We start from the raw sequence: 56254 nt of genomic DNA, 5'->3' as shown, positions 1-56254 counted from the left end.
ATCTGGAGGGCCGTTCAGGCGGCCGAGTTGGCGATGTGGTTCAGCGTGTCGAGGTAATCCTGTGCGTCGAGTGCGGCCGCGCAACCAGAGCCAGCCGCGGTGATGGCCTGCCGGTAGATGTGGTCCACGGCATCGCCGCTCGCGAACACGCCGGGCAGGTTCGTGCGCGTGGACCGGCCCTCGGCGACGATGTACCCGCTCTCGTCGAGCTCGACCTGGCCCTTGACGAGGTCCGTACGGGGCTCGTGACCGATCGCGACGAACACCCCCGTCGCGTCGAGCTCACGCTGCTCGCCGGTCACGGTGTCGCGCAGCGTCACCGACGCCACCTTGTCCTCACCGCTGATCCCGATGACCTCGCTGTTCCAGGCGAATTCGATCTTCGGGTCGTTCAGCGCTCGGTCCGCCATGATCTTCGAGGCGCGCAACTCGTCGCGCCGGTGCACCACGGTGACCTTCGATGCGAAGCGGGTGAGGAACGTGGCTTCCTCCATGGCGGAGTCTCCGCCGCCGACGACGACGATGTGCTGGTCGCGGAAGAAGAAGCCGTCACACGTCGCGCACCAGGAGACGCCTCGTCCGGAGAGGCGCTTCTCGTCCGGCAGGCCGAGCTCACGGTACGCGGAGCCGGTCGCGAGGATGACGGTGCGCGCACGATACACATCGCCGAGGCCCGTGGTCAGGACCTTGGCGTCCTCGGACAGTTCGGCCTGTTCGACGTCGTCCCAGATCACCTGGGCGCCGAAGCGCTCGGCCTGCGCGCGCATCTTGTCCATGAGATCGGGCCCCATGACGGCCTCGGGGAATCCGGGAAAGTTCTCGACGTCGGTGGTGTTCATGAGCGCACCGCCCGCTGTCACGGAGCCGGCGAGTACGACGGGCGCCAGGCCCGCACGCGCGGCATAGACAGCGGCGGTGTAGCCGGCGGGGCCGGACCCGATGATCACCACATCGTGGATGGTCTGCTCTTCGGTCAACGTCTTCTCCTCGAGTCTCGCCCGGGTCAACACAGATGGGGCTTCCAGTGTTCCAGCCGACGGCGGGATCCGGGCTCCTGGGCGCGTGAAGCGCGGCACACCCGACTATATCGAAGTCTGTCAATACAGCGACGTCGTGGTGAGCCCGCCTCCGGAGTGCCCGACGTCCCCCTTGCGAGCGGCGACCGAGAGCGCCGGATACGGTGAAGGGCCGCCCCTTCGAGGACGACCCTTCACCTGACAGCTGGAGACGTGGCGGGTCAGCTCAGCGTGACCTCGTTCAGCTCGATCCGGTACTTGAGGTCGGGAAGATCAGGCAGCGGCTCCGATTCCGGCAGCGCCGTGAACCAGATGACGAACGACTCACCCACGACGGGCTCGTCCAGAGTGAACGTCGTGTTCGCCGAGACCGGACCCTCGGCGACCACCTGGCCGCCGGCAGGGTCGTCGGGCGTGGTCGCGCGAATCTGGACGTTGCCGCCCTCGCTGTTCGTGGACAGCTCGATCGTCGACACGGCGGCGGCTTCCTGCAGCGTGAGGGCTACGCCGGTGCCGGTCTTGAACCCGCCGAAGTCCGGTGAGGCGAACGTACGGGTGTACCAGAACGTCGTCGGGTCGCCGTCGGACACCCGCGAGGCGGTCTCCGGGTAGTCGGCGTCGTCGCCCTCCACCGGCGCGCCGCCGGTAGCGACGAGCGTGGAGCCGGTGATGACCGGCCGGGCCTCGGTCTCAGGCGCCTGGTCCTCCTCACCCTCGCCCGAGTCTGCACCCTGGCCGCCCTCGGCTCCGTCCTCGGTGCTCTCGGTCCCGTCCTCCGCCCCGACCCCGACGGGCGTGGTCGGGTCCGACGGGGCCATGATCGCCATGACCGCCCAGATCAGGCCTGCGATCACCGCCACACCGACGACGCCGAGCACGATCGGCGTGGGGTTCACGCCGCCCCGCTTCGGGGCGGGCTGCGTCTGGAATCCCTGGTTCTGGTCGTAGTACTGCTGCTCGTAGCCCGGCGGAGCCTGGGCCGCCTGAGGCTGCGCCGCGTACTGCGCCTCGTACGCCTGCGGATACTGCTGGTCGTAGACCGGTTGCGGGGCGTACTGCTGCGGAGCGTACTGCGGCGGCTGTTGATAACCGGTCTGCTGAGCGGTCTGCTGCTGGGGCTGGTAGCCCGGTGGAGGCGGCGGTACCGGCGCGTGAGATGGCGGGTACCCCTGGGGAACTCCCTCGGGCGGGACGGATGACATTGCTGAGGCCTCCTCGGCTCTGGCGATCCGGCCGGTCACGACCGGCCTCCGGACCGGCGGCGCTGGGGGCGTCTGCCGCTCGGTCGATTCGGGTTCTTGCTGGACGAACGCGGGCAGGGACGCCAGCACCGACAGCCCGCCCCACGGCTCGAGCGCCGCGACGACATCGTCCGGAGTCCGGGACTCGTTCCCCTCTGCGGAAGGGTCGAATGCGCGGCTGATCAGGGTGTCGATCGACGGGTCCACGTGCGGCACGAGCGTCGACAGGCGGACCAGCGCGCCGTCCTCGTCCCGGCGTGCGGGGAGTGGGATCACGGTGTCCTTCGTGATCCAGTCGGCGTCGAGCTCGATGCCGGGCCAGCGTGCCGTCATGGCGTAGTAGAGCAGTGCGAGCGCGCCCTGCGCGTCACCGGCCGCGGGCGTCTGGTTGAGGGTTTCCCCACTGGCGAGACCGCCGTCGAGGCCGAGACCGGTCACGACCACCCGGTCGTGTTCGATACGGATCGCCTCGGGCCGCAACACGGTGTGATGCACGCCTCGGGCACTCGCGACGGCGAGCGCGGATGCGACCTCGCCGGCGATCGCGCGGGCTTGCTGCTCGTCGACCAGGCCCCGGGAGACGATCTCGGTGAGCGTCTGACCCGGGTAGGGTTCCGTCACGACGTAGGATCCGACGACCGCGGTACCGACGTCCAGCACACGGCTGATCCGCGGTTCCGCCACCAGGGCGGCGCGGCGTGCCGAGTCCAGGGCATCGGCGGCCCACGGGCCGCTCACGAGGTGCAGTCGAACCTGGCGGCCGAGTACCTGATCGTGCGCCTCCCATGCGACGGCCGCCGCGAGGTCGGTCCGGAGCTCGGAGCCCAGGCGGTAGCGGTCGACAAGAACATCGCCGGGTCCGGGCATGCTCACTCTTGCCTCCCTCGCTGCTCAGACGGCCGTCGACGACGGCGGATTCGTTGCCCGCCATGCTACGCGGCGACGGGCGGCAATCCGCCGATTCGGCAAGGTTCGTCCACAGCCTGTGCACGACGACGTACGGTCGCCGTCGTGCAGGTCCGTCAACGACCGAGGCGGCGGCGGAGCGGCACCAGGAGGGTGTCCAGCTCGCGCACCCGGAAAAGCTTCAGCAACGCGACGTACACGACCAGCATCGCCAGGCCGCAGACGGCGCTGATCCACAGGCCGCTGAGGAACGTGGCGCCCACTCCGCTCTCGAAGTCGAGCGCGTCGAACCCACCGATCCACTGGTACAGCGCCCAGCCGGCCCAGGCGGCGATGAGGCCGGCGAGGAGCGCCGAGGAATGCAGCAGCAGGACACGTCGGCCGTCCATCCGGCCGTCGAGCATCCTGCGCAGGCCCCGCGTCCGAAGCACGCAGGTCACCCAGTTGGCGAGTGCGAACGAGGCGCCTGCAGCAGTGACCCAGTGCTCGCGCGGGAGCCAGATCTGAGCGGCGATCAGCCCGAGCACGAGCGCGACGGTTGCCGGGACGGTGATCCAGAAGACGCCGCGACCATCCTCGTAGGCGAAGTAGACCCACTTCATGAGGACCATCGCGCCCAGCGGGATCAGCCCGAGGGACAGCGCCACGAGAACCGGTGCGATCGCCGCCGTGCCCTCCGCTCCCGCCGTGGGCACGATCAGCGCCGTGAGGGGAGCCGCGAGCACGGCGAACGCCCCGGTGGCGAAGATCGTGAAGACCCCGACCGTCCGCATGCCGAGGGAGAGGTCGGACCGCACCTTGTCGGTCTCGCCGTTCGCGGCGGCCCTGCTCAGGCCGGTGAACAGTGCCGTCGCGATGGAGACCGTGACGAGCGAGTGGGGGAGCAGGTAGATCATCAGCGCCTGCGTGTAGGCGGCGTTACCGGCCGCCGCGTTGGCGAGTTCGCCCGTGACCGCGTTCTCCGCGCCGGCCCCGGACGCGACACGCGTCAGGTACAGCACGCCGAGCTGCTCGAGCACGACGGCGGCGAAGGTCCAGCCGACCACCGACCCGGCCGACCGCAGCCCGATCCCGCGGTACCCGAGACGGAACCGCCAGACGAACCCCGAGCGCATGAGCGGCACGAGGAGCACCAGCGCCTGCGACGCGATGCCGAGAGTGGCGGTGCCGGCGAGCAGCATCGTGCGGGGGGTGTCCCATGAGCCGATCTCGTTGATGCCGCCTTCCGGTGCGCTGCCGTAGATCACCCAGAACAACCCGAAGCCGATGATCGAGATGATGTTGTTCGCCACCGGCGCCCACATGTACGGGCCGAACTGCTCGCGTGCGTTGAGCACCTGCCCGAGCAGGGTGTACAGCCCGTAGAAGAAGAGCTGGGGGATGCACCAGAACGCGAAGATCGTGCCCAGGGCGAGCTGCTCCTCCGTCCAGCGGTCCGTGTAGAGCCACACGATGATCGACGACGCCCCGGTGAGCACGGCGGTCAGCGCGAGGATGCCGACGCCGGCGAGGGTCAGAAGCTTGTCGAGGCGTTCCTGGGCGTTCCTCGCCTGGAACGCCCGGACGATCTGCGGCACCAGGATGGCGTTCAGCATGCCGCCCGCGAGGATGGCGAAGAGGACGTTGGGCAGCTTGTTCGCGACGTCGAACGCGTCGGCGACCAGACCGGTGCTGCCGATGATCGCGACCATCACCATGTTCCGGACGAGCCCGCCCAGCCGGGAGACTGCCGTCCCGGCAGCCATCACCAGCGAACTGCGTCCCAGCCCGCGGCTGCCGGTGGCCTGTGAGGTCATGTGGGGTTCTCTCCCGTCCGCCCGGGGCTTGCCCCCGGGGTGTCATTCCGTCCGCTGCGTGGCGCCCGCCGCCGTCGGCCCGGCCGCGTCCGTGGACCTGGCCGTGGCTTCGATCTCACCGGTCGCCGCCTCGACGTCCTCGACCGTGGCCCGGTTCGGGGAACGCCCGCGCCGTACGGTACGCCAGATTCCTGCCAGGAACAGCAGCCCGACCAGCCCGGCGGCGACCCAGGTGCCGACCTCTTCCCATCCCGCGCGCACCCGCACCTCGAACTCGGTCTCCGGACCCAGCTGATCGCCCGACGGCGCGAGGAGCTCTGCGGTCACCGTGACGTCGCCGGAGCCGATCGCCTCGACGGGGATCGGCAGATCCATCTCCTGGCCCGAGGGAACGGTCCCGCTCACGGGATGCGCCACAGTCAGACGCGGGTTGTCCGGCTGCAGCCTGACCGTCACCGTCACCGCGGTGTCCAGGCGATTCCGCACGCGGATCGGCAGATCGCCGCGGTCCGAGATCAGGTTGATCCCCTCACGGGGAACGAGGGTGACGGCATCGAACAGATCTTGTGTGTAGCTGACTCCCTCGTCGACCGCCACCTGCCGCTGATCGGGGTCGGCACGGTAGGCGACCGACAACGGGCTGACCAGGCGCCACAACGAGTTCCGGCGGAGTTCGTCAGGGTCGTCCGCGATGGAGGAGAAGTTGATCATCCTCGTGCGGCGCTCGTCGATGCGGCTCACCTTTCCGGTGCCGAGCTCCCGCTTCGCCGGCTTCTCGTACGGCAACGGCGTGCGTTCGACCGGGGACGCGTCGGAGGCGACCAGCTGCTTCAGCGGGGCGACCTCGACCCAGGCGGCGTCGGCCAGTGCGGCGAGGATCGTGTCGACGGCGTCGGCGTCGGGGTACCAGGAGCGGCCGAGCGCGACGAGGGCATGCGGCCGGCCGGATGTCGACTGGGCGACGATCGCCGAGGTCTCGGCAAGCATCCGCTGCGCCGAGGCCGCGCCCGTGTGCTCGGGTGTGGTGGGACCTCCGACACCGCTCGAGCCGGAGTCGTCGGCCTCGGCCGACTCGGCCGCACGGAGGGCGGGCGCGAGGTCCGTCCCGTTCGTGAACACCTGGGTCAGTGTGGTGTCGGCGACGACGGTCCGCGCGGTCCCGTTCTTGAGGCCCACATCCGCGCGGCTCTCCGCGACGTCCAGCGTCGTGGGTGCGAAGGTGCCGTTCGCGAGGACCACGTTCGGCCGGTCCGCGTAGGTGGCGGCCGCCACGGTGACACGGTCCGCGACCCCGTCCGCCGGCCATGCGAGGCCTCTCTCCCACGACTCCGGAACCTTCCACGCGTCGATCACCGGCGTGTTGAGGAAGCCGCGCATGCGACCCTGCGAGACGTCGGCGTGAGTGAGCGCGCCGATGTCCGGGTCCCAGGCGGGCAGCGCGAAGGTGCTGGTCGCCTGGGTAGCCGCGAGGAACTCGGAACCCCAGAACCGCAGTTCGTCGTCGTCGGCGGAGCGCGCCAGCCCCATCACGTTCGGATCCACCGCCAGTGAGATCTTGCCCGTCCGCGCGACCTCGAGCATCTGGTCGAGCCGTCCCTCCTCGGCGGCCTCCTGCGCCAGCCGGAGCCGGGCTCCCTCCAGGTCCGCAGGGTCGACGATCCCTGCGGTCACGGGCGCGGCGACCGTGAGCCGCATCGGTACCTGCCCGGCGTGCGCCACGCCGTCGTCGTACATGAGGAACGTCCGCAGGACGCCGACCCGGGCCGACGCGTCGCGGACCTCGACCGACAGCTCGCGAGGACCCCAGCCCTGCAGGGTGTAGGTGGCGGTGGGGAACGTGAGCTGCAGGCTCGTCGACTTCCCCGGGCCGAGCCGGCCCAGGTCGCGCGCGCCAGGACCGCTCGCCGCGACCCGGTCGGCGAGCGACAGGGACTCCCACGCGGACAGCGTCGAGCGCTGCGTGAGCGCGACGGCATTGACGGCAAGCCCGGCGGACAGGCCGTCGAGCGCCTGGTCCGTGGTGTTCGTGACCCGGACGGTGACCTTCACCTGATCGCCCGGGCGGGCCACCGTGGGGGAGAGGGACTCGAGCTCGACGGAGACAGGGTCGGTGACTTCGTCATCCTGATGGCCGACGACGGCGGACGTGGTGCCTCGGGAGAAGGACGTGGCCATGGTCCTCGGGGCGACGGCCGCCGTCGTTCCGCCGGCCGAGCCCGCCGCGACCGGTTCGGCCGTGGCGGTGCCGGACGCGATGCTCACGGGCACGAAGCCACCCAGGAGCGTGAAGCATGCGGTGAGGACTCCTGCGGTGGTGCGGGCGCGACGCCGTCGGGCACCGTGATGCTGCGTCATGGGAGGTCTGGTGTCTCCAGGTGGGACATGCCGGATCGCAGGGCCGCGAGCAGTTCGGGTGACGAACCCAGGCGCTCGGCGGCGACGGCGGCCAGTCGCTGCTCGTTCGGGTAGGAAAGCTTGTCGGGTAGGTGATTCATGCCGACCCAGATGACGTCCTCGGCCTCACCGTCGGGGTCGTTCTCTACGGTGAGCGAGCCGCCGTCGGCGCGCAGCAGGAAGTGGTGCACCACCTTGTGCACACGGCGGTCCTCACCGGTGAACCAGTAGTCGATGACGCCGAGGTCGACCTGGATCGAGCCACGGATGCCGGTCTCCTCGCGGATCTCACGGATCGCGGCCTCCTCCGGGGTCTCCTGACCCTCGAGGTGTCCCTTCGGGAGGCACCACTCGATCCGGCCACTGCGGTTGCGGCGCAGGAGCACGGCGGCATCGAACCCGGTGGGGGTCGACGTGAAGCCCGGGGTCGGCCGGAGGACGAGCCCGCCGGCGGACGTCTCGTCCACGACCGGAAGGTGTGCGGCAGCGGCCGGTGCCGTGGCGATACGCGATGGATCCACCCGAAGCGGCGCCCCGCCGGGGGGCGTGGGCACGTCGGGGCGACCGAGGGGTCGGTCGCCGGCCGGCGCTGGGGTGGACATGCCCCAACACTACCGACTGCGTGGACCGTTCCCGATCACCACGCACCGTGGCCGCCGCGGTCCGGAATCTCCGCGGGATGCGTGCCGGTGCGGCGGGTCTGGGAGAATCGGTGCTCGTGTCGACCCCTTCTGGTGCCAAGCCCGAGCTGGACCTCCTGCGCCGCGCGCTCGGCGTGCTGACCGAGATGGCCCCGGCCGCGATCGATCTCGGAGACGTGTTCCGTGCCGCGGGACATGAGCTCTCGCTGGTCGGCGGTCCGGTGCGGGACGCGTTCCTCGGCCGCGCGAGCAACGACCTCGACTTCGCGACGTCCGCGATGCCGGACGAGACGCAACGCCTCCTCGCGGCCTGGGGCGACGCGCACTGGGACATCGGCAAGGAGTTCGGCACCATCGGCGCGCGGAAGGGCGATGTCGTCGTCGAGGTCACCACCTACCGGACGGACCGCTACGACCCGGAGTCGCGGAAGCCGCTCGTCGAGTTCGGCAGATCGCTCGACGGCGACCTCTCGAGGCGCGACTTCACGGTGAACGCGATGGCGGTGCGGCTGCCGGAACTCACCTTCGTCGATCCGTTCGACGGGCTCACCGATCTGGCGCGCAAGGTGCTCCGCACGCCGATCGCACCGGAACGGTCGTTCGACGACGACCCGCTGCGGATGATGCGGGCGGCGCGGTTCGCCGCCCAGCTGTCGTTTCACGTGGAACATGGGACGCTCGCCGCGCTGGTCGCGATGGCCGCGCGGATCGAGATCGTGTCGGCCGAGCGCGTGCAGGCGGAGCTGAGCAAGCTCGTGATGTCGCCGAACCCGCGCGCCGGGTTCGAGGTGCTCGTCGACACCGGGCTCGCCGACCACGTGGTGCCCGAGCTGCCCGCCCTGCAGCTCGAGATCGACGAGCACCACCGGCACAAGGATGTGTACGAGCACTCCCTGATCGTGCTGGACCAGGCGATCGCCCTCGAGACCGGCCCGGACGGATCGGTGCCGGCGCCGGACCTGGTCCTGCGGCTCGCAGCCCTGCTGCACGACATCGGCAAGCCCGCCACCCGCAAGTTCGAGCCGGGAGGGGGAGTGTCGTTCCACCACCACGAGGTGGTCGGCGCGAAGATGGTGTCGAAGCGGCTGCGCGCCCTGAAGTACGAGAAGCAGGTGGTGAAGGACGTCGCGCGCCTCGTCGAGCTGCATCTCCGGTTCCACGGGTACGGCGACGGGGAGTGGACCGACTCGGCCGTACGCCGGTACGTGACCGACGCCGGCCCCCTGCTCGAGCGCCTGCACCGGCTGACCCGCGCCGACTGCACCACCCGCAACCGACGCAAGGCAAAGCGGCTGTCCGACGCGTACACGCACCTCGAGAAGCGGATCGAAGCCCTCCGGGAACAGGAGGAGATCGACTCGATCCGGCCCGACCTCGACGGGAACCGGATCATGGAGATCCTCGGCATCGGTCCCGGCCGCGAGGTAGGGCAGGCGTACCAGCACCTGCTGGGACTCCGGATGGAGCGGGGGCCGCTGGGCGAGGCCGTCGCAACCGAGGAACTCAAGAAGTGGTGGGCCGACCGGGAGTCCTGACAGCTGCTGGGTGCGGACGCGGAGGAAGCCGGTTCAGACGTGCGTCGGGTCGAACAGGGCGCTGACCGACTCGCCGGAATGAATGCGGCGCACCGCCTCCGCGAAGGCCGAGGCGACGCTGATGACCGTGAGCTTGTCATGGGCCACGAGCTCGGTGGACGGAACCGTGTCCGTCGTGACGATCTCGACGACATCCGGATCGGCCGCGATCCGGTACAGGGCATCGCCGGCGAAGATGCCGTGCGTGCAGGCGATACGCACCGATCGGGCACCATGCTCGCGGAGCAGATCGAGGAGCGCGGCGATCGTGCTGCCTCCTGCGACCTCGTCGTCGAGGACGATGATGTCGCGACCGCCGACATCGCCGATCAGCGACGTGATCTCCACACGGTTGTCGTTGAAGCGCTCCTTCGCCGCCGCCGCGACCGGGACACCGAGCATCTTCGCGAAGGCGCTGGCCGGCTTGGCGTTGCCGAGATCGGGAGAGACGACCGTCGTCTTCGACAGGTCGTTCGACGTGAAGTGGGAGGCCAGCTCGCGCAACGCGTTGAGCTGATCCGTCGGGACGCGGAAGAACGCGTGCACCTGCGGCGCGTGCAAGGTCATGGTGAGGATGCGCCCGGCACCCGCCGTCTCCAGCAGATCCGCGACCAGACGTCCGCCGATCGAGATGCGCGGCGCGTCCTTCTTGTCGGACCGCGCGTAGGCGAAGTGCGGCATGACCGCCGTGATCCGTCCCGCTGAGGCGCCCTTCGCGGCATCGATCATGAGCAGCAGCTCCATCAGGTTCTCCTGCGTGGGAGTGATGACGGGCTGCACGAGGAACACGTCGCGCTCGCGGCAGTTCTCCATGAGTTGCGCTTGGAGGCAATCGTTGGCGAAGCGGCTGATCTCCGCAGAGCTCAAGGGCACGCCGAGGTCAGCGCACATCTTCTGAGCGAAGCGCTGACCTGCGGAGCCGGCGAAGACCCGAACTTCGGCCATGGACGCAGTGTAGGCGTGACCGCGACCTCGCGCCTAGGTTGCCGACGGACCTTCGACAGAAAAGCGCGGCGCGGCGCCTGCTCGAGGCTGACACCGCGCCGCGCCGTGCGGGCCGTGGGCGGTCCCGGCGGTCGGAACCCCGCCGTCCGGTGGCCGCATCCGGCCCGCCGTCACCCGTCGGTGGCGTCAGTGACCGGGGCCTTCGACCCGCTTGACGCGGGACGCCAGGAAGATGGCGGTGGCCACGACGATCGCGCCGACGGTGAAGGAGAGCCGCGCGCCACCCGTGAGTGCCTCGGCCTCGGAAGCGCCGCCGTCCTCCAGCGCCGTCGAGCGGATCGTCATCAGCGCGACGAACAGCGCGATCCCCGCGGCCCCGGCGACCTGCTGCACCGTGTTGATCATGGCGGACCCGTGCGAGTAGAGGTGCAGCTCGAGGTCACCCATCGCGGAGCTGAACAGCGGCGTGAAGGTGAAGCTCAGGCCCACCATCAGCACCAGCTGAGCCACGACGATCAGCCACAGCGGCGTCCCTGTGTTGATGGTCGCGAGGATGGCCACCGAGAGCGTGACGCCGGTGAGCCCCGGAACCATGAGCGGGCGCGGGCCGACCCTGTCGTAGAGGCGACCCACCAGCGGCCCCAGGAGACCCATCGCGAGACCACCCGGGAGGACGACGAGCCCCGCCAAGGTCGGCGAGTAGCCCATCGCGTCCTGCAGCACCAGGGGCAGGAGGATCATCGCGCCGAACATCGCGATCATGGAGATGGCCATGATGCCGACCGCGAGCCGGAAGTTCCCCGAGCGGAACGTCCGCAGGTCGAGCAAAGCCGTGTCGGTGCGCTGGCGGGACAGCTGACGCCAGACGAAAGCACCGAGCATCACCAGGCCGACACCCAGCGGTACATAGGGGCTGACGACGGACGCCTCGTTCGCCGACTCCCCGAGCTGCGAGAGCCCCCACACGATGCCGCCGAACGCGAGGAGCGAGAGCAGGATCGACAGCGGGTCGATCGTCTGGGACTCCTTCTCCGCGACATCACGAATCCACAGGATCCCGGCTGCCAGGGCGAGAGCGGCGACCGGGGTGACGACGCCGAACACCGCACGCCATCCGGCAAGGTCGACGACCACGCCGGACATGAACGGGCCCGTGGCTGGCGCCAGAGCGATGACGAGCGTGATGTTTCCCATGACCTTGCCGCGGATCTGCGGCGGCACGATCGTCATGATCGTGGTCATGAGCAGGGGCATCATGATCCCGGTACCCATTGCCTGCACGACGCGCGCGGTGACGAGGATCCCGAAGCTGGGCGCGAACGCTCCCAGCAGGGTCCCCGCGGTGAAGATGGACATCGCCAGGATGTACGCGTTACGGGTGCCGAGCCGGTTGATCAGATATCCGGTGGCGGGGATCACTACGGCCATGGTCAGCATGAATGCCGTGGTGAGCCACTGACCCGTGGTCTCGGTGATGGTCAGGTCCGCCATGATCGCGGGCAGCGCGATCGTCATCGTGGTCTCGTTGAGAATCACGGTGAACGCGGACACCATCAGCAGCGCGATGACGCGGAAATGCTCCGGCGTGAGCTTGGTCGCGGCCCCGGCCTCGGGCGCCTGCGCGACCACCTGGTCCGGGCGGTCCATGGTCCCCGCGCCCTCGGGTACAGCGGAAGTATTGTCGTCGATCGTATCGGTTCGTGCATTCATGTCGGGGTCCCTCTCCGGAGCAAGCTGGGGGCCGAGACCGCGAGCACCCTTGCGCACGACCTACGTCAGTACGACGCCCGTCCATGGTCGGGTATTCCCTCCCGCGGATGCGACCTGTTTATGGAGACGTCTGCCACGGGCAGAAATCATCGGACGCCGTCCAGCGGACCGGCGGGACCTGACGTCAGGACACAGCGGCATGATCCGGCGTATCGTGTCGGCCGCGCCCGGCAGGGCATCAGGGGGCTGCCTGGGCCGGGTCGGCCGCCTCCCCGTCCGTCTCCACCGGCTCGGGCACCTGCGCCGCCGTCCCGAGCGTGACGCCCTGCTGCGCCATGAACGGCTCCGGATCGACGGCCTGGGCATTCATCCGGACCTCGTAGTGCAGGTGGCACCCGGACGACGTGCCCGCCCCGGCCGGGTCGACACGCGAGTCGCCACCCATCGACGCGATCTGCTGCCCTGCCTCGACGACGTCCCCGACGGACACCACGTTCGTTCCGGTCAGCAGATGCCCGTACGTCGTGTCCAGTCCGAGCCCGTGCTCGATCCGGATCGTGTTTCCCGTGCCCCAGCCCGTCCCGCCGGAGAGCACGACCCGGCCGGTGGCCGCCGCGTACACCGGCGTGCCGCAGGCCGCCGCGATGTCCTGTCCCTGATGGAACCGCGAGGCCCCTGCGATGCCGGTGTTCCGGGGTCCGTAGCCGGAAGCCTTCGTCCCCACGGCGGGATTCGCCCACCCGCCGGCGCTCACGGCCGCCTGACTGATCGCCCCGGTCAGGCAGGGCGCCGCCGGCGAGGCGCCCTGGATCGACGCGGACAAGGCCTCCAGATCCTGTTCGTCCGCGCCGCTGACCAGCCGCATGACCTGCAGCGCACGATCCCACTGGCTTGCGTAGTGGTAGGGGTCGGCGTTCCGCTGCGCCTTGTGCGCGGCGATGGTCGGCTCCATCGCCTGCCACCCCTCCACCGCGAGCAGGCGGTCGTAGAAGCGGCCCGACGACCCCACCGGGTCCAGCCGCTCCTCGACGGTCCCGAACCACTTCTGCTCCTGGAACATCCCGATCGACGAGGTCAGCGAACCGTCGGGGTTCCGTACGCCGAAGCGGTCGTCGCCGTAGGTCAGGTTCCGCATCCCCGACTCGCCGAGAGCCGTCATCACGGCGATCGCCTGTGCCTTGGCCGGTACCCCGCGCTCGGCTCCGACCTGGAGGATCACTGTCGCGTTCTGGAGTTGCTCCGCTGTGAACCCGCCGGCGGCGACCTGCCGGCCCCCTCCGTCGGCGGCCACCACGACCGACCCGGAGATCCCGCACCCGGCCCCGCCACTCATGGACTGCTGCCCGCCGATCACTCCTGCGACCAGCACCACCATCCCGATCAGCGCCGCCGGAAGCGCGAGCGTCGCCACCCCCAGCACGGCGAGTACGAGCAGAGCCCGCTTCGTGTGGTCGTCCTTCTTCGGACCCCGACCCGACGCCGCCGCCCGCCTGGCGGCCGCCCTGCCCAGCGCCTTCGCCGCGAGCCGGCCACCCTGCCTGGCCAGCTGCGACCCGCTCACGACGGTGGCCTGATCTGCTCGGCGAGCCACGACGAACCACCGTCGGCCCGGACGAGAATCACGGTGTAGTCGCCCACGTCGGTCGGCACGGTGACCTCCGTGAGGAGCGTCGAGGACTCGTCGACGACCGACGCGGGGCCGGTCACCTGGCGCACCGGCACGTTCCGCGGGTCGACGTCCTCGTACACCACTCGTGCCTGCGGGGTGAGAAGTGGCGAAAGGCCCTCCCACCAGGTGGCGGCGGACTGGTCGACGTCGGAGAACGCCGTCATCGCCGTCGACGCCGCGGTGCGGGCGGCCGACCTGACGTCGTCGTCCCAGGTCGCCTCGACCTGTTCCGTCGGTTCACCGTCGGTGTCGAACTCGGGCTCCTCGACGACCTCGAGGGCGGGGTCGCCGGGATCGACGACGTCGTCGGTCACCGTGTCCGGCGGCGTCCCCGCGCCACCGTCGGCATCGTCCGAGCCCGTCGCTCCGTCACCCCCGCTCCCGTCGCCCTGTTCGACGGCGTTCCCTGCCTGGTTCGTGAACTCGCCGGTCCGGTCGGGATCTTCCTCGCGCGGCCAGCCGATCCACGCCGCCACCACGAGGACGACGGCGGTCAGCGCGACGATCAGTACCCTGCGCATCAGCGGCCCAGATCTCTCAGGTCACGCGAGCTCGGGTAGGAGACGACACCGGGGGGAGTCGTCCCGGGCTGACGCGCGCCGCGCCCGCCCAGCCGCCGCTCGAGGTCGGCCCGGCGCTGGTAGTAGTTCGACATGGCCCGCGCGCCGCTGCGGACCGCGCCGCCGACCTTTCTGGCGCGCCTCACGAAGCCGAGCGTGCGCGCCCCGCCGACCGCCGCGGCCGACGAGCCGCCGGTCGCGGCTGCCGCACCCATCTCCAGGCCCGTGCGGGTGACGGCCCGGGTCGCGTTCGCCATGCGGTCCCGGAGCCTCTCGGACTCGGTGCGCGGCGGGGTCTGGTCGGTGCGCTTGTCGTGCGCGTTCGCGTCCGAACCCGGCCCCTGCGCGCCCACGACGGCGGGGACCTGGTCCCGGTCCTGCTCACGCAGGGTGTTCGCGGCTTCGGACCACTCGCCGGCGGCGCGGCCGCTTCCGCCTGCGGGCTCCCGGACGTCGGCGCCGTCCGCTGGTGCGGACTCGCCGCCGGGCCGATCGGCGGCCGCCGATCCCGCTGCCGCTCCGGCGGCTGCGCCGGCGGCAGCCGCGCCCCCGGCGGCTCCGCCCCCTTGGCGACTCAGGTCCATCTCGGCCGGGTTCGGAGCGGCGGGGGCGCTGTCGCTGCCCCCTGAATCTCCGGATCCGCCGCCGGACGTCGCGGCGTCGCGTCCTGCCGCCGGCGCCGGCCCGAGGCCGATCCCGGCCCAGTCCTTGGCCTTGTTGTAGCGCTCGGTCCACTTGGCCTGGTTGGCCCAGGGCATGGCCTGCGGTTCGCCCACCTGGGACGGGACACCAGCGGCGGCGAGTTTGTCGGCGAGGTTCCGCAGCCCGGCCCGCACGCTCGTGCCCATCAGCACGTAGAACACGGCACCGGCCACGACGAGCGTGTTGAACAGGTACAGGCGTACCAGGAACGGCATGCCGTCGGTGGCGTCGTAGAAGCCGAGCAGCATCTGCATCCACGCGACGAGGAACATCGTGGCCATCGCCACGAGGATGCAGCCCAGCCCGATGCTCGCGAAGGTGCGGAACAACTGGGCGCGGGTGCCACTGGACACCACGCCGACGGGGAGTTGCCACAGCAGCTTGATCGCGGACCAGCCCAGCAGCACGACGGCGAACAGCGTTCCGCCCACGATCACGACGCTCAGCAGCAGGAACACGAAACCGGTGCTCAGCAGGCTGAGCGTGGAGACGACCTTCGGCGCGTCGATCTGCTGGGCGGCGGCGGCGTATCTCTCGTCGCAGTCTCCGATCCGTTCGGCGGCGTCGTCGGTGCCGACGGCGTCGGTGTAGGTGCCCTCGCAGCGGGTGTCGTCGATCATCGAGCCGTAGTTGATGATCTGGTGCGGTGTGCGGATGAGGGTGTCGACCAGCTGGCCCTTGAGGCCGTCCCGGATGACCGCGGTGTCGCGCTCGAACGAGGCCCCCTCGGTCGCGAACCCGGTGGCGATGTCCATGCCGGCATCCCGCGACTGCATGATGATGCCGCGCTCGCTTCCGATGGTGCCCATGGGATTGGCGAGAAAGCCGGTCGCCAGGGCCGCGATGACGCAACCGATGATCAGCTCCATGAACCCACCCGCGTACCGGCCCTTGAGCAGCCAGAACCCGACCACGAAGGCCAGGATGATGAGGGTCAGGCTGAGCAGGCCGATCTGGGAGATCATCGACTGCACGATGAGGCTCAGGCCGGCGAGCGGAGACAGGACGTAGCCGAGCCAGTCCATACCGAGCACCCAGTCCAGGACCCAGACCTGTACCGCGACGATGTCGCGGTACCAGGACCAGAACATGCCGGCGAGCGTGGAGAAGATCTCCGAGTCCACGTTCATCGGGTTCCACGCCGGTCCCGTGTCCCACTGCAGGACGAAACGGTCGGTAGAGACCCCGCTCGTGTCCTCGAGGTGGAGGCCGGAGATGCCGGCCGACCCGGACGATCCGGCGTCGTCGGACTCCTCGGCCGCGCGGAGCGCGGAACCGGTGATGCCCGTCACGGGGAGGCCGGATCTGTGGACGGCGGCGTCGACAAGGGTCCCGATCATGAGTGGATCACCGATCCCGTGGAGCTGGTGGGTGTCGTCTTGACTGTTTCGGCGCGGGTCTCGACGAGCGGCGCCATGACCTTGGCGCGGCCGTAGCGTGCCTGGAAGTCTCGGACGAGGCATTCGCCCCGGCGTTCCTCGGGCACGCCGACGGCGGCGTCCACGACGGGGGCGGTGCCGTCGGTGATCAGCTTGACGAGCTGGGGGTCCACGGGGGCGTCCGAGGGCAGACCGTGCAACCATCGCAGGCCGCGGCGCGCGAGGTTCTCGTCGCGGTGGCGCAGGAGTACCCGGAACGGGATGAGCCCGCGGACCACCTCGTTGCCGAAGTCCTCCTCGGCGTCGTGGCTGCCCAGGAGGAGCGCGGCCTTGTGCTTGCGGCCGTCGCGGACGAACATGCCGATCTCTTCGGCGGCCTCGGGTGACGACATGGTCTTGGCGGCCTCGTCCGCCGCGAAGATGTCGAGCCGAGTGCGATCGGCGAAGCAGCGATAGCGGGCGAGCGCCGCGATCAGTGCGAACGCGGCACGGCCGAAGACCTTCTCCGCTTTCAGCTCGGCGAACAGGTGACCGTGCTCCAGGTCGGCCTTCGAGGGCAACTGCATCTTGTGCGTGTGCAGCACGATCGCCGGAGCCGTGAGGTCGACGGGCGGGACGTCGTCGTCGAACACCGACTTGCCGAAGTCGAGCTCGGAGAAGATCCGCATCTCGTCGGCCAGCATCCGGGCGCCGGGGAGCTCGCACTCGGTCTCGAGGTGCCGGGCCAGCGAGCCGAGCGAGGTGACCCCGTGCCGTGCCATGTAGCCCGGCTGGAGCACCTTGGACAGCAGCACGTTCTGTTCGGACTTGGTCTGCACGCTGAGCAGCACGGTGAGGAACGAGCGCGTGATCCGTGGTGCCTGGGCGGACGGGAGGATGCGCAGGGGGTCGAGGGAACGCTGCGCGTCCTCCGCGATCTCCACGACCTGGGATCCGGGGATCTCCGACACGGCGATACCCCATTCGCCCATGTCGGTGTGGTCGACCGCCATGAGCGTGGCGCCTCGGTCCACGTTGTCCATCGCCACGGACTTCATCGAGACGGAGTTGTGCGTCGGGATCATCGCCTCGCCGGCGAGGAACAGGCTCGATTCCGCCGCCACCCGGATGCACCGGACCGGCACGGGGTCGACCGGACGGATCGCCGTGATGTAGCGGTAGGTGTCCCGTGCCGTGCCGACCGACGCGGTTCGCTCCAGATGGGCCTCGGCCTTGCGCCGGAGCATGAAGACGTCGTCTGTCGTGGTGAACGCCACGGTCCACTTCGGACCGACGTCGCGACCGCTGAGCCGGGCACGGCCCGCACGGAGCACGGCGCGGTGACCGAGCGTCAGGGCGAGTTCCAGAACGTCACGCGCGAGGCGCTCGTCGGTGCTCGTGAACTCGATCGCGCCTTCGGGCGACACGGTTCCGTCGGCATCCATGAGCCCGGCGAGGAGGGATCTGCGCTGGAGGGTCCCGGCACGGAGGTACGCGGCGGGGATGTGCTTGTTCCTGAGTACCCCCAGAGCTCCGAGCCGCCCGGTCAGCGATGAGGCCCCGCGACACGCCTCACACCGGCGACCGGTGCTCGTCGTGGCCGTCGCCGTGCCGCACCGACCGCACGTACGGGGCGCCAGCGGCGCGATGCCTGCCCGGTGCCCGGCCGCGGCGCACACCTTTCCGCAGTAGCGCCGCTGCTCGTACGTCGCCGTGTAGGGCTCGCCGCAGTGGAGGCAGGCGCGCACCTCGGGCATGAACACCTCGTCGGTCTCGTAGGGGAGTCCGACGGCGTAGGCGTGCTCGCCCGTCAGCTTCCTGACCTCGTATCCGCACAGCTCGACGATGGAGAGCACCTCGGGATCCGCCGTGGCGACGTGAGATCTCGACGAACTGCCGTCCCCGAGCCACAGCCCCAGGTAGTAGGGATGCACCGCCAGGTCGACCGGCGGAAGCTCCAGGGGAGCGGCGACCGGGATCGCGTGGTTGAGTTCCTTGCCTGCCATGAGCGAGTCACGAAGCTGGTCCGTCGTCGCGACGGTCCCGTGCTCGAACCAGCCAGGGCCGCTCAGCTCCTGGCCGACGTCGACCAGCTCGGCAGTCGGCTCTCCGCGCTGCTTGCGTACGTGATTGGGCGTGGCCCGGTGATCGCGGGCCTGGCGAGGCACCGTCGTCCAGAGGTGATCGGCATCGGCGACGATCGTCGAACCGTCCGAGAACTCGACCTCGTAGCACGTTCGGTCCTGCATCACCGGCGAGACGCCGACGACGTCGGTGGGTGCCCCGTTCTCGTCGAGCACCCGGTCGCCGGGTGCGAGCTCGCCCATCGTGGTCCATCCACTCGGCGTGGGGATCGGGGTGTCGAGGGCCAGGGCCTTGCCCGCGCCCAGTTCTCCCACGAACCCCATTGCCAGGGCGACGTCAAGCTTGTCCGATGCGCCGCCCAGGTTGACGAAGACCGGGTTCGGTCGCGAGGCGCCGTTGCTGATCTCCAGGGCGAACAGCGAGCCGGAGTTGTCGCCCAGGTCCGTCGTCGCGAACGGGACAGCCGCCGCGAAGGAGCGTGCGGTCGTGATCTGTGAGTACTCCCGCACGGCGCGCGGAGTCGGCATGCCCGGAAGCGTCGCGTCGAACAGGGCCGGTTGCACGGTGGGGTCGTTGCGGAGCTTGAACTGCATGGCCGCGAAGTACTTGGTGAGGTCGCGGGCATCGTCGAGCACCTGCTCCGCGTCCGGGCCGGAGACCGTGAACATGGTGGTGGCGTCGACCTCGACCTCGAGCTCGTCGGCGTCCATCACCGCCTGGTACTCGCCGAGCGCGCGGGCGGTGCTGTCCAGCGAGGACCCGGCGCGTTCCTCCTCGGAGCGCTGGTCGAACTGGTCGTTCAGCGTGCGGACGGCGCGCCGGTTGCGGCCCGTCACCTCCTCACGGGACCGCACGGTCATCCTGATCGCCCAGTCGCAGGGGACGCTCGACTCGTCCACGCGCCCGATCCACTCGCAGCCGGGGTAGACGATGCCGCCGGAGGGCGTGTCGCTCACCACGAGCGTCGACTGGTACGACGCGGGGCCCGGGTTCTCCGGGTCGATGACCTTGATGTAGGGACGCTTGAGGATCTGCATCGGGGTCAGCCGTTTGGTGGTGTCGGTCTGCCCTGCCGGGTCGATGAGCGCTCCCGGAAGCACCGAGGCGCCGGTCAGGTGCAGTTCGGCGTCGAGCGACCCGTGCACCGGTACGTCCATGTCCAGGCCGAGGCCGCGCTGCATGGCATGCCCGAACAGCCACGCCATCTCCGCCACCGATGCCGGCCGGGGGTCGAACGCGGACGGCATCTCCTTCCGCAGGATCTCCGCCTGCGCCGCCCGTTCGCCGATCGCGTGCTTCGACGGCACCGCGCGTGGCAGCATCAGCTGGTCCTTGAAGGCCGACCAGCTCGCCTGCAACGGTTCGAGCACCGCCTTGGCCCCGGGGTTCGGCAGCGGTGCCGCGATCCAGTGGACCCGTCGCCCGATCTCGATGTGCTCCAGGAAGTCGAGGGTTGCGTTGCACTCCGCGGCCCACGCCTCGTGCTCGGCCACGTCCACGCCGTCGACCATCGCCTCCACCACGGAGACCGGGTCCGTCGCCGCGACCAGCCCGAGGTGCAGGGACTCGCCACGCAGCGCGCGGTACAGGGCGGTGTGGTGCCGTCGCGCGGCGTGCTTCCTGTCGTCCGGTTGGTAGGCGTACGGAATGGGCGACACCCGCCAGACGGCCCACACGGTCCCGGAACGGGTCCACATGAGGCCGTCGGTCAGGGCGGAGATGTGGCTGAGCATCAGCCGTCCTTCCTGCGGAGCTTGCCTGCGAGGAGTTCGCCGACGCCGGTCAGCGACGCGGTGTCCCGATCGTCGCCGTGTACCAGGTCGGTCGGGGTGAGTGGCGGCAGCGGCATCTCGCCGGTGCCGGTGGCGACCTCGCGCCGGTCGACGTCGTCCACCGGGACCAGGTCAGCGCCCGTCCAGCCACGCGACCGCGCGAGCCGCGCCGCGCGATCGCCGTCGGGCAGCAACACCATGACGCGGTGGTTGATCCTTCGCGGCCGCGCTACCGCGAGCCGTCCGCCGGACAGCCGACCCGGGCTCGTGGTGAGGTTCAGCGCGTCCATCACCCACGTGGCCGGATTGCGGCCGGTGCTCGGGATCCTGCCGGTGAGCCACACCGCGCCCACCACGATCCCCGCCGCCAGGATCACGTTCATGAACCCACCGAGGTGGGCCCACAGCGACGTCGTCTGCCACAGCACGAGGCCCACGACGAACCCCGCACCGATCTGCGTGATCGTGTAGGGGCCGCCCCAGATCCGGCCCCCGCTCGGCATCTTCCCCACCAGCATGGGAATGCGCCGAGCCCGGGTGTAGAACTTCGCGGTCTCCAGCTCCGGTTCTTCCACCGCGTCCCCCCTTTCTTGCGCGAGAACTGCCTCAGACCGCGGTGGTGCTGACGACGGCGGGCATGCTGAACTCCTCGTCCGTCAGGTCCTTCGTGACGTTGATGCCGCCGTTGACCAGCCAGAGGACGATGCCGCCGACGATCGCCGACATCAGGATCGCGGCGATCGACATCTTCGTCTTCACCGCGGTGATGACGACCATGAGGATGACGACCACAAAGGTCACCGACTCGATCGCGACCTTGACCTCCTCGGACTTCACGGTGATCAGGTCAAGGAAGCCGGTGCCGGTGGCACGAACTGTCTGGGCGGTCGCGGTCAGTTCCGGGGCAGCGGTCATGAGCTCTGTGAACATGGTTCCCTCTCCTATTGCTCGGTACCGGACTCGCCGGAGCCGGCGACCGGGGTCTCAGTGCGAACGGCCTGGTCCAGGCCGGATACCTCCCAGCGGCCGTCCCGGGCGACGAGCGTCAGGACGTACTGGGCGGTGGTCTTCTCCCCGTCAGGACGGGTCAGCTCGGCGGTGACGAGGGCGTGCGTGCCGTCCCCGTCGGAGGGCTGGTCGGAGATCTCGTGCGAACCGCCGATCGACCTCACCGACACGGCCGTGTACGGCGGCGGCATCACCGGCTGGATGGCCGTGCCGGGCCGCAGGTAGCGGGTGATCTCACCCTCGCCCGCCACCAGCGCCCCGAGGAACGCGGCCACGGACTCCCCGGCCTCCGACGTGACGGCGATCGTGCGCGGGTAGTCGAGGCCTGGAGCATCGGCCGCCGACGGGCCCGGGACCGGTGACGGCAGTGCCAGGGCGGCCACCGCGAGCGGCTCGTCCTCGTCCGCGGGCCGCTGCACCATGACCGGCACCTGGAAGTACCGGCGGACCCAGACGAGCACGGGCTCGGAGCTCTCCGAGCCGTCGGCCGAGTTCTCGCCGGAGCCCTCGCCGTCACCCGACGACCCGGCCTCGCCCGACCCGTCGTCGGCGGCCGGAACGGCCGTGCCGGGCGCAGGCTCCGCGACGTCCACGCCGACCGTGATCATCCACGCCGTGCCCGACGGGCCCGGGTCACCGGGGGTCACCGCCGCGACGGAGCTGTCCCGGATCGTCAGGCCCGTGGCGGGCAGGGTGCCCACCGACGCCTCCGTCAGCGAGGCCACCAGCGCCTGGTCGTCCCGGTCCGCGCGCAGCCACGTCTCCGTCAGTTCGACGGCCCGCTCGGCGGCAGCGGCCGCGGCGGACTGATCGGCCGAGCCCGTGGCGGATGCCACCGGGACGGTGTCCGGCCGGAGCACCGTCCACACCAGCGCGACCGGGCCGGCCGCCAGGGCCAGCACGAGCAGCGCGGTCCATGCCTTCGAGGCGAGCGCCGGCCCCTGCGACCACTCCACGACCTGCGGTGGCGTGGTGTCGTCGGACGGGGGCGTCCGGTCGGCGCCGTCCGGCCCCGACCCGTCCAGCTGCCAGGGATTGCCCGACGACGGCGCGTCGGCCTGCTCCACGGCGCGCTGGGGATGCGCCGGGAGTGCCGAAGGGGACGCCGCGCGCTTCTTGCCACGTCGCCCGGTCAGGAGCGAGCTCATCGCGTGCGCACCCCGTCGGGCAGGTCGTTCGAGAGGTCGCGGGACAGCCGGGCGCGGGCGGCCCGTGCACTGCGGGTGCGAGGGTTCTCCAGGGCATCCGCGATCCTGTGCGCCGTGTCGTCGTTGCCGAGCGGGTCCTGCTTCAGGGCGGCCACCAGCGCGTCGATGACCGGCTTCACCTCCCCGCGTACGGCGTGCACCTCGGCCGTGTCGCGCAGGAGCTCCATGGTCACGTCGTCGTGGTGGAGCTCGGGGGCGGGTTCTTTGCTCATCTCGCTTCTCCCAGTCACCGGTGCGGGTCCGTGTCTTCCTGCTATCGGTTCGTCACCTCGAACAAATGGGCTACCAGGGCTTCGTGTGACCCAAAGATTGCCGATCAAGCAGCAAATGTGACCTAGATCACATCAAGTGTAAATCTGCGGGCAACAGTAGCGGGCAACACTCCTCGGTTGCACTGGTCCCCAGGCGCTGACCAGCGCTCCGGCACCGCGCCGCCCGGACAACCGAGGAGTCACGTCCATGCCAGGCATGTCTGCAGCTGCCTCCGGCACGCTCATGACCGAGCTCGATCACGACTGGGCCGACCTCGTGGCGACCCGATCCTTCGCCGACGAGATCGACCGCTTCAGCAGTCGGTTCCCGCAACTCTCCGGGCTGGCCGACGGACGTCCCGTCCGGTTCACCTCGAGCGAGGCCGACACGGTGCTGCACGCGCTCCTGGTCGAACACGCCCGGGGGAGCTTCGCCGCCGGCCGAGCGGTGCTGCAGTGCATGCTCCCGGCGGTGCGCTCCATCGTGCGCCGCTCGCGCCGTCACTACAGCGACGTACAGGATCTGGAGCAGGAGGCGGCCGCAGCGATGTGGGACGCGATCTGCCACTACGACCTCGACCGCGACGACAAGGTCGCGATGCGGCTGCAAGGTCACACGCTGACGCGAGTGGTCGGCGACCAGGCGCCGTTCGCGCGCGGTACCCGGGCAAGCCGGAACCCGCAGCTCGAGGAGATCCCTACCGATGCGGCGGTGCTGTCGCATCTTGAGCGCCCGCAGCCGGAGGAGCAGGGGCCGGCGGCGGTATATTCGCTGGCCAGCGCCTCGCTCGGGGCCACGGGCGAGGTGCTCGACGTGATCGCGTGGGGGATCGACGTCCGCGTTATCACAAGAGAAGAAGCGTCCCTCCTCGCTCGCGTCTACGCTCCAGATCCAGAGTTGCCCGAGTACGCCGAACTTGGCGCCGGGAGAGGTACATACCAGAAGCGAGTTGCCGACGAGCTCGGCATCTCGCACGCCACACTTCGTCAGCGCGCGAGCCGAGCGGTTCGCCGACTGGCCGAAGCCGTCCGTACCGGGGGTCTGTCTGGGGGATCACCGGACGGGCGGAAGGACGAGGGCCGTGGAACGGCATCGGGAGAACCACTGGGGGGTGCGTGACTCTCGGGGGTTTCCACACCAGCCCCGTCCCTTGGCGTGGGGGGTCGTCCGCCTCCAGTCGGCGGCCCCCCATGTCGTGTCTGATCGAGCCCCGACAGGGCTCGACCGCCGCCGCCGGGCCCGGCCGTTCGCAGGCCGAGCCCGGCGGGGCGGGTGAAGTTCTCACCCACAGTGTTTCCCCAGGTCAGCACCTCTGCTGAGGTTTACCCGACGTACAGGGCTTCTCCACAGCATGTGAACCTTGGTTGACCTTCCCTTGCCCGGAGTGATCCGGCTACCGTTCAACCTGCCGGGTTCGCCCGCGTGCATCAGGATTGCCTGCGGGAGTACATGACCGGGAGGGGACGGCTAGTGAGCAGTGACACGAGCGTCGGTGCGAGACGCACGGGCGTGGGCGGGAGCGCGGCCCCGCCCGCGACCGGCAACGAAGCGCGCGGTGCGGGCCCCAGGGTGCCCGCACCGCCGAAACCGACCCGTGCCCGCCGCCGGCCCGCCGTCATCGCGCTCGGCCTCGCCCTCGTCGCACTCGGCATCCTGGCGTCCGTGTACCTGACCACCACACTCGGCAGGACGCACAAGGTGCTGGCCCTCACGGACGACGTCGCACGAGGGGAGCGCATCCAGTCCTCCGACCTCACGACCGTCGATCTGCCGACCACCCCCACCCAGCTGGATCCGGTGAGCGAGACCGCATTCCAGGACGTCGTCGATCAGTACGCCACCGCCGACCTGCTCGAGGGATCCCTGCTCACCCCCGGTAGCTACGTCGAGAGCCTGCAGCCCGCGGAAGGAAGGTCCATCGTCGGCATCGCGCTGAACCCGAGCCAGATGCCCGCGGGGACACCGCTGAATGCCGGTGACCAGGTCCGGATCATCGAGACACCGGTCAGCGGTGGTGACGCCCCCATCGAGGAGCCGTACGCGATCCCGGCCGTCATCGCCACCGTGGACGAGGCGCCTGTCGGCGACCAGACGGTCGTCGACGTCGAGGTCGCCCGCAACCAGGCCGCGGCGCTCGCCGCGCGAGCCGCTACCGGGCGGGTGGCTCTCGTCCTCGACGCGGCCCCGGCCGGTGGGAACGCCCCCACGAGCGGGGACGCACCGGCCGGTGGAGATGCTCCGACCGGCGGGGATGCTCCAGCCGGTGGGGACGGTGGAAACGCCCAGGGTGGCGACGGCGGTACCGGCGCGGCCAACGGCGAGCCCACGACCGACGGGAACGGGTGATCCCGTGGCCCTCGTCGCACTCGCGAACGCGAAGGGCTCGCCGGGAACCACCACGACAGCGCTCGTGCTCGCGATCTCCTGGCCCCGGCCGGTCCTGCTCGTGGAGGCGGACCTCGCCGGCGCGTCGATCCTCGCGGGGTACTTCCGGGGGCAGCTCGCGCACGACCGCGGGTTGAGCCAGCTCGCCATCGCGCACAGCCACGGCGAGCTCGAGACCTCCCTGTGGGACCAGACGCTCACGCTCGTCCAGCACAACCAGGACAAGAAGCTGCTGCCCGGCATCGTGTCCCCGCACCAGGCGCCGTCGGTGGCCAACCTCTGGGGCGCGCTCGCGAACCAGCTCCTCGCGCTGGAGCGCGGCGGTATGGATGTCATCGTGGACCTCGGACGCCTGGCCCCGGCCGGGCGCGACGACCGGGAGCCGCTCCTCCGACTCGCGGATCAGGTCGTCCTCACCACGGGCTCACGCCTGCCCGACATCGCGGTCGGCCGAGAACTCGTGCGGTCTCGCACGTCGGTGGTCGAGGCCGCGGCCCGCGACCTGACGAACCTCGCGGTCCTGACGATCGGCCCGGGTCGCCCGTACGACGCGAGGGAGATCGCCAGGACGCTCGGCCTCGGGTCCGTCGGTGCGATCGCGTGGGACCCGGTGAACGCCGAGGTGCTGTCCGTCGGGTCGCCGACGGGACGCAAATGGGGAGCGTCACCCCTGGTCCGGAGCGCGGGCCCGGTGATCACGGCGATCCAGGAACGCACGGCGACACGCCGGGAACGCTTCTCGACCGGCACGCCCGCGCGCGGGGCGATGGGCAACGGCGCGGCCGGGGGTGCCGGGCGATGACCAGGAAGCGCGAGGACCTGGAAGGCCTGCCGATCTTCGGCGGCGACGGATCCCGGCAACCCCGGCCGCCGGAGGCAGGGCGCCGTCCGTCCGCAGGGTCTCCGGAGCCCGGCTACGACGGCGCGCAGCCGCCTCGGGGAGCGCAGACCCCGGCCGCCGGCCTGAGCGGTGCGGTCGGTGCGGTCGCTGCCGGCCGTCGTCCGACACCTCCGGCCCGCCCGGCCGACGTCCAGCCGGGAGACCGCCGCCCGGTCGCCGGCCCGTGGGCGGGCGCGACCATCCGGCCGGCATCGCCGCCGGATGCCCAGCCACCGACCACCCGGATGCCGCAGGGGCCGAGCGGCGACCTCGCCGCAGCGGCTCCCGGCGCAGTGCCGCGGACCCGGCCGGCCGGCGGTCCGGGTGGGGAGTCCCCTGCCTCGGCAACCGGCGGCGGGGCTGACGCATGGGTTGCCGGGGGCCGTCAGGTGCGGACCCTGGAGGGGACGAGTCCCAGCCGGGTGCGGGACCCCGAGTTCTGGCGTCAGGTGAACAGCCTTCGCGGGGAGGTGTCGTCGCGACTCACCAACGCGCTGGCCGCGCGCGAGCTCGACGAAGAGCAACGCGAGGCCCTCGGCCAGGAACTCATCCAGCAGGTGGTCCGGGACCACAACGACGCCATGCTGTCCGGGGGCCAGCGGCCGTGGACCGCCGAGTACCAGGTCGAGATCACGCGCGCGCTGTTCGACGCCCTGTTCCGGCTCGGACGCCTGCAGCCGCTGATCGACACACCGGACGTAGAGAACATCGAGATCACGGGCACGCAGCCCGTACTCATGCTCATGGGCGACGGGCGCCGCGTCTACACCGAGCCCATCGCCGACTCTGACGCCGAACTGATCGACTTCCTGCAGTTCCTCGCCGCGCGGGATCCTGCGAACGAGCGCTCGTTCACGCGTGCCAACCCGTTCCTCAACCTGGACCTGCCGGGCCGCGTCCGCCTGGCGGCCGTCGGCTGGGTGGTGCCGTCGCCGCGCGTGACGATCCGTCTCCAGCGCCTGCAGTCCGTGGACCTCGGCATGCTCCAGGGAACCGGCACCGTGGACGCCGTCCTGGGAGAATTCCTCACGACGGCGGTACGCGCGCGCAAGTCGATCGTCGTCTCGGGCCAGGGCCAGGGCAGTGGGAAGACCACGTTGCTCCGGGCGCTTTGCGCTAGTTTGTCACCCTGGGAGTCCGTCGCCACGATCGAGACGGACTACGAGCTCTACCTGCATCTCGAGCCCGAGAAACACCGCCGTGTCGTCGCACTCCGGACGCGCGAGGGATCCGGTGAGATGAACACCGCGGGCCGCCGGGTCGGCGAGATCGACACCAACATCAACGTCTACGAGTCGCTGCGGCACAACATCTCGCGCGTCATCGTCGGTGAGGTCCGGGGCCCGGAGATCGTCTCGATGTTCCAGGCCATGCAGATGGGCAACGGGTCGCTGTCCACCGTGCACGCCGACGGCGCGCGCGACGTCGTCGAACGCCTGGTCGGCATGGCGGTCCAGGACAGCACCCTCAGCGAGACGTACGCGTATCGGCAGGTGGCGCAGTCGATCGACCTCATCGTGTTCCTCCGCGTCGACATCGACCCGGCCACCGGGCGACGCACGCGCTATGTCTCGGAGGTCATCGAGGTGACCCGGGGTGAGGCCGGGAATCCGGTCGCGATCACCGATGTGTTCCGTCCCGGACCGAACGGCCGCGCGGTGCCCGCGCACACGCCGTCGTTCCTCGGGGACCTGGAGGCGGTCGGGTTCGACCCGAACCTGCTCAACTTCCACGAGGGTCTCTGGGGGGTCGCGCCGTGACGAACCCTGAGGAACGGCGTCAGAAGGGAACTGACGAATGACCACCTTCCTCGCTGTCGCCGCCGGCCTCGCTGTCGGGATCGGGGCGTGGCTCGTCGTCGTCGGACTGCTGAAGCGAGAGGAGACTCCGCGCCCGCCGTCGTCCACGAGAAAACCCTTCGAGGCGGTCCTGCGCCTGATCGGGCTCGACGAAGGCGGGCCGCTGTACACGAAGCGCCGGTCGGTACTGGTCAGCGCCGGTGCCGGGTTCGTGGTCGGGATCTTCACGGGCTGGTGGTCGCTGACCGTGATCGTGCCCGTCATGGCGGTCGGGCTGCCGGCGTTGTTCCGGACCACCACGCAGTCGAGCGAGGTGGAGAAGCTGATCGACCTGACCGCGTGGGTGCGCTCGCTGATCGGCGTGCTGAGCGGCGGTGCGGTCGGGCTGGAGCAGGGCATCGCGGCGACGCTGTCCTCGGCGGCGCCGTCGGTGCGGCCGGCGCTCGCCCGCCTCGTCGCGCGCCTGGAAGCGCGGCAGCCGATCAAGCCGGCGCTCTACCGCTGGGCCGACGAGATGGACGACTACTCCTCGGACATGATCGCCTCCGCGCTCATCCTGGAGTCCGACAACCGCACGGGGGCCGTCGCGTCCGCGCTCAAGCAGCTCGCGGAGTCGCTGTCGGCGCAGGCACGCGCCCGGCGCGAGATCGAGACCGAGCGGGCGACCGGCCGCGCGACGGTGCGCTGGGTGACGGTGGTGACGCTCGTGGTGCTCGGTGGCACGGCCATGACCGGGTACCTCGACGGGTACGACTCCCCGGTCGGGCAGATCGTGGCGGTCACCCTGTTCGCGGCGTACTGCGCCTGCCTGCTGTGGATGCGCCGGATCTCGATGGGGCAGCCGATCCCGCGGTTCCTGCCGCACGAGGGAGGCGCGTGATGTTTCTCGGCAGCATCTGGCCGTCCGCCATCGCGGGCGCCGTGGCCGGATTCGGGCTGTGGCTCGTGATCCGCGCGCTCGTGCCGACGCAGCCGGGGCTGCAGTCGGCACTCGACCGCCTGAGCGGTGACGACAAGCTCGCCTCGATCGAGGTGTCCGACGACGACGGCTCCGGGCTGAGTCACACCGAACAGGTGACCCAGAAGTTCGGGGCATGGGCGCAGCGGCGACTGCCGTTGCCTTTGCTCATGCGGGCCGGACCGAGTGCGGCGGATCTCGATCTCATCGGGAAGACCGCCACCGAGCACTACGGAGCCAAGGCGCTGGGTGCGGTGGTCGTCCTGGTCGGCGTGCCGTTCATCGGCCTCATGGCGGGGGTGCTGAACCTCGGCCTGCCCGTGGGGCTGCCGTTCGGAGCGGCCCTCGTGCTCGCCATCGGCGCGTGGTTCCTCCCGGACCTGGAGGCGCGGAGCAAGGCGAGGAAGGCGCGGCAGGAGTTCACCCGTGCGGTGTCGACGTACCTGGAGCTGCTCGCGATCGAACGGATCTCCGGCGCCGGCGCGACCCAGGCGACCTTCGCGGCGGCGCAGGTCGCGGAGTCCTGGCCGTTCCGGCGGATCGCCGAGGCGCTGGAGCGCGGGCGCTGGGAGGGTGAGCCGCCCTGGACGGCGCTGCGGGACCTGGGCAGAGAGGTCGAGGTCGACGCGCTGGGTGAGGTGGCAGCGATCGTCGAGCTCGCCGGGACGCAGGGCTCCGCCATCCGCGACCAGCTCCAGTCCAAGGCCGCGGCCATGCGTGACGCGCAGCTCGACGTCGAGCAGCAGATCGCGCACGACGCGACCGTCCGCATGACCGTGCCCGGAACCCTGACGGTGTTCGTCTACTTCATCATGCTGATCTTCCCGATCGGCGTGACGATGTTCGAGCAGCTGCCGTGACGGCCCGCGTTCCACGGGCTTGACGCCGTCGGCGAACAGCAGGCGACAGATCGTGGTGAGGACTTCACAGCCGCGGAATTTCCGCGAAGACTCGTGTCGCACCTGTCACACGAACCGGATCTTGCCCATTTGTTGATTTCGAGAGCACCCCAGGAGTTGCCATGTCCACTGAACAGCACCAGTCCGGGCGGGAGTTCGGCGCCGCGGCGTCGGGCATCATCGCCAAGGCTCACTTGCGCGCGCACGCGGCGCGCGGAGCGATGGACCGTGCCTCCACGCGGTTCACGCAGCGTCGCGGCGAACTGCGTGCGCGTCTCGCCGCACGCCGCCAGGGCCTGCCTGACGACGCCGGCCTCGAGTCGATCGAGGTCGTCGTGCTGTCGGTGGTCGGTCTGGGCATCGCCATCGCCCTGGGCGCCGCGATCAACACCCTCGTGCAGAGCTACATGACCCAGCTGGGGCCTGGTTCTGGTGGAGGCTCCGGCGGATGATGCAGGAGCGCACGCGCCCAGTACTTTCCTCCTGCACTCCTCCCCGGCCGGGATCAGCCGGGGAGCGCGGCGCTGCCTCCATCCAGACCGTCCTCACCTACCCCGTGGTCCTGCTGATGGTCTTCGCCATGGTGCAGGGCGTGATCTATTACCACGCGCAGAACGTCGCGCGCTCCGTGGCGAACGGAGCGGTGCAGGCCGCGCGGCTCGAGACCGGCACCGAGGCCGACGGGTACGCCGAGGCGGCCGCGCGGCTCGACCGCGGGCGTGACGTGTTCGCCTCGGTGGACGTCTTCGTGGAACGCGGTGAGGAAGTCGCGACGGCGACCGTGGTGGGCCTCGCGCCGTCGCTGGTGCCGGGGTTCCGAGGCCTGCACGTCGAACAGACCGCCACCGGTCCCGTCGAGCGCTTCACGCCGGCGGTGGGTCCATGAGCCTGAGCAGAGCACTTCGCAGCAGGACACTTCGAAGCCGCGAGGCTCGCGAGCGCGGCAACATCGCGATCAACACCGCCGTCGTCTTTCCGATGGTGCTGCTCATCGCGATGCTCCTGCTCATGGCCGGCCGGACGGTGCTGGCGCAGGGCGCCGTGCAATCGGCGGCCAACGAGGCGGCTCGGTCGGCCTCGATCAGCCGCACCGTCGAGGCCGCGGAAGTGTCCGCGCACCAGACCGCGACCAGCACGTTGGAGAACTCGGGCATCTCCTGCTCCTCCACGAAGGTCTTCCCCGTGCTGGATGCCTTCACACTGCCGCTCGGGACCGTGGGCGAGGTACGCGTCGACGTGTCGTGCAAGGTCCCGCTCTCCGACCTCGGCCTTCCCGGCGCCCCGGGCTCTCGGGAGATGCACGCCACGGGTCGGTCGGTGCTGGATGCCTACCGGGGAAGGGGCTGACATGGGGGAGCGTTCGGCCACCCGAGTCCGGTGGCCCGGCACCCGCGGCCGGGGTACGGCGGTTTCCGCCGGCGTGCCGCAGCGGGGCGAGATCAACATCCTCGTCGCGGGGCTGGTTCCCGCTCTGATCATCGCCATCGGGCTGGTCGTCGACGGCGGCGGCCGGCTCCAGGCGGCAGATCACGCCCAGTACGCCGCGGAGCAGGCGGCGCGAGCGGGCGCCCAGGAACAGGACATCTCGGAGGCACAGTACGGCCGTCCACCCAGACTCGACGCCGTCGACGCGGTGGTCGCCGCAGAGGCCAACCTGGCCGCCGCCGGCGTGACAGGCCAGGTCGACCACGTCCAGGACGCATCCATCCGCGTCAGCACCACTGTCACCTACAAGACGAAGTTCCTTGCCCTGATCGGCATCCGCTCACTCACCGCGGAGGGATCCGCGGAAGCCAGAGCCGTGCGCGGTATCACCCAGGAGGGATCCTGATGAGCACCACGACTGAACGCAAGGCAGCGGCAACACCGTCCCAGGGGCCCGCACCCGGCGCGGGTGGTCTGGCCGGCCGCGTGATCCGCGGCGTCCTCTCCGTGGCCCTGCTGCTGGCGCTGGTGGTGGGCATACCGATCGGCCTGTGGGTCTTCGGCGTGCCGCTGCTGGGCGGTGACCTGTCGTGGGCCAAGTTCGTCTCCGTGATGTCCAGCCCGGACGTGAGCGGCCAGGTGCTGCTCAGCCTGGTGACGGTGGTGGGCTGGGTCGCATGGGCCACGTTCGCCGTCGCGGTGCTGGTGGAGTTCGTCGCGGTGATCCGCGGGGTGCGGGCACCACGCCTGCGAGGCATGGGACTGCAGCAGCGGCTTGCCGCCGTGCTGGTCGGCGCGGTGGTGGCGATGGTGCTCGCTACGCCGGCCGCGGGCGAGGCCGTGGCGAGCTCGCACGTGGTGGATCCGGTGGACGGGCAGTCCGTGGACCCGGTCGTGAGCAGCGTGCTGGAGTCGGTCCCGCGCAGCGGGGCCCCGGCGGACACGGAGCTGCGAGGAGACGGCCCCGATACGGCCGGGATCTCCTCGGCGGCGTCCGATCGCTCCGGCGGCCAGACGGCAGCGGGGCCGAGCGCCTCGCCCGTGAAGGTCACCAAGACGCGGGCCGAGACGAAGGCCGAGAGCGCGCGGGCGTCGTCGGACGCGAACACGAAGACCTACGCGGTGCAGCCCGGCGACTCGCTCTGGCGGATCGCGCAGGAGACGCTGGGCGACGGCACGCGGTTCAAGGAGATCGCACACCTCAACTACGGAGCGCAGCAGGACGACGGGCGCGCGCTCGACGGCTCGCACTGGGTCCGGCCCGGCTGGGTGCTGACACTGCCCGACGACGCGTCCGGGCCGTCCGTTCACCAGGCCGTCGACGCGGCGCCGGTCACGGATGTCACGTCGGTCTCCGAGGTCAGGCCCGCCGAGTCCCGCGATGTCGTCGTGGAGCGTGGCGACACCCTGTGGGAGATCGCCGAGGAGGAACTCGGTGACGGGACGAAGTACCCGGAACTGTACGAGGCATCCCGCTCGACGACGCAGCCCGACGGCCGGCGGCTCACCGACCCCGACCTGATCTACCCCGGCTGGCAGGTCACGGTTCCCGCCACGGACGAGGCAGAGGACGCGGTGTCGGACGTCACGCCGGCGCCGGAGACCGATGCCGACGAGCCGGCCCAGGACGCCGCGACGGACGCCGGTGACGCCACGGACGAGGACGACGCCGACGGTGCCGCGGGCGACACCGCCGACGGCGGGGCGACCGAGGACGGTCCCGACGACGACGGGGACGCCGCCGAGGGCGGCTCTGCCGACGACGGCGCGACCGCCGCCGCTTCGGACGACAACAACTCGGAGCCTGCGGGCGAGCGGGTCGAAGAACCTGTGGACGAGGACGCGATCGACGAGGGAGTGCCGTCGGACGAAGTACCGGCCGACCAGCCGGAGGGCGAACCCACCGGCAACGGCGCGGCCCCGGAGGAAGCGACCGAACCCGCCCCGCGCGGAGCGCAGCGCGGCGAGAAGGAGACCGTCCCCACGGCGAACGAACAGCCGGGCACCGAGGACGACGGCGAGTCGGACGCGGAGTCCGAACCCGCTCCCGAGCAGGACGCGCCGGTGCTCGACGAGGTCGAGACGTCGGATACCGAATTTCCCGAGATCGAGGAATCCGCCCCGGCGACCGAGAGGCCCGTCAGCGAATCCACCCCGTCCGACGACGAGACCGCCGTCGCAGCCGTCCCGCCCGGCGGCGTGGCCGAGGGAACGGCGAACCAGGACGGCGATCAGGCGCCCGGCGAAGGCCGGGGCAGCCCTGAGGACCCCGGGACGACAGACGTGAGCGGCGCCGATACTCCCGCATACCAGGAGGTCACGCCCGACGACCTGGCCGGCGAACCGACCCTTGAGAGCGGCACCGGGGCCACGCCTGACATCGCGGAGTCCGCCCCCGCCTCCGCGACCGGTCAGGGGCCGGCCGGCGTCGCGGCTCCCGAGTCCTCCGCGGCAGCCTCCGCCGCCGCCCCGCAGCCCGAACCCGCCATCAGCGCCGCACTCGTCGACGCGAGCCTCTCCGACGAGCTTCTCGAGGCATTCGACGTCCGCACCGCCGCCGGAGTCGGCGGGCTCCTCGCCGCCGGGATACTCACCCTGCTCGCCGCCCGCCGCGACCGCGCCCGCCGCCGACGCAAGCCCGGCGAGCGGATCACGCTCCCGACACCCAGATCGCCGTCGGCTGAGCTCGAGACCGACCTGCGTGCCGTCTCGGACAAACTCGGCCGCGAACAGGTCGACATCGCGCTGCGAACCCTCGCCGGCTGGCACCGCGAACGAGGCCTCGCGCTTCCCGGCGTCGGCGTCGCGCGGCTCAAGTCCGGCGAGTTCATCGAGCTCTACCTCGACCGCGCCGCCGAGTTGCCCCCGCCATGGGTCAGCACCACCGACCGCTACGTCTGGCAGCTCCCCGCCGGTGAGAACCCGGCCGTCGCCAGCGACAAAGCCACCCCCGACCTCATGGAGTCCCCCTACCCGTCGCTCGTCACCCTCGGGCACGACGACGAGGACGCCCACCTCATGGTCGACCTCGAGAACGTCGGCTGCCTCGACATCCGCGGCAGCGACTCCGCCGCCCAGGCCACCCTCGCGGCGCTCGCCGTCGAGCTGGCGACGTCACTGTGGGCGGACGATCTCCAGGTCACGGTGGTCGGAGCGCTCAGCGACCTGCCCGGCGTCGTCGACACCGGGCGGATCCGCCACGTGCCGTCGGTTGCGGGGATCGTGCGTGAGCTGGAGGCGCGGGCCGCCGACGTCGATCGCACGCTCGCGCAGGTCGGAGCCGTCGACCTGTCCGACGCCCGGGGCCGCGGCCTCGCCATGGATGCCTGGACCCCGGAGATCCTCCTGGTCGGAGAGTCACTCGGCACGGCCGAGCGCACCCGGCTCGAGGGCATGGTCGAGCGGGTCCCCGGCGTCGGCATCGCGGCGGTGACGTCGTCCGCCGAGATCGGCGAGTGGATGCTCGACCTGAGCGGCGAACTCACCGGGGGAGACAAGTCACGCGGCGTCCTCGTGCCCGCGTACATCGCTGTGCGCCCGCAGCAGCTCGACGCCGAGACCTATGTCCAGGCACTGGAGCTGCTCGGCGATCCGGAGCCGGTAGCCGGCCCGGCGTGGGCGCGCAACCTCGCTCCGGAGGAGCCGGAGCTGGTCGAGCCGGAGGCGTTGCCGGACTACGACGAGATCGCCCGCACGGGCACAGACGTCGACGCGGAAGTCGTTGCCGAGGATGTCGTGGAGGCTCCGGTGGGGGAGAAGGTTGCGGTCGAGGTCGGCGCCGGAGGTGGGGCGAGCGCGGGCGCACGGCCCGCGTCGGGTTCGGCAGGGTCGGTGGATCTGGCCGGGGACTCCACCAGCTCGGACATCGCGCCCGCTCCGGTGGTGCCGATCGATCCCGACGGACCGGATACGGCGCCGGGCGACGGCTGGGACGACGACGCCAACCCCTGGGTGAAGACTCTGGACGAGGGCGGAGTCGCCGCCGTCGAGAACGGCGCTCTCGACGCGCCTGCCGCCACGATCGCCGTCGGGCACGACGATCTGGAGGCTCCGGAGGAGTCGCAGCCCGCGCGAACGCCGGTCGTGCGCGTCCTGGGCACCGTGGAGCTCGCCGGGTGTGCCGGGACCGACCTGCCCGCCAGCCATCAGCGGCAGGCGATGGAACTCGTCGCGTTCCTCGCGTTCAACCCGGGGGCGCGCGGGTCGGACATCTCGCGGGCACTGTGGCCGTCGCGAGACCCGAACCTCGCGACGCGACGGAGCGCGGTGTCGCGGGCACGACGCTGGCTCGGCACGGACGCCTACGGTTTCGAGTACCTGCCCCGCTACTGGTCCACGGACGACGGGTCGCAGGTGGACCAGGAGAAGGCCGGCTACCGCCTGCGCGGCGTGACGACCGACTGGGACATGTTCTGCGAGCTGGTCGGGCCGGACCTGACGGCGACACCGCTGGACGACCTGCGTCGCGCGCTCGAGCTCGTGCGCGGGGTGCCGTTCCAGGACACGCCGCCGCGCAAGTACGTGTGGGCCGAGGTGCTGATGCAGGAGATGGCTGCCGGCGTCGTCGACGTGGCGCACGAGGTGTCGCGGCGGGGACTCGCCGAGGGGGACCTGAGCCTCGCCCGCGAGGCGTCACGCGTGGGACGGATCGCGGACCCGGCCGACGAGCGCTCCTGGCGCAACTCGATCCGCACGGAGTACGCGAGCGGCCGGATGGACGCGGCCGGCCGCCTGATTGATCGCCTCCGCGATCACCTGGAGCAGCTCGACATGGAGCCCGAGCCGGAGACGGAAGAACTGATCAGCGAGATCGACGCGGCGGGCAAGAACCACTGAGTTGGCGCGGTGTGTCGACATCGTGCCAGGTAGGGCTGAGGCTAGCGTGTGGCACGCGAGACGGCACGTGGAAGTGGCGACGACCGAGACTGGGGGTTGCGGTGACGACCGGACTGGCGGGCGGGGTGGAGAATTTCGTCGATCGTGTGGAGCACCTGACGGAACTGAGGTCTCTTCTGGCGGACGTGACCAGGGGGCGCCGGGGACGCGCGGTGGTGATCGAGAGCGTGGCCGGCATGGGACGGTCGGCGCTGCTGGAGAAGTTCGAGACCGAAACGATCGGGTACCGGCCGCCATGCCGTGTCGTGCATGTGCGCTGCCAACCGGTCATCGGACCCGGGATGCCGTTCGGGATGATTCTCGAAGCCGGCCGAAAGCTCGAGGGCGACGACCGGACCAGATGGTCGGGGGGTTCGCTCCGCCGAACGGGCGCTCTCACGGCTCGGGGGGCCGACGCCGCTCTTCCGGACTTGTTGTCGATGGCAGTTCCGGGGCTCGGGATCGCCTACTCCCTGGGTGCGGTGCTCGCGCGGTCGTCGCTGAAGTCGGGGCATCTGCCCGGCGACGACCTCCACCCGAACCAGCACGGGGACGCGGAGAAGATCGTCGAGACCGTGCTGCGCCTTGCGCGCAGCGGGCCTCCGGTCGTCCTGATAGTCGATGACCTGCAATTCTGTGATCCCAGTAGTCTGCTGGCGCTGAGCAAGCTGCTGCCGCGGCTGCCAGCGGAGCCGTTGGGTGTGGTGCTGAGCCATTCCACCGAGGGTGTGGCTTCGGAGAATCCCGGAATCGGTCCGCTGATGGACCGATGGGCGAGGGATGAGCTGCTGGTGCGGCGGACGATGGAGGGACTGCCTCCGCACGCGGTCGGGGAACTGGCGATGCGTCATGAGGTGCCCACTGAGCTCGCGCGCGAGCTGCATGAGATGACGTCGGGTCATGCGGTCTTCCTCGCGCTCTTGCTGGAGGACTGGGAGAACGGGAAGACTCCGACGCGTTTCTCGGATGACCTGAAGCTCATCGTCCGACGCCGGCTGGAAGGGCTGGATGACCGTGAACGGGATGTGGTCCTGTACGGGGCGGTGCAGGGGGAGGTCTTCCTCTCCCGTACCGTTGCCAAGGCCAAGGGGATCCCGCACGACGACGTGATGGTCGCGCTGGCGTCCGCCGCGGACAAGGGACTGGTGATCCGAGACGTCGAGCCGAGGAACGACGGGGTTCCCGGCTGGGTGGGTCCGAATGAGCTGGACGGTTCGAACTGCTACCGGTTCGAGCATCGGGCGCTGTGGCAGATCGTGTACGAGGAGCACGTCAAGGGCGCGATGAAGTCCTCGTGGCATGCCGCGACCGCCAGAGCCATGACGCCCGGGCCACTTGCCGGGATGCATCTTGCGCGGCGCCTGGAAATTGCCCGGCATCTTCGTGAGGGCGGCCGGGAATGCCTCTTCGAGTCCGCGCGAGCGCACTACGAGCTTGCTCGGGATACGGCGCTCGGTGGTACTTCGCTTGATGCGGAGGCGGGACGTCCGTTCGGGCTCACCGAAGCAGCGCGGCATTGCCGGGTTGCGATCGAGGCACTGCAGAAGCTGCCGGAGGTGTCGGAACGTGACCGCGCGTTCGTTGATGCCGTCGAGCTCCTGCTGGCGCTGACCGAAGTGCGATGGCTTGGTCGGAACGGGTCTGCCGGGCCGGACATCGACGACCTGGCCGAGCAGGCGGAGCTGGCCGCGGCGCGGTGCGGGCGGCTGGAACTGCAAATCCGTACGACAATGCAGCGCGGCAAGACACTGCTTGTCACCCGAGGACTGGCTCCTTCCCTCGACAAGCTCGCGGAGGCCGTGGCGATGGCGGAAGAGCACCGCGATCTGGCCATGCTCTTCGTCGCCCGCGTCGAGTACGGGCGGCAGCTGTCCAAGCGGCGGCTCGCCGCCGGACTGGTCGAGCTGCGCAAGGCCGAGGCCATGTATGAGACCGGCCAGATCGACAGTGCGGCTCCCGTTCTCCAGCACGCACGCAACCTGGGCGAGATGCAGCTCGGGATCAGCCTCTTCGACAGCGGCGATCTTGGCGAGGCCCTGGACCGGGTTCAGCGCTGCGTCGAGCGCTTGCGGACGGAGACGCTGCGGGCCGAGTTGCCCATAGCGCTCAACTACCTTGCGCAGATCCATGCTGCCCTCGGCTCCTACGAGAGCGCCGAGTCGGTGCTGCGCGAAGCGATCGATCTGGAGACGGAGCGCGGGGGTGACAGCGGTTGGCGGGCCTACAACAAGGCGTTGCTGGCGCGCCTGCTCGTCGTCGGCCCGCGGTATGGCGAGGCTCTGGACCGGATCGAGGACGCATGGTCGGAGACCGAGCGGACCTGGCTGGTCAACCTCGTGCCGATCGTCCGGAACCTCTACGCCGAGACGCTGCTGCTCGCGCCCGGTGGCTCGGAAGAGCTCCTGCAGCGGGCCGACAGGCTGGCAGGAACCACTCTTGCCGAGACGCGGGAGACCGGCATGCTTCGCAGCGAGATCGCGGCCCACTCGTTGCGCGGTCGTATCCTCGGGGCTCTGGGCGATAGCCACGCCGCGCAGGAGAATGCCCGCACCGCCGTGCGGATCCTGGCGGAGGTCGGTGCCATGCCCGCGCTCCTCTCGGAGGAGGTCTACTACCACGCCGCTGTCACCTTGAGTACTACTGCGAGCACCGAGGCGCGCGACCTGCTCGAACGGGCACGACGTGAGATCGCCGGGAAGGCGGCGACGATCCCGGACGAGTCACTGCGCCGGCAATTTCTCTCTGGTGTTCCCCTCAACGACGCCATCGGCCGGGGAACGAGCATCGAGTGAACACTGGCGGCGTGGTCTGTCGCACGGTGCCGGATGGCACACTGGAGCAGCAATGCTGAGGATCACCAAAGAGTTCCACTTCTCGGCGAGCCACGTCCTCGACGAGCTGCCGGAGTGGCATCCGTGTGCCCGGAATCACGGCCACAACTACATCGTCATGCTGGAACTCTCGGCACGCGCGGGAGACCTCACGGGGCCAGGCTTCGTCCGGGACTACCGTGACCTCGACAGCTTTAAGAAATGGGTGGACGAGACCCTTGACCATCGGCACCTCAACGATGTGATGGGGGGGGGCCTTCCCCCACGGCCGAGAACTTATCCACATGGATCTACAGCCTGTGGAAGCCGCGCTTTCCCGAAATGACCGCCGTACGCGTCTCCGAGACGCCCAAGACCTGGGCCGAGTATCGTCCGGAGCAGTGAGACGGGCCTCCGTTCGTCCGGGCATCGCGGACGGTCTTGTTCACGGGCGTGGGCGGTCGCCCTTCGCGAGGCCGGCGAATCGGGACGGTGTCCATCAGCGAACAGTCCGGCTGATCCGCCACGCCTGTGCCGACGTCGGCACAGGCGTCGCGCCGACGTGGGCGTGGCGGATCAGGAATCGCATCATCTGGTGGGCAACTCCAACCCACGACCATCCGCGACCCGCCGATCGACCAAGCACTCGGTCAGCCGCCTCCGTGGCTCGTGCTCGATCGCGTGGGCGAGCGTCGTCGCCGACCAGCCGTGCTTGATCGCCTTGGAGGCGTACCGGTCGCGGCCCACGCGGGTGTCGAGCCGGTCGAGCAGCACGGTGATGTGCTCCCAGGGCAGCAGACCGATGGGTCCTCGCGCGATCGAGTCGTAGTCCGGCCAGGCTTCGGCGAACTGTCGCATGTGCACGATGTCGCCGACCGTCCAGCCCTTGGCCGTGAAGTCGCGGTGGACGTCCTCGGAGATGCGCTCGGCGGCCTTGGTGCCCCAGCCGTACGTCCCGTCGCGATCGATGAGCTCGTTCCCGGTGCGCCAGTAGACCAGTAGCAGCTCGATGTTTGCCGCTTGAGCGGCACGCAGCCGGCCCTCGCGCAGCCGCGTGCGGAGCGTGTCGTAGAACTCGGTGTACCCGACGGGCTCCACAGCGGCCGGGCGGGTGGTCGTCATCGTCATACGACAATCGTCATAGCAATCTAGCCCGGTCGCATCTTGGGTGCCGATCCGCAACATCGGCTGTGGAAAACTATCTGATGATATTCTTAGCAGGCGATCTACGGTCGGCTGCGTCCTTGTGGTGGTGGCGGCTGCCGGGTCCGTCCGCTCTTGGCGAGATGTTGTGAAGTATCACGCCTTACCTCTTGCCTGGCATCCACCTTCTGCAGGACCCTGTACGCGGTGCCCGGGTGGCGCATTCGCGCTGGACACGGACACTAGGTCTAGAAACGCCGACAAGTCCCCCGATCCCAGCCGGAGGCCCCAGGATGTCGAACAGCTTCAGTACGCCACTGCGCGTCGGCGCAGTGGCGCTGGGCGTGGTCGCGCTGGTCGCGGTCGGTCTCGTCGTCGCGTACGGCCCTGGCGAGGGCCGATGGGTCCAGGGTGCCCTCGGCGCCAGCCCGACGAAGTCCGGGTCCCCGGAACCCTCCCCCTCTGATTCGCCGACGACGGCGGAGGCGGCCGAGCCTTCACCTGCCGGGTCACCGTCGCCGAGCACGGCGGCGCAAATCAAGGCAAGGAATATTGCGGATGCGAAGGCTCGGTTGGTGGAGTACTACGCGACGCAGGCGGAGGTGGCTAACGGTGGGTACGAGCACTGGGAACGGAGACTCGGCCCATTTTGGGGGACGCAGTCATCCTGGCAAGCGATGACTACGGTCTACGAGGGAAATCGGCAGAGAGGAACCTATACCGAAGGCGCAGCCGATGTAGTTTCTATGCAGGCAACGGAATACACTCCCGATAAAACAGGCGCTCAGCACGAAGAAGTTGACCTATCTGCGTGTATTGACTTCGCGGAAGTCAGGACCTTCGACAGGGAAGGTGATTTGATTCCTCGCGATGCTTCAATCCCGATGCGCTACATGTTCAGCTACCGCTTGCGGAATCAGGGCGGAGATAACGAATGGGCGCTCATCGCTGAAGAGCCAGATCAGGAGCGGACATGCTGAGAAGGATAGCTTTTGCCGCGTTTGGAACGCTCCTTCTGATTGGGATCAGTGCGGTTCCGCCGACGGCTACCGCAGATACTCCCGTCGAATGTGACCCGGTTGTGCTGCCGGACGGGAGTGTCATCTTGCCCTGTGAGGAGCCGGGGAATCCCGGTGGCGGCGGTGGAGAGCCAGGAGGTGGCAACCCAGGTGGCGATCCTACTTGTGAGTTTGATGGCGAGAGAATCCCTTGTTCCACGGAAAGTGGCTCATGGAATGGTCGTTGCTATGCACGAGTGGATCCAAATCCGCCCCCCAAGGGATCTCCCATTTGGGAGGGTAGGGATGACGGAGTCATTGTTATCTGCACTCCATATGAATGCGCTGTGAACGGACTCGATTGTGGTGACACGACGCGAGAGCGTGTCGACAACCCGCCGTCGGGCCCCCTTGTTTCTCCCGAAGAGCTTGCTCGACGTGCCGTTGCGTCCATGAATCTGACGATGGGTGGCATCGGGAGCACGCCGCCCCCGTCGGCGATGAACGGCGACGCGATGGGGCAGCTCGGGTTGCCGATCTGGCTCTGGGTAGCGAACCGTCAGCCGAACACAGTCGGCCCGATCTCCAGTTCCGCGACGGACGGCGGTCTGAGCGTTCAGGCTCAGGGCGAGCTTGTTCGCACAGAATGGGTGATCAGCCGCAACGGGCAGGAGCTTGCCATGACCACCTGTCGCGGTCCGGCCGCCAGTGGCACGCCGTACGACGGCCGCGACTCGGCGCTTCCCAGTCCGACCTGTGGGTTCCCCGCCAGTTACAACGTCCACCCGGGCAACCTCACCCTGACAGCGACGGCCTTCTGGACCGTCACGTGGCAGGGCGGCGGGCAGAGCGGGACCATCAACGTCACGCCACCGTCGACCGACACCGCGATCCGCATCGGCGAGACGCAGACCATCCTGAACTGATCGGCAGTTCTGGGCTGGTTGGCATGGACGTAGGTAGCCCACGGCCTCGGAAGCAAGGGGGAATGCCGAGGCCGTGGGCTACGTGAACAACCTAGCGCCTTACGGGGTGCTGATGTAAATCGCAGCCAGCATTGGTCAGATCGCGTAAACGGGGGCTCATCCGGGATGTCACCACTGGCCTGGTTCGTGTTGGTCGTCGTGGGGCCGGTCGCCATCGGGCTCGTCGCGACGACGCAGTGTGGTGCGGCGAACCGCAAGAAGGAGCGGAACGGGAAGCCGATGCGTTGCCGCCGCAAGGCGGTCGGACCTATGCAGCGTTGTCACGAACATCCGCGGCAAGGTGTCACGCCGTCGGAATGGCTCGGTTTCGCGTCGTTCGCGATAGCGGTTCCAGCCTTCCTCGCCTGGCGGGCCGTCAACGACGACCCTTTCCTGAGTTCGCTCCTCCCTGGGGTGTTCTGACGGGTAGCGCGCGGTGTCGCTGCGACGAGCCCCTGTGTCAGCATGTCGCTTCGACATGGCGCCGCCATGATGCCGAGGTTCGTCGCTGACACGATCGAGACATTCTTGAGGTGCTCGCGAAGGCCCGCGGCCGCCTCAACCGGATCGTGCGAGGCGGTCGACTCTGCGTAGCGCATCCGGGAACCGGGCCTTGCCCGACATGTTGCGGACCAGGTGAGCGGCGTCGTCGGGCGGCATGCCGGCGGTGGTGACGTAGAGCGGGCGCTTCGACGTCGTGCCCCGGATCACTTCGATCGCGTGGGTGGCCGCGTTGAACCGAGTCTTCGCGACACCGAGCACGATCGCGGCGAGTCCCTCGGCGTGGACATAAGCTCCGAGGCCGGGACGGCCGTCGGGGGCGAGAGTCACGTATCCGTCGACGATCAACAGGTCGAGTGGTGCGGCGCCGGAGTCGGACAACAGCGCGCGCAATGGTGGGAGTTCGCGTTCGTAGAAGTTGCCTGGGCGGTACTCCGCGACCTCGGCCACCTCGGCGGTGCGTTCCTCGATGATCTCGCCGTAGATCGCCGTCGGGCAGACGACGAGTGCGGCGCGGGCGCCGCCTTCGGGCAGGTAGTGGACGTCGACGGCACCGAATCGGGTCACTCGTCGGCGCGCCACTCGTCAGCCAGCAGCGCGTACTCGATGCCGTCGAGCCAGCCGAGGTCGCGGTGGAACGACTCCTTGACGGTGTAGGCCTCGCGGCGCATGCCGACGCGCTCCATCACCCGCGCAGAACGCTCGTTGTCGGCGAATGCGCCCGCGGTGACCCGGCGTAGACCGAGCTCCTCGAAGCAGATCCGGACCAGCTCGCGCACGGCTTCGGTCGCGAGTCCCTTGCCGCCGAAGGTTGGGTCCAGCGCCCAGCCGAGCTCGGCCTGGCTGCCACGGGCCTGGTCGGCAGCCTCTCGCTGCGCCCAGCCGTCCTGGATCATGAGCATGAGGTCTCCGGCGATGGCACCGTCGTGTTCGAAGACGAGGGTGCGCGCCATGCGGGCGGGCTCACCCTGGTAGGTGTTCCAGTCCTGCTGGTCAGCAGGGTGCCAGGAGGTCCACTTCGAGACCTCGGGGAGGCCGCGGTACTTCCACAGAGGCTCGAGATCGTCCGTGGTGCTGCGGCGGATGATGAGCCGCTCGGTGTGAAATGGCCAGGGAAGAGGGTTGAGAGGGGACTGGGGGTCGTCGAGGCTCGCGGAGGTCACGAGTCCAAGCGTGGCATGCTCGGGCGGCTGGGCCGACTTCTTTGACGCTCGACCGTGTTGGCTGGCCAGACTGTCCGCTCCTCGCGAGATGGCGGACGGTGTCGACGGCGGCAGTGACGTGGCGGGCGATAGCCGGCCGGCGGACGTCGACCGCCTGGAGCGAGGACCCTGCCGCCGTCGACGCCTGAAAGCGGTGCGCTCGGGGACCCACCGCTTTCAGCGGTATCGGGTCAGTGCCAGTCGCTGATGACGACATCGTCCGGCGCAGGCGCGCCCTTGCCGGTCTCGATCATGGACTTGAGGCTCATCAGGAACGTCGCCCACTTGGTGCTGCAGTGGTGCATGAACTCCACGGGCTCCTTCCAGCCCGCGTGCTTGAACAGGACGATCGTGAAGTCGCCGTCCTGGCGGAGATCCCACGAGATCGTCGTTCCGATCCACTCCTCGGGGCCGTCGACGATCTCCCACACGACTCGCTCGTTCGGCCGCGCCTCGAGGACCTTCATGTCGAAGCCGCCAATGGGCGGGAAGCGGAACTTGATCACGCCGCCGGGGTCGGTCGAGCCGGTCGTGTCGGTGGTCCACCAGCCGGCGAGGCCGTCGACGGTGGTCAGCGCTTCGTAGGTCTTGTCGGGCGTCGATGCCTCGACGCCGACACGGTGCAAGATGTCCATCGCAGTCTCCTGATCAGTTGTGCTGCTCGTCCTGCTGCAGGTGTTCCTGTTGCGTGTGCTGGATCGTCTCGGCGATCCGCTTGATCCGCTGGAGTCGTGCGTCCCAGGCGGATCCGACCGAAGCGAGCTGTGCTGCCGCGCGAGCGAGCTGTGCGTCGTCGACCTGGTAGCGCTTCTCCCGGCCCGAGGTCGCCGAGTGGACGAGTCCGGCACGGTCGAGGACGCCGAGGTGCTTGGCTACGGCCTGGCGTGTGACGGGCAGTTGCCTGCCCAGCGAGGTCGCCGTGCCGCCACCCTCGGCGAGGAGCAGATCAAGCATCCGCCGACGGGTCGGGTCACCGATCGCGGACCAGAGAGCGTCATCGGGTGGCGTGGTCGCTCCGGGATCCCGGGTGTTGCTCACGGTCGGGACCTCAGCGTGGCGACGTACGGAGCGAGCCGCGGCAGGAAGTGGTCCCAGCCCTTGACGTGCTCCTGGTACTGCTCCTCGAGGACCGCGATCTCCCAGCCCATCTCACGGAATCCGGTCTCGGTCATCCGCAGCGACGTGCCGTCGTCGCGCGGCGTCAGCTCGAATGTGACGAGCAGCGAGTTTCCCTGGGCGGCGACTTCGCCGGCCGGGTGGGTCCAGCGGAAGGAGAACGTGCGCGGAGGGATCGCCTCGACGACGGTGAACGGCACGGTACCGCCACCTGTGTCGGGGTCTCCGAAGACGATCTCTCCCGTGGAGCCGGGGGTGGGCTCGTAGCGTGCGTCGTCCGGCCACCACTCCTTGAGGTGCTCCGGCTTGCTCACCACGTCGAAGACGATCTCGGGCGCGGCCTCGATGTACAGCTCGCGCTCGATGGTTCCTGGTTCCTTGCCGTCCATGGCAACCTCCTGCAACTATCGGTTGCGCATGACGCTATACCTGGATCAGGTCATACGCAACTCTTGGTTGCAGATTGACGAGGTGGGTCTTCGGCTTGCGGCGACGGCGGGTCGGCGAAGTCACGCGGCTCGGTGCGGATTCGAGACCCCTTGTAGGGAGCTAAAGGTCCAGGGCCTTGCGCTTCGCGGCGGTGAACTCCTCGTCGGTCAGCTGGCCTCGCGCGTGGAGAGCTGCGAGCTCGGTCAGGGTGGGTTGTGCCGGTCGCGGTGCCGAGGGCGTGGTGGATGCCGACGACGGTCGCACCGAACTGCGAGCCAGAAGAAGCACTACGAGAAGGACGACGCTCGCGACGAGGGCGACGATGAAGAGCAGGACGAGCAGATGCCAGGGCTGCATGGCGCCCATCGTGGCCTCCGGTGTCGGACGGGGATGATTCGTCACGCTACCGTCTCCGCCTGCGCGGCTCGCAAGAACTGGTCTGCGGGCCGACGACGCTCCGTGCGGGCGGAGGCACTGCGAGACGTTCAGTGACTCAGGTCCTCGACCAGACGAGTGCGAGCCTCGCGGATCTCTATCGGTGGGGACTGCGAAGTGGTGGTGGCTTGGCCCGGGACATCACGCCAGGCCGGATCGCCGGGGAGGCGGAACTGGCCATGCCACGTGGTGGTGAGAGTGATGGTTGCGGTTCCGGTAGCGGAGTACGCGTGGGCGACCGTGTGGTTCGGATACGGGGCGCCCGGGTCAGAACCCGTGCTCGACGTGCCGTCGCCCCAGTTCCACGTGTAGGTGTCCGGGACCGCGCGGATGCTGACCGGGATGCCGAACAGGTTGGTGTCGAGCACGCGGGGCTCGTCCTCGGCGTAGGCGATGGTGTCGAGGTTGACGAGCGTTCGGCCGTCGGGCGGTTGGACGGCGAGAGCGCTGGGCTCGATCGTCATGTTCTGGAAGGCGCGCGCGGCAGCAGCGGGGATATCGATCTGGCGGCGCTGTTCCCCTTGTTGTTGATCCTCTGCTGGCTGGGTGGGGTCGAGGCATGACTCCTCCTCGACGACCTGGGGGACAGTCCAGGTGTCGCCACTCCGCCGCTGCTCGAAGAGGGCGCCTTGCGGCTCCTGGCCGGCGTCGCACTCGAGGTTGTCGTATGCGAGCCGCTGGCCTTCGCCCTCGCACTCGGCGCGGAGTACAGGCGCTGCGCCCGCGAGATCGGAGAGCTGGCAAAGTTCCGGCGTGGCGCGCCACTGGCGGACGTTCTCGTTGGTGGCACTCCTCATGCCATCGCTATCCGATGACGCCGGAGTCTCGGCGTGTGGTGGCAGAGCAGATGGATGTCCTGGGGTGTTGGCTGCGCCGGTACCCGTCGTGCCGCCGGGCGCTGTCGACAGAGTGGCCGTAACGCTCACCTGCTGCTCAGATGCTCGGCCGCCGATGGACGGGTGCGGCTGACCGTCGGCATCCGCCGAAGGGGTCAAGACCAGTATGCCCAGGGCACAGAGGGTGCCGGCGCTTATCAGGCGACCGAACATCACTCACCACCGGAGGTTGAGGCGACCTCTGCAATGACCCATTGCCCGGCCCGTCGACCAACTTCGATTCGGAGATCGGATGCGACCTCTTCCAGGGCCGAGACCTCCTTGCCTTGCTGGTCAATTACCTGTGATGCATCCTGTACAACGCTCAGGTCTAGCGGATAGATGCCTGTGAGTTCGTCACGTTCATACATTTGGCCGATGGTGATCGCCGTCTGCCCACCGATGTACGACTCCTCGTTGCGAGCGATCCGGCGTGCGTCGCTGAGCGTGTCCGCACAGAACCCACAAGCCTCATGGCTCATAGCCTCGAACTCTGCCGTGTCCCCGGTCGCCATCACGTACGGATACAGCTCGATGAAGTACTCCGCCGCCGCAGCAGCACCCTTAGCGTCGTTCTGCTTCATCGCTGCCGGGCGCTCCGGCTTCTTGACCTCGGCGCTCGCCGACCTCGAGGCCGACGGCGAGGCCGTAGGTTCACCCGCGACCGTCGTCGTCGGCGAAGGGCCTACGTCAGCGTTGCCGGTGCAGCTGGTGAGCCCGCCCAGAGCAACGGCGAGGGCCACACCGCGTAGAACGGCGCTGGCGCCAATACGCCCAGCTGCTACACGGCCTCGCGAGGCCGCCGATCGTGGTCGTGAGTGTTCGGCTGTCGGTCGCATGGAGCCCCCTGACGACGTCGTCCACCTGGACGGTTGCGGATGCGCAACGAACATCGACGCTAGCCGCACCCCCGCAGGATCGCACGGGCGGCCTGTGGATAACCGGTTCCACCGGGCGAAGCCCCGCGGTCGAGCAAACCCGGTGCGTGTGCGGACATACTCGCGTGGTTCGTGACCGATCTGCCCCACTTCCCTTGACCGCGGGCGGGATGTCGAGATTGGGTGTATCGAGACAGCTCCGTCAATGGGACGAACCACGGGACAGGGGGAGGGGGCGGTCGTGGAGCAGGGCCTGCCACGTGCTGAGCGGTCGTCGGTCTTGATGGCGGACACACCGGCTCGGCAGATCTCCAGCGCATCACCGGCCGTACCGGCGGGCCTGGTCAGGACCGAGCAGGCTTCCCCAGAGGGCGACGCCGAACATGATGCCGAGCGCGCACACAAGGTCCGGCCGGCGCCATCATCGGCACCGTTCGCTGTGGCGTGTTCCGGAAGTGGGCGCTGAGCGCTTACCGTCCCCAGAGCGGGTCAGTTAATTTCGAACAGATGGTCGAGCAGACAGGGGGTTCGTCCGATGGTGGGTGCGAACGACATGGAGCACCGCGATGACGACGCCGAGGCTTCGGCGCGGGCGCAGGAGAATCTCGACCGGATCGCGGCCCGGTTGGAGGCCTTGGTCGCGCAGCGCGACCCGGACGTGAAAGCGACGATGGCTGACCATCCAGCCGATGGCGTCCTGGACGAGTACCGCGCCAAGGAGCAGCGGTGGAACGCCGCCGCTGACGAGGTGCGTGGCATCATCCGCATGATGCACCAGGCGCTGGATGAGAACGACGCACCGGTGACGCGCACGCTGAACAAGGCGAAGCCGACAACGGACGGCATCGGCTGAGGTCTGGTCGGGGCGGCGGTCGCGGCCTGCCCGAGATCGCGGCAGGCCCTGACCGCGGCTCTCGCTACGCCCGGGAGCTCCTTCGCGCCTCGTACTGCTCCCGCCATCGCTCGACCAGCGGCACCATCTGTTCGGTCATGTAGGCATAGAAGTCCCGCATTTCGTGCAGGCGGTCCGCCGTCGTCGAGCCCTCCGGTGCTGCCGCCAGGCCCTCCTCCGCGGCTGTGGTCATTGCCCGCAGCACCTCGTTCTGCTGCGACATCAGGCCTGCCCACGCGCCGGAGCGGAACCGGTAGTGGTCGCGTCGGCTGCCCGGTGCGGGCATGCGCTCGATGAAGCCGGTCGGCAGGAGCTGCTTCACCGCTGCCGACACTCCACCCGAACTGATCTGCAGCTGCTCCCGCAGATCGGCGGAGGTCATCGTGTCCTGCTCGGTGTAGAGCAGCGCGGTGAGGACCCGCGCCGTCGACTTCTGCATGCCGCCCTGGGCGAGCGTCAGGGCGAGCTTCTCGGCGGCGTCCCGCAACGTGGCGTGCTGAGTTTCCACGTCGCTAACCCTACTTCCATCAGAGTGTTCAGAAATCTCTGAAAGTTGAGTACTCTGATGGACGACGACGACCGCAGGCCGCGGAACCACGCCCGCGACCGCCGTCGGCCACGACATGACCGCGCACTCGACCTGCCTGAAGGAGCCTCATGGACGTGAAGAACGCCGTCGCCGGCGCGCACGGCATGACCGACGACGCCTGGAAGCGCCACGCCAACCCCTGGAGCGTGTGGACACGGCTCGCCGCGATCCCGGCGCTCGAGCTCGCGGTGTGGAGCCGAGAATGGATCGGCTGGTGGTGCCTGGTGGGTGTCGCGGTCGTGGCGGTGTGGCTGTTCTGGCTGAACGTGCGCATCTTCGGGCCGGTGGGACCGACGTCGTGGGCGGCGCGCGGGATCTACGGCGAGCAGCTGCACGTCGCCGGCGACCTGTCCGCGGAGCATCTCGTCATCACGCGGATCCTGGTGGCGGCCGGCCTGGGTGGCTTCGGGCTGATCGCGTGGGGCCTGGTCGCGCTGGATCTGTGGCCGCTCGTCTCAGGGACGGTGCTGCTGCTCATGGCTCAGCTCTGGCGGATCGACCGGTACGGGCTGCTGTATCAGCAGCGGGCGTAATCGCTTGCTCGCGCCAGCTCGTCACGGTTGGCTGACCCTATGACGACGACTCCCGAACGCTGGACCCAGGGAACCAACCTCTACAACTGGGTCGACGGCGATGAGGACCCTCGGCGCGCGCTCGCCCACCCTGTCGGCGAGAAGGAGACCCTGGCGAACTACCTCAAGCACTACCGCTTCACGCTCGTGATGAAGTGCGAAGGCCTAGACACCGAGCAAATGGCGCGGCGATCGGTGCCGCCATCGACGATGTCCATGCTCGGGCTCGTGCGGCACATGGCTCAGGTGGAGAACCACTGGTTCGAGCGCATCCTCAAGCAGCAGCCCGACGTCCAGCAGATCTACGACACCCCTGAGGACAACGATGCCGACTTCAACGGTGCCGTCGCCGACCCGGCCGTCGTGGAGGGGGCGTGGGCGACGTGGCGTGATCGAGTTGCCTCCGCCGACGCCTGGCTCGACGCCCTCCCGGAGGAGGACCTGGGCACGACGGTTCCCCACCGCGACAGGCAGGTTCCCGTGCGGGACGTCCTGGTCCACATGATCGAGGAGTACGCCCGCCATCTGGGGCACGCGGACCTGCTGCGGGAGTCGATCGACGGGCGGGTGGGGCAGTAGCAGGGGAGCTCTGGTCGTCGCGTACGACGGCGGTCGTGGTGGGGTTGGGCTTGGGCGCTCGGTGACCAGGGCTGCGATCGCAAGTTCGCTATCGTCACCCCGTGGACGAGTTCGCGCAGTTCCTGCGTGTCCGGCGCGAAGCGGCCGGACTGAGCCACGCGCGCTTGGCGGAGCTCACCAGGGTTCGGCAGTCCACGATCGCGGCGATCGAGCGGGGGGTGACGCGATGCGTCGACTGACGCGCGAGACCGTCTCGCTCGGGCCCTCCGGATCCGCCCTCGAGACATTCTCCTCAACCGCCGGGATGACGTGGTTGCGACGGCAGCCAAGTTCGGTGTCACCGATGTGCGGGTCATCGGCTCGGTGTCGCGAGGCGAGGACACGCTGTGGTCCGACGTCGACCTCATGGTCAAATATCCGGACGGCTTCGATCTCGCGGACAAGTACGCACCGGTCGGAGCCCTGGAAGAGCTACTGACCGTGGATGTCGACGTCATCTCGCGGGACTCGGACACCCCTGCCGCGGACCAGGCACGCGATGAGGCGGTTCCTCTGTAACCCAGGTCGAAGGTGCCGGCATTGGGTGTCGGCGGTCATGGAAGCGCTGGCTGTGGACAACTGGCATCTGCTCGGATGTACGCAACACTGGCACCGGGTTGCTTGGTGTGACGTCCTCGTAGTGGGAGAATCGAACTCATCCGTCGGCTGCTCTCGACAGGATTGAACGCCTGTGCGAAAATGTGGATGGAACGATGATGCAATTGAGGAGGATCTCCGGTGGGTTACAGCGTCGTTGAGATCTGTGCGGGTGCTGGTGGACAGGCGCTAGGTCTGGAACGCGCGGGCTTTGAACACGCCCTTGCGGTAGAGATAGATGACAACGCTGCCGCAACGTTGCAGCTCAACCGACCTCACTGGAAGGTAGCGATCGGCGACGTCGCGGACGAATCGGTCTGGACCCCGGAACACTACGGCGGTATTGCGTTGCTTGCGGGCGGCGTCCCTTGTCCTCCATTCTCGATCGCTGGAAAACAGCTGGGAGCCAACGACGAGCGGGACTTGTTCGCGTGGGCCGTCGAGGCGTGCGGTCGGATACAGCCCCGGGCTCTCATGCTAGAAAACGTTCGAGGCCTATCGATGCCACGTTTCGCAGGTTATCGTCAAGCAGTCATCGACAGGCTTGCCGATCTCGGCTACGTGGCTGATTGGAAGCTGCTGCACGCTTCGGACTATGGGGTCCCGCAGCTTCGTCCACGCTTTGTTCTCGTGGCACTGCGGGAAGAAGATGCACCGTACTTTCAGTGGCCAGAGCCGCATGACCGGGTTGTCAGTGTTGGCGAGGCGCTGCACGACCTGATGGCTGAGAATGGATGGGAACACGCCTCGGAATGGGCTTCTACTGTGACCGGTGTTGCCCCCACAATCGTGGGGGGCAGCAAGAAGCATGGAGGTGCCGACCTCGGGCCAACACGTGCCAAGAAGGCATGGCGTGAGATGCACGTCGACGGTCACGGACTCGCCGACGCCGCTCCACCGGAGGGTGCGCCCCATTTCTTCGAGAAGCCTCCACGCCTTACGGCCGAGATGGCAGCCCGCCTTCAAGGCTGGGGAGACGGGTACGAGTGGAAATTCACGGGTCGGAAGACCGCTCGGTACCGTCAGGTCGGAAACGCATTTCCTCCGCCGCTTGCGGAAGCTGTTGGCGGGGCGATCTTCGCAGCGTTGGAGCATGAGCGCGAGTACGAGGGTACGCGTGAGCTAGCAGCGCATGCCGTCCATGACGACGTCTACCGGGCTCTGCGCGGGAGCGAGAAGTTTCAATCGGTCCCGGAGCTTCGTGGGCTCCTTTTTGAGAGATACAGCGAATCCGAAATTCTGAAGCGGGTTGACAACCTTCGCCGTGACTTTGCGATTGAAGAACGGAAGGTGCGCGGACAGGTGGCATACAAGCTTGGTGGATTTAATGCGTTCACCGGACAGGACGACCACGCTCGCCACCTGGCCTTTGCTGCCGCTGCTACTCGGTCGAGGATCAGTTAAGAAGACTTCATTCGATCGGTTGATTAGGATCCGCGCAGAGGTAGACGGCCCGCCTCAGGCTTGGTATCAAATGCATCTGGGGAATCGAGTCCATTGATACGTGCTTACCAGCGCTCGAGATCGTCGGCGAGGTAGTGGAAGCTCTTCAGTCGCCGCTGTCCCACTACCTCGTCCCATGCCTCTTGCTGCCCGCGGTTAGACGAGGCCGCCACAGCGCGGTCGAGTGCGTCGAATGCCACATGATAGGTCGCATCAACCTCACCTGTTCCGCGGGCAATCGATGCGAGTCGACTCGGCAGGGGCTCAGCAGTAACGGTCACGAGGTGCGGTTGCCGTCCGCGCCTGTGGCGAATCATCTGGTTAAATTCGTGGCGAATGTTCTGCACTCGGTCTGAGCGAATGGTCCACTTGCAGGAGACTGCAGCGTGAAGGAAGGCCAGTCCGTCGACCGCGGCCGCACCCTCTAGTCCGACCGTTACGTCAGGCTTTATGTGATAGTCGCGGCCTACCGTGATCCGAATGTTCGGATCAGAAGCAACGATCGCATCAAGGTCATTCAAGTGTCCATACTGGGCAAACTTTGTGATCTTCTCACCGCGCTCAACAAGCCACCTCCGAGACGGGGCGAGGTTAGGAAGCTCCATGGCTATCTCATTCCTCACCCAATTTTCGAGGCTCGCGCCTGGGTTCGATGGGAGCGGTAGGGGATTCATCTGATTCTCGTTTGGGTTCCTGAGACCAAGTTCGGCAAGCATTTTGGCACCCAAAGTGAGACTCTCAAGGCTGGCCACATCAGAACAGTTGGGCACCCACAGCCATCCAGCTTTGTTCTTTGGCCTGCCATCTTTCCTCGGTGAGGGCTTCCAGCCCGTGAAATTGAAGATTCCGCCAGTTGCGTTCACAATTTACTCCCTTGGCGCTAGTCCGTGATACTGCTGATGTAGGAATATGGTGGATCTGGCATGTATTGGAATGCCGCGGCTGCAGTTGGGTCCTGCATGATTTTTCTGGGGCAGCCGATCCGATCGCGGATTAGAGAGATCGCTATCTTGTGAGGCGTGGCGCAGTCGCGGTGACTTTCTCGTCTGGACGTGCATGCCGCCATCGGCGGCTACCGATCATGGTTCCTTCCTCGCTCGCAGAAGGGGTGACTCGCACAGAGATGTACTCATCCTTGAGCGGGACTGGGACGCCGAGTTCTTCCGCGTGGCGCTGATGGTACGCACCGCTCAGGATGAGATAACCATCGGCCATCAAGAGATCTCGCGCGCCACCGTTGTGGCGGATGCGCTTCTGCGCGTCGAGTTGACGAGTGACTGTTGCAACAACGCCGCGGGTTACGAGTGTTCCTTCAGTTGCTTTGAATAGGCGCGCAGCTCGCTCCGTTCCTGAAGCACTCGGATCGGTGATGTGCTCGATAGCGGCCGATGAAAGGTGAAGCAGTGCGTTAGGTCGTAAGGGCTCATTTCGCCACAACCAGTGGATCGAACTCCTCCCGAGATTGTTCAGCTGAGTCTTCGCGTCGCGATTGACCTTCTGCCTCCGGACGTCAGCAGTCACGCGGATCAGGCCCAGGGACCACACGCTGTCCGCATCGCTGCCAGTCGCAACGAGCGCGATCCGGTCGAACACCTCAGGCGGAAGCATCCATCCGCCATCCTTCTGACTCCACTTGGCGTCGACTTCGTAGCCGGAAATCTCAAAGTCTGTCGCGTCTCCGTCGTTGAACAGGAACTCGCGCTGCGCATGGATCTCAAAGAGAGTGCCAAAGTGGGTCTTCTCAGTCTTCATCAGCTGGTCCCAGCGATACCGGCCGGTCTCCTGCCCGTTGTAGAGCACGTCGTACGTGTGGCGGATGAGGTGCGACCAGCGCTTGCCTCGTGGGTCGGCCGTGCGAAGGGTAGCGGCGACCTTGGCGATCGCCGGGTCCTGAGCCTGGTCGAAGAGCTCAAAGGGGGTATCCATGGCTCAAACGGTAGCGCCTATGCTTCAGTACCAAGTGAGAGCCTCGCCGCGGCTGTGGATGACGTGCGATGTCCACAGCGGCGTCGCTACCGGGCAGGACGGAGTGGAAGTGGGCGAGAAAGCCGACGGAGAGCTATCTAGGACACGGTCATGGGCCGTGTCGCCGGGTCGGCGTCGTAACATGCAGGCGAATCGGCACCGCGACACCGGACCAGAGCTCGCGATCCGTCGGCTGCTACATGCGCAAGGGCTTCGCTACCGAGTTGACCAGCGGCCTCTTGTGGAGCTGCGGCGCAAGGCAGATATCGTCTTCACACGCATCGCGCTGGCCGTCTTCATCGATGGCTGCTACTGGCACGGCTGCCCCGAGCACTACAGACAGCCGAGCGCTCACGTCGAGTACTGGTCCGCGAAGATCGCCGGGAACGTGGCTCGCGACGCCGACACAAACGCGCGACTCGCAGAAGCTGGGTGGACAGTTCTCCGGATCTGGGAGCACGAGGAGCCGATTGCGGCCGCGCGGCGCGTGGCTGATGAGGTACGGCGACTTCAGGAGCTTTAGATGCCCGGGCCGGCGGGCCATACGCTTGCTTGGCATCCGTCGGTCATCTACCCGAAGACATAGGTCTGGTGATAGTCGAGGTACTCCGCCCGGGGCATCTGCGCCGAGTCCGGGAAGTGAAGGTCTGGTCTCAAGCTATCGGCGGTGAAGGCCTGAGCAACGGACTGGTTCCTCGAGATCGCGCGATCGAGGCGAGCTGACCGACGGACGGTCAGGTCTCCGCGCAGGGTAATGAGCCCCGCGTCAAACGCGGCGTCGTGCGTGGGGCAGGCAGCAATCCCGTTCGTGACGTCGAGTCGTTCGTCATCGCTCGAAGCGCGCCAAGGCTTGATATGACCGGCGCGAAGGAGACTCGGCCTCACCTTATCCTCCAGTGAGAAACCGCAGAAGACGCAGGAGTGCGCACAGTTGCGGTACACACCGAGGGCGAACCGGTTCTGTCCAAGCCGGATCTGTGTCATGAGATGGTGCTCGGTTGCGGTAAGGTCCGCTGAAGGGACACTCAACTCATCGATCTGACCCTCCAGATATTCGTCGACATCCTGATCGTGAAGTTCTTCCAGACCGAGAAGTTCTGGCGTACCGCCCAGCTCGACGCCTAGAAAATCAGGGAGGCGGGCGGGTCCGACGCCGTGATCGCGGGCCGAGGCAAACACAACCCGGTAGAGAGTGGCGAGGAGTTTGAGGTCACTTCCGAGTCTGACTCCCACCGCGAGTTCATGCTTTCCGCCTTTACTGCGTCCGCGCTTCCCATCAAGGTTGCTCATCTTGTCGACGATGCTCTTTGCTGGTCGCTCGAAGAGGCCTCCGAGTACCCGGATCGGTGGTGCTGCGTCTCGCACATTTGATGAGTTGAGCTTGTCGTAGTCGACGACGACAAGTCTTGCGGCCGCACAGAGAATCGCCTCGACCGGCGTGAACCTGGCCTGTCTTGTCCCAGGGGCTGGAGTGGTTCTGGCGAGGATCGCTCCCCACTGCGCATCGGCCTGTCCGAGTGTCAGCTCGAAGTAATCTGACTCGCTGTATGAGCTTCGCGCCACGCTGCCTCCTGGTGGGGCGTGTTGCGAATCCGCAACACTCCAGGTCAGAGGCTACTGTCGGCTCTTCATTGAAGCAACGTGAGGCGGGAGCACGCATCGTCCTTAGGCGGTTGGATCTTCTCGAGCCGGTCGCCGAGCTCGTCGCGCTCGATCTCAAGGTCGTGGCGGGCCTGGAGGTTGATCCAGAACATGGCTGTCGTGTTGAAGTAGCGGCCCAGGCGCAGCGCAGTGTCCGCGGTGATCCGACGCTTGCCGTGGACGATCTCGTTGATCCGACGAGGAGGCACGCCGATCGCGACGGCGACCGCGTGCTGCGTGGTCCCGAGTGGCTCGATGAACTCCTCAAGCAGGACCTCGCCTGGGTGGATAGGAGCGATCTTGGTCATGTCGTCCTCCTCAGTGGTAGTCCACGATCTCGACGTCGTCCGCTCCGTTCGGCAACGCCGCTCCGCCGTTCACGCTTCCCCCCGCGGCCCATACATGATCACAGCCATCCCACCCAAACAGATCAGCGCCCCCGCCACGTCCCACCGATCCGGCCGGTTGGCAATCCCTTGAAACCGTGGAGGCGTGATTTTGCTTGGTCTGGCAGTCGTGCCTCGCGG

52 protein-coding genes and 3 pseudogenes are annotated in these 56254 nt (G+C 68.7%); 25 read left to right on the top strand and 30 right to left on the bottom strand.

Going from position 1 to position 56254, the window contains the following annotated elements:
• Window positions 1-14: 14 nt before the first annotated feature.
• From trxB to ACYVK5_RS12585, 5 genes are all read right to left on the bottom strand, one after another.
• Window positions 15-977: a thioredoxin-disulfide reductase gene (gene trxB / locus ACYVK5_RS12605; protein WP_460705409.1), complete on the bottom strand. Its 963-nt coding sequence runs from the start codon at window positions 975-977 to the stop codon at window positions 15-17.
• 260 nt (window positions 978-1237) lie between these two features.
• Entirely contained in the window at window positions 1238-3124 is a 1887-nt protein-coding gene (locus tag ACYVK5_RS12600; RefSeq protein WP_460705434.1) for a protein kinase family protein, read from the bottom strand.
• 155 nt (window positions 3125-3279) lie between these two features.
• Window positions 3280-4959 carry a murein biosynthesis integral membrane protein MurJ gene (gene murJ / locus ACYVK5_RS12595; protein ID WP_460705407.1) on the bottom strand — a complete coding sequence of 560 codons (1680 nt, stop codon included), beginning with the start codon at window positions 4957-4959 and terminating at the stop codon, window positions 3280-3282.
• Window positions 4960-5001: 42 nt separating this feature from the next.
• Complete coding sequence (locus ACYVK5_RS12590; protein WP_460705405.1) at window positions 5002-7314, bottom strand: DUF6049 family protein; 2313 nt, start codon at window positions 7312-7314, stop codon at window positions 5002-5004.
• Entirely contained in the window at window positions 7311-7955 is a 645-nt protein-coding gene (locus ACYVK5_RS12585; RefSeq protein ID WP_460705403.1) for an NUDIX hydrolase, read from the bottom strand. Before ACYVK5_RS12585 ends, ACYVK5_RS12590 begins: the two co-directional genes overlap by 4 nt.
• 116 nt (window positions 7956-8071) lie before the next feature.
• Here ACYVK5_RS12585 and ACYVK5_RS12580 point away from each other — a divergent pair, with 116 nt between their 5' ends.
• Window positions 8072-9529 carry a CCA tRNA nucleotidyltransferase gene (locus ACYVK5_RS12580; RefSeq protein ID WP_460705401.1) on the top strand — a complete coding sequence of 486 codons (1458 nt, stop codon included), beginning with the start codon at window positions 8072-8074 and terminating at the stop codon, window positions 9527-9529.
• 33 nt (window positions 9530-9562) lie between these two features.
• Here the strand turns inward: ACYVK5_RS12580 and ACYVK5_RS12575 are convergent, their stop codons facing one another.
• From ACYVK5_RS12575 to ACYVK5_RS12530, 10 genes are all read right to left on the bottom strand, one after another.
• A complete protein-coding gene (locus ACYVK5_RS12575; protein WP_460705399.1) occupies window positions 9563-10513 on the bottom strand; it encodes a ribose-phosphate diphosphokinase in 951 nt (316 codons plus the stop codon).
• 186 nt (window positions 10514-10699) lie between these two features.
• Window positions 10700-12223, bottom strand: a complete 1524-nt coding sequence (locus ACYVK5_RS12570) for an MDR family MFS transporter (protein ID WP_460705397.1) — start codon at window positions 12221-12223, stop codon at window positions 10700-10702.
• Between the two features lie 238 nt (window positions 12224-12461).
• Complete coding sequence (locus ACYVK5_RS12565; protein ID WP_460705395.1) at window positions 12462-13814, bottom strand: M23 family metallopeptidase; 1353 nt, start codon at window positions 13812-13814, stop codon at window positions 12462-12464.
• Window positions 13781-14413: a hypothetical protein gene (locus ACYVK5_RS12560; RefSeq protein WP_460705392.1), complete on the bottom strand. Its 633-nt coding sequence runs from the start codon at window positions 14411-14413 to the stop codon at window positions 13781-13783. Before ACYVK5_RS12560 ends, ACYVK5_RS12565 begins: the two co-directional genes overlap by 34 nt.
• Window positions 14413-16494 carry a hypothetical protein gene (locus ACYVK5_RS12555; protein WP_460705390.1) on the bottom strand — a complete coding sequence of 694 codons (2082 nt, stop codon included), beginning with the start codon at window positions 16492-16494 and terminating at the stop codon, window positions 14413-14415. Before ACYVK5_RS12555 ends, ACYVK5_RS12560 begins: the two co-directional genes overlap by 1 nt.
• Window positions 16491-20330: an ATP-binding protein gene (locus ACYVK5_RS12550; protein WP_460705389.1), complete on the bottom strand. Its 3840-nt coding sequence runs from the start codon at window positions 20328-20330 to the stop codon at window positions 16491-16493. Before ACYVK5_RS12550 ends, ACYVK5_RS12555 begins: the two co-directional genes overlap by 4 nt.
• Window positions 20330-20944 carry a hypothetical protein gene (locus tag ACYVK5_RS12545; RefSeq protein ID WP_460705387.1) on the bottom strand — a complete coding sequence of 205 codons (615 nt, stop codon included), beginning with the start codon at window positions 20942-20944 and terminating at the stop codon, window positions 20330-20332. The genes ACYVK5_RS12550 and ACYVK5_RS12545 overlap by 1 nt, the downstream gene beginning before the upstream one ends.
• A 31-nt stretch (window positions 20945-20975) precedes the next feature.
• On the bottom strand, window positions 20976-21299 hold the full coding sequence (locus ACYVK5_RS12540; RefSeq protein ID WP_460705385.1) for a hypothetical protein: 324 nt from the start codon (window positions 21297-21299) through the stop codon (window positions 20976-20978).
• A gap of 11 nt (window positions 21300-21310) precedes the next feature.
• Window positions 21311-22525, bottom strand: coding sequence for a hypothetical protein (locus tag ACYVK5_RS12535; protein WP_460705383.1), 1215 nt, complete (start codon window positions 22523-22525; stop codon window positions 21311-21313).
• Window positions 22522-22797, bottom strand: coding sequence for a hypothetical protein (locus tag ACYVK5_RS12530; protein WP_460705381.1), 276 nt, complete (start codon window positions 22795-22797; stop codon window positions 22522-22524). The genes ACYVK5_RS12535 and ACYVK5_RS12530 overlap by 4 nt, the downstream gene beginning before the upstream one ends.
• 247 nt (window positions 22798-23044) lie before the next feature.
• On the opposite strand from ACYVK5_RS12530, the gene ACYVK5_RS12525 reads away from it, so the two are divergent.
• From ACYVK5_RS12525 to ACYVK5_RS12460, 14 genes and pseudogenes are all read left to right on the top strand, one after another.
• The gene (locus ACYVK5_RS12525) at window positions 23045-23956 is read left to right on the top strand and encodes a hypothetical protein (RefSeq protein ID WP_460705379.1); all 912 of its coding nucleotides are present in this window, start codon (window positions 23045-23047) and stop codon (window positions 23954-23956) included.
• Between the two features lie 351 nt (window positions 23957-24307).
• The gene (locus ACYVK5_RS12520) at window positions 24308-25183 is read left to right on the top strand and encodes an SAF domain-containing protein (RefSeq protein ID WP_460705377.1); all 876 of its coding nucleotides are present in this window, start codon (window positions 24308-24310) and stop codon (window positions 25181-25183) included.
• Window positions 25184-25187: 4 nt separating this feature from the next.
• Entirely contained in the window at window positions 25188-26024 is an 837-nt protein-coding gene (locus ACYVK5_RS12515; RefSeq protein ID WP_460705375.1) for a hypothetical protein, read from the top strand.
• Entirely contained in the window at window positions 26021-27862 is a 1842-nt protein-coding gene (locus ACYVK5_RS12510; protein ID WP_460705373.1) for a CpaF family protein, read from the top strand. The genes ACYVK5_RS12515 and ACYVK5_RS12510 overlap by 4 nt, the downstream gene beginning before the upstream one ends.
• Before the next feature lie 37 nt (window positions 27863-27899).
• Window positions 27900-28781 (top strand): type II secretion system F family protein, encoded by an 882-nt coding sequence (locus ACYVK5_RS12505; RefSeq protein ID WP_460705371.1) that lies wholly within the window; start codon window positions 27900-27902, stop codon window positions 28779-28781.
• Entirely contained in the window at window positions 28781-29719 is a 939-nt protein-coding gene (locus ACYVK5_RS12500) for a hypothetical protein (RefSeq protein ID WP_460705369.1), read from the top strand. The genes ACYVK5_RS12505 and ACYVK5_RS12500 overlap by 1 nt, the downstream gene beginning before the upstream one ends.
• A 161-nt stretch (window positions 29720-29880) precedes the next feature.
• A complete protein-coding gene (locus ACYVK5_RS12495; protein ID WP_460705367.1) occupies window positions 29881-30210 on the top strand; it encodes a hypothetical protein in 330 nt (109 codons plus the stop codon).
• Window positions 30207-30644: a TadE family protein gene (locus tag ACYVK5_RS12490; protein ID WP_460705365.1), complete on the top strand. Its 438-nt coding sequence runs from the start codon at window positions 30207-30209 to the stop codon at window positions 30642-30644. The genes ACYVK5_RS12495 and ACYVK5_RS12490 overlap by 4 nt, the downstream gene beginning before the upstream one ends.
• Window positions 30641-31105 (top strand): TadE/TadG family type IV pilus assembly protein, encoded by a 465-nt coding sequence (locus tag ACYVK5_RS12485; protein WP_460705363.1) that lies wholly within the window; start codon window positions 30641-30643, stop codon window positions 31103-31105. Before ACYVK5_RS12490 ends, ACYVK5_RS12485 begins: the two co-directional genes overlap by 4 nt.
• A gap of 1 nt (window position 31106) precedes the next feature.
• Window positions 31107-31589 carry a pilus assembly protein TadG-related protein gene (locus tag ACYVK5_RS12480; protein ID WP_460705361.1) on the top strand — a complete coding sequence of 161 codons (483 nt, stop codon included), beginning with the start codon at window positions 31107-31109 and terminating at the stop codon, window positions 31587-31589.
• Window positions 31589-36019, top strand: coding sequence for a LysM peptidoglycan-binding domain-containing protein (locus ACYVK5_RS12475; protein WP_460705359.1), 4431 nt, complete (start codon window positions 31589-31591; stop codon window positions 36017-36019). The genes ACYVK5_RS12480 and ACYVK5_RS12475 overlap by 1 nt, the downstream gene beginning before the upstream one ends.
• Window positions 36020-36120: 101 nt before the next feature.
• Window positions 36121-38850 carry an AAA family ATPase gene (locus ACYVK5_RS12470; protein WP_460705357.1) on the top strand — a complete coding sequence of 910 codons (2730 nt, stop codon included), beginning with the start codon at window positions 36121-36123 and terminating at the stop codon, window positions 38848-38850.
• A 52-nt stretch (window positions 38851-38902) separates the two neighbouring features.
• Window positions 38903-39121, top strand: a pseudogene (locus ACYVK5_RS12465) (6-pyruvoyl trahydropterin synthase family protein); the annotation flags it as partial.
• Window positions 39122-39159: 38 nt separating this feature from the next.
• Window positions 39160-39273: pseudogene (locus ACYVK5_RS12460) on the top strand (6-carboxytetrahydropterin synthase); the annotation flags it as partial.
• 183 nt (window positions 39274-39456) lie between these two features.
• On the opposite strand, the gene ACYVK5_RS12455 reads toward ACYVK5_RS12460, so the two are convergent.
• Window positions 39457-39996: a DUF1016 N-terminal domain-containing protein gene (locus tag ACYVK5_RS12455; protein WP_460705355.1), complete on the bottom strand. Its 540-nt coding sequence runs from the start codon at window positions 39994-39996 to the stop codon at window positions 39457-39459.
• A 308-nt stretch (window positions 39997-40304) separates the two neighbouring features.
• Between ACYVK5_RS12455 and ACYVK5_RS12450 the strand changes: the two genes are divergently transcribed.
• The 3 genes from ACYVK5_RS12450 to ACYVK5_RS12440 all read left to right on the top strand — a co-directional run bounded on the left by ACYVK5_RS12450 (window position 40305) and on the right by ACYVK5_RS12440 (window position 42397).
• Window positions 40305-40991 carry a hypothetical protein gene (locus tag ACYVK5_RS12450; RefSeq protein WP_460705353.1) on the top strand — a complete coding sequence of 229 codons (687 nt, stop codon included), beginning with the start codon at window positions 40305-40307 and terminating at the stop codon, window positions 40989-40991.
• A 365-nt stretch (window positions 40992-41356) separates the two neighbouring features.
• Window positions 41357-41935: a hypothetical protein gene (locus ACYVK5_RS12445; RefSeq protein WP_460705351.1), complete on the top strand. Its 579-nt coding sequence runs from the start codon at window positions 41357-41359 to the stop codon at window positions 41933-41935.
• A 165-nt stretch (window positions 41936-42100) separates the two neighbouring features.
• Window positions 42101-42397 (top strand): hypothetical protein, encoded by a 297-nt coding sequence (locus ACYVK5_RS12440; RefSeq protein WP_460705349.1) that lies wholly within the window; start codon window positions 42101-42103, stop codon window positions 42395-42397.
• Window positions 42398-42532: 135 nt separating this feature from the next.
• On the opposite strand, the gene ACYVK5_RS12435 is transcribed toward ACYVK5_RS12440, so the two are convergent.
• From ACYVK5_RS12435 to ACYVK5_RS12400, 8 genes are all read right to left on the bottom strand, one after another.
• Window positions 42533-43042: an endonuclease V gene (locus ACYVK5_RS12435; RefSeq protein WP_460705347.1), complete on the bottom strand. Its 510-nt coding sequence runs from the start codon at window positions 43040-43042 to the stop codon at window positions 42533-42535.
• Window positions 43039-43638 carry a GNAT family N-acetyltransferase gene (locus ACYVK5_RS12430; RefSeq protein ID WP_460705345.1) on the bottom strand — a complete coding sequence of 200 codons (600 nt, stop codon included), beginning with the start codon at window positions 43636-43638 and terminating at the stop codon, window positions 43039-43041. The genes ACYVK5_RS12435 and ACYVK5_RS12430 overlap by 4 nt, the downstream gene beginning before the upstream one ends.
• Window positions 43639-43868: 230 nt before the next feature.
• Window positions 43869-44312: an SRPBCC family protein gene (locus tag ACYVK5_RS12425; protein ID WP_460705343.1), complete on the bottom strand. Its 444-nt coding sequence runs from the start codon at window positions 44310-44312 to the stop codon at window positions 43869-43871.
• A 13-nt stretch (window positions 44313-44325) separates the two neighbouring features.
• The gene (locus ACYVK5_RS12420; RefSeq protein WP_460705341.1) at window positions 44326-44715 is read right to left on the bottom strand and encodes an ArsR/SmtB family transcription factor; all 390 of its coding nucleotides are present in this window, start codon (window positions 44713-44715) and stop codon (window positions 44326-44328) included.
• The gene (locus ACYVK5_RS12415; RefSeq protein ID WP_460705339.1) at window positions 44712-45182 is read right to left on the bottom strand and encodes an SRPBCC family protein; all 471 of its coding nucleotides are present in this window, start codon (window positions 45180-45182) and stop codon (window positions 44712-44714) included. Before ACYVK5_RS12415 ends, ACYVK5_RS12420 begins: the two co-directional genes overlap by 4 nt.
• Before the next feature lie 160 nt (window positions 45183-45342).
• Window positions 45343-45624 (bottom strand): SHOCT domain-containing protein, encoded by a 282-nt coding sequence (locus ACYVK5_RS12410; protein WP_460705337.1) that lies wholly within the window; start codon window positions 45622-45624, stop codon window positions 45343-45345.
• A gap of 83 nt (window positions 45625-45707) precedes the next feature.
• Window positions 45708-46454 (bottom strand): hypothetical protein, encoded by a 747-nt coding sequence (locus tag ACYVK5_RS12405; RefSeq protein ID WP_460705335.1) that lies wholly within the window; start codon window positions 46452-46454, stop codon window positions 45708-45710.
• A 251-nt stretch (window positions 46455-46705) separates the two neighbouring features.
• Window positions 46706-47371 (bottom strand): DUF6318 family protein, encoded by a 666-nt coding sequence (locus ACYVK5_RS12400; RefSeq protein WP_460705333.1) that lies wholly within the window; start codon window positions 47369-47371, stop codon window positions 46706-46708.
• Window positions 47372-47945: 574 nt separating this feature from the next.
• Here ACYVK5_RS12400 and ACYVK5_RS12395 point away from each other — a divergent pair.
• The gene (locus ACYVK5_RS12395) at window positions 47946-48263 is read left to right on the top strand and encodes a pore-forming ESAT-6 family protein (protein ID WP_460705331.1); all 318 of its coding nucleotides are present in this window, start codon (window positions 47946-47948) and stop codon (window positions 48261-48263) included.
• Window positions 48264-48327: 64 nt separating this feature from the next.
• Here ACYVK5_RS12395 and ACYVK5_RS12390 read toward each other — a convergent pair whose 3' ends face one another.
• The gene (locus ACYVK5_RS12390) at window positions 48328-48810 is read right to left on the bottom strand and encodes a GbsR/MarR family transcriptional regulator (protein WP_460705329.1); all 483 of its coding nucleotides are present in this window, start codon (window positions 48808-48810) and stop codon (window positions 48328-48330) included.
• A gap of 149 nt (window positions 48811-48959) precedes the next feature.
• Here ACYVK5_RS12390 and ACYVK5_RS12385 point away from each other — a divergent pair, with 149 nt between their 5' ends.
• From ACYVK5_RS12385 to ACYVK5_RS12365, 5 genes are all read left to right on the top strand, one after another.
• Window positions 48960-49424: a DUF6653 family protein gene (locus ACYVK5_RS12385; protein WP_460705327.1), complete on the top strand. Its 465-nt coding sequence runs from the start codon at window positions 48960-48962 to the stop codon at window positions 49422-49424.
• 39 nt (window positions 49425-49463) lie between these two features.
• Window positions 49464-50042, top strand: coding sequence for a DinB family protein (locus ACYVK5_RS12380; RefSeq protein ID WP_460705325.1), 579 nt, complete (start codon window positions 49464-49466; stop codon window positions 50040-50042).
• 101 nt (window positions 50043-50143) lie between these two features.
• Entirely contained in the window at window positions 50144-50281 is a 138-nt protein-coding gene (locus ACYVK5_RS12375; RefSeq protein WP_460705323.1) for a helix-turn-helix domain-containing protein, read from the top strand.
• Between the two features lie 70 nt (window positions 50282-50351).
• The gene (locus ACYVK5_RS12370) at window positions 50352-50600 is read left to right on the top strand and encodes a nucleotidyltransferase family protein (RefSeq protein WP_460705321.1); all 249 of its coding nucleotides are present in this window, start codon (window positions 50352-50354) and stop codon (window positions 50598-50600) included.
• Window positions 50601-50819: 219 nt separating this feature from the next.
• Window positions 50820-52082 (top strand): DNA cytosine methyltransferase, encoded by a 1263-nt coding sequence (locus ACYVK5_RS12365; RefSeq protein ID WP_460705319.1) that lies wholly within the window; start codon window positions 50820-50822, stop codon window positions 52080-52082.
• Window positions 52083-52186: 104 nt separating this feature from the next.
• Here the strand turns inward: ACYVK5_RS12365 and ACYVK5_RS12360 are convergent, their stop codons facing one another.
• Together ACYVK5_RS12360 and ACYVK5_RS12355 are read right to left on the bottom strand one after the other, a co-directional pair.
• Window positions 52187-52984: an NgoMIV family type II restriction endonuclease gene (locus ACYVK5_RS12360; protein ID WP_460705317.1), complete on the bottom strand. Its 798-nt coding sequence runs from the start codon at window positions 52982-52984 to the stop codon at window positions 52187-52189.
• Window positions 52985-53126: 142 nt separating this feature from the next.
• On the bottom strand, window positions 53127-54047 hold the full coding sequence (locus ACYVK5_RS12355) for a NaeI family type II restriction endonuclease (RefSeq protein ID WP_460705315.1): 921 nt from the start codon (window positions 54045-54047) through the stop codon (window positions 53127-53129).
• A 19-nt stretch (window positions 54048-54066) separates the two neighbouring features.
• Here ACYVK5_RS12355 and ACYVK5_RS12350 point away from each other — a divergent pair, with 19 nt between their 5' ends.
• On the top strand, window positions 54067-54609 hold the full coding sequence (locus ACYVK5_RS12350) for a very short patch repair endonuclease (RefSeq protein WP_460705313.1): 543 nt from the start codon (window positions 54067-54069) through the stop codon (window positions 54607-54609).
• Window positions 54610-54656: 47 nt separating this feature from the next.
• Here the strand turns inward: ACYVK5_RS12350 and ACYVK5_RS12345 are convergent, their stop codons facing one another.
• The 3 genes and pseudogenes from ACYVK5_RS12345 to ACYVK5_RS12335 all read right to left on the bottom strand — a co-directional run.
• Window positions 54657-55649, bottom strand: a complete 993-nt coding sequence (locus ACYVK5_RS12345; RefSeq protein WP_460705311.1) for an HNH endonuclease — start codon at window positions 55647-55649, stop codon at window positions 54657-54659.
• Window positions 55650-55714: 65 nt separating this feature from the next.
• Window positions 55715-56035 carry a HigA family addiction module antitoxin gene (locus ACYVK5_RS12340; RefSeq protein WP_460705309.1) on the bottom strand — a complete coding sequence of 107 codons (321 nt, stop codon included), beginning with the start codon at window positions 56033-56035 and terminating at the stop codon, window positions 55715-55717.
• Window positions 56036-56104: 69 nt separating this feature from the next.
• Window positions 56105-56191: pseudogene (locus tag ACYVK5_RS12335) on the bottom strand (YnfA family protein); the annotation flags it as partial.
• Between the last annotated feature and the right edge of the window lie 63 nt (window positions 56192-56254).

It is taken from the genome of Myceligenerans halotolerans (assembly GCF_054782975.1).
This window is presented reverse-complemented; position numbering and strand designations above follow the sequence as displayed.

What these genes read in the sequence shown, in the direction of transcription:
- ACYVK5_RS12600 (WP_460705434.1), bottom strand. Translation starts at nt 3,124, where the DNA reads ATGCCCGGACCCGGCGATGTTCTTGTCGACCGCTACCGCCTGGGCTCC.
- murJ (WP_460705407.1), bottom strand. Translation starts at nt 4,959, where the DNA reads ATGACCTCACAGGCCACCGGCAGCCGCGGGCTGGGACGCAGTTCGCTG.
- ACYVK5_RS12590 (WP_460705405.1), bottom strand. Translation starts at nt 7,314, where the DNA reads ATGACGCAGCATCACGGTGCCCGACGGCGTCGCGCCCGCACCACCGCA.
- ACYVK5_RS12585 (WP_460705403.1), bottom strand. Translation starts at nt 7,955, where the DNA reads ATGTCCACCCCAGCGCCGGCCGGCGACCGACCCCTCGGTCGCCCCGAC.
- ACYVK5_RS12575 (WP_460705399.1), bottom strand. Translation starts at nt 10,513, where the DNA reads ATGGCCGAAGTTCGGGTCTTCGCCGGCTCCGCAGGTCAGCGCTTCGCT.
- ACYVK5_RS12570 (WP_460705397.1), bottom strand. Translation starts at nt 12,223, where the DNA reads ATGAATGCACGAACCGATACGATCGACGACAATACTTCCGCTGTACCC.
- ACYVK5_RS12560 (WP_460705392.1), bottom strand. Translation starts at nt 14,413, where the DNA reads ATGCGCAGGGTACTGATCGTCGCGCTGACCGCCGTCGTCCTCGTGGTG.
- ACYVK5_RS12555 (WP_460705390.1), bottom strand. Translation starts at nt 16,494, where the DNA reads ATGATCGGGACCCTTGTCGACGCCGCCGTCCACAGATCCGGCCTCCCC.
- ACYVK5_RS12550 (WP_460705389.1), bottom strand. Translation starts at nt 20,330, where the DNA reads ATGCTCAGCCACATCTCCGCCCTGACCGACGGCCTCATGTGGACCCGT.
- ACYVK5_RS12540 (WP_460705385.1), bottom strand. Translation starts at nt 21,299, where the DNA reads ATGTTCACAGAGCTCATGACCGCTGCCCCGGAACTGACCGCGACCGCC.
- ACYVK5_RS12535 (WP_460705383.1), bottom strand. Translation starts at nt 22,525, where the DNA reads ATGAGCTCGCTCCTGACCGGGCGACGTGGCAAGAAGCGCGCGGCGTCC.
- ACYVK5_RS12530 (WP_460705381.1), bottom strand. Translation starts at nt 22,797, where the DNA reads ATGAGCAAAGAACCCGCCCCCGAGCTCCACCACGACGACGTGACCATG.
- ACYVK5_RS12525 (WP_460705379.1), top strand. Translation starts at nt 23,045, where the DNA reads ATGCCAGGCATGTCTGCAGCTGCCTCCGGCACGCTCATGACCGAGCTC.
- ACYVK5_RS12510 (WP_460705373.1), top strand. Translation starts at nt 26,021, where the DNA reads ATGACCAGGAAGCGCGAGGACCTGGAAGGCCTGCCGATCTTCGGCGGC.
- ACYVK5_RS12505 (WP_460705371.1), top strand. Translation starts at nt 27,900, where the DNA reads ATGACCACCTTCCTCGCTGTCGCCGCCGGCCTCGCTGTCGGGATCGGG.
- ACYVK5_RS12500 (WP_460705369.1), top strand. Translation starts at nt 28,781, where the DNA reads ATGTTTCTCGGCAGCATCTGGCCGTCCGCCATCGCGGGCGCCGTGGCC.
- ACYVK5_RS12495 (WP_460705367.1), top strand. Translation starts at nt 29,881, where the DNA reads ATGTCCACTGAACAGCACCAGTCCGGGCGGGAGTTCGGCGCCGCGGCG.
- ACYVK5_RS12490 (WP_460705365.1), top strand. Translation starts at nt 30,207, where the DNA reads ATGATGCAGGAGCGCACGCGCCCAGTACTTTCCTCCTGCACTCCTCCC.
- ACYVK5_RS12485 (WP_460705363.1), top strand. Translation starts at nt 30,641, where the DNA reads ATGAGCCTGAGCAGAGCACTTCGCAGCAGGACACTTCGAAGCCGCGAG.
- ACYVK5_RS12480 (WP_460705361.1), top strand. Translation starts at nt 31,107, where the DNA reads ATGGGGGAGCGTTCGGCCACCCGAGTCCGGTGGCCCGGCACCCGCGGC.
- ACYVK5_RS12475 (WP_460705359.1), top strand. Translation starts at nt 31,589, where the DNA reads ATGAGCACCACGACTGAACGCAAGGCAGCGGCAACACCGTCCCAGGGG.
- ACYVK5_RS12455 (WP_460705355.1), bottom strand. Translation starts at nt 39,996, where the DNA reads ATGACGATGACGACCACCCGCCCGGCCGCTGTGGAGCCCGTCGGGTAC.
- ACYVK5_RS12450 (WP_460705353.1), top strand. Translation starts at nt 40,305, where the DNA reads ATGTCGAACAGCTTCAGTACGCCACTGCGCGTCGGCGCAGTGGCGCTG.
- ACYVK5_RS12440 (WP_460705349.1), top strand. Translation starts at nt 42,101, where the DNA reads ATGTCACCACTGGCCTGGTTCGTGTTGGTCGTCGTGGGGCCGGTCGCC.
- ACYVK5_RS12425 (WP_460705343.1), bottom strand. Translation starts at nt 44,312, where the DNA reads ATGGACATCTTGCACCGTGTCGGCGTCGAGGCATCGACGCCCGACAAG.
- ACYVK5_RS12415 (WP_460705339.1), bottom strand. Translation starts at nt 45,182, where the DNA reads ATGGACGGCAAGGAACCAGGAACCATCGAGCGCGAGCTGTACATCGAG.
- ACYVK5_RS12405 (WP_460705335.1), bottom strand. Translation starts at nt 46,454, where the DNA reads ATGAGGAGTGCCACCAACGAGAACGTCCGCCAGTGGCGCGCCACGCCG.
- ACYVK5_RS12400 (WP_460705333.1), bottom strand. Translation starts at nt 47,371, where the DNA reads ATGCGACCGACAGCCGAACACTCACGACCACGATCGGCGGCCTCGCGA.
- ACYVK5_RS12395 (WP_460705331.1), top strand. Translation starts at nt 47,946, where the DNA reads ATGGTGGGTGCGAACGACATGGAGCACCGCGATGACGACGCCGAGGCT.
- ACYVK5_RS12385 (WP_460705327.1), top strand. Translation starts at nt 48,960, where the DNA reads ATGGACGTGAAGAACGCCGTCGCCGGCGCGCACGGCATGACCGACGAC.
- ACYVK5_RS12380 (WP_460705325.1), top strand. Translation starts at nt 49,464, where the DNA reads ATGACGACGACTCCCGAACGCTGGACCCAGGGAACCAACCTCTACAAC.
- ACYVK5_RS12355 (WP_460705315.1), bottom strand. Translation starts at nt 54,047, where the DNA reads ATGGATACCCCCTTTGAGCTCTTCGACCAGGCTCAGGACCCGGCGATC.
- ACYVK5_RS12350 (WP_460705313.1), top strand. Translation starts at nt 54,067, where the DNA reads ATGCTTCAGTACCAAGTGAGAGCCTCGCCGCGGCTGTGGATGACGTGC.
- ACYVK5_RS12340 (WP_460705309.1), bottom strand. Translation starts at nt 56,035, where the DNA reads ATGACCAAGATCGCTCCTATCCACCCAGGCGAGGTCCTGCTTGAGGAG.